This window comes from Chitinophaga sp. G7 BAM 1005, from assembly GCF_057126945.1.
Map to the genome: position 1 here is coordinate 7,245,588 of NZ_CP181478.1, position 57,671 is coordinate 7,303,258.

General features: G+C 45.4%; 57 protein-coding genes and 1 pseudogene (2 of these 58 cut by a window edge). 36 read left to right on the forward strand and 22 right to left on the reverse strand.

The window, feature by feature from the left end:
• The 3 genes from ACMXI2_RS29315 to ACMXI2_RS29325 all read left to right on the forward strand — a co-directional run.
• On the forward strand, positions 1 to 108 hold the end of the coding sequence (locus ACMXI2_RS29315; RefSeq protein WP_483779415.1) for a lamin tail domain-containing protein. 1,602 nt of this gene lie to the left of the window's left edge; only the last 108 of its 1,710 coding nucleotides appear in the window; the start codon falls outside the window, past its left edge; the stop codon is at positions 106 to 108.
• Between the two features lie 93 nt (positions 109 to 201).
• Positions 202 to 876: a DUF5606 family protein gene (locus tag ACMXI2_RS29320; protein WP_483779416.1), complete on the forward strand. Its 675-nt coding sequence runs from the start codon at positions 202 to 204 to the stop codon at positions 874 to 876.
• A 207-nt stretch (positions 877 to 1,083) separates the two neighbouring features.
• Positions 1,084 to 2,808: a M3 family oligoendopeptidase gene (locus ACMXI2_RS29325; protein WP_483779417.1), complete on the forward strand. Its 1,725-nt coding sequence runs from the start codon at positions 1,084 to 1,086 to the stop codon at positions 2,806 to 2,808.
• Between the two features lie 51 nt (positions 2,809 to 2,859).
• On the opposite strand, the gene ACMXI2_RS29330 is transcribed toward ACMXI2_RS29325, so the two are convergent.
• Positions 2,860 to 3,294 carry a Fur family transcriptional regulator gene (locus tag ACMXI2_RS29330; RefSeq protein ID WP_079471705.1) on the reverse strand — a complete coding sequence of 145 codons (435 nt, stop codon included), beginning with the start codon at positions 3,292 to 3,294 and terminating at the stop codon, positions 2,860 to 2,862.
• A gap of 13 nt (positions 3,295 to 3,307) precedes the next feature.
• Entirely contained in the window at positions 3,308 to 3,934 is a 627-nt protein-coding gene (locus ACMXI2_RS29335) for an SCO family protein (RefSeq protein WP_483779418.1), read from the reverse strand.
• A 202-nt stretch (positions 3,935 to 4,136) separates the two neighbouring features.
• Between ACMXI2_RS29335 and ACMXI2_RS29340 the strand changes: the two genes are divergently transcribed.
• The 3 genes from ACMXI2_RS29340 to ACMXI2_RS29350 all read left to right on the forward strand — a co-directional run bounded on the left by ACMXI2_RS29340 (position 4,137) and on the right by ACMXI2_RS29350 (position 8,480).
• Positions 4,137 to 4,598, forward strand: coding sequence for a MerC domain-containing protein (locus ACMXI2_RS29340; protein WP_483779419.1), 462 nt, complete (start codon positions 4,137 to 4,139; stop codon positions 4,596 to 4,598).
• 96 nt (positions 4,599 to 4,694) lie between these two features.
• Positions 4,695 to 5,879 (forward strand): GTP-binding protein, encoded by a 1,185-nt coding sequence (locus ACMXI2_RS29345; RefSeq protein ID WP_483779420.1) that lies wholly within the window; start codon positions 4,695 to 4,697, stop codon positions 5,877 to 5,879.
• A 135-nt stretch (positions 5,880 to 6,014) separates the two neighbouring features.
• On the forward strand, positions 6,015 to 8,480 hold the full coding sequence (locus ACMXI2_RS29350; protein ID WP_483779421.1) for a TonB-dependent receptor: 2,466 nt from the start codon (positions 6,015 to 6,017) through the stop codon (positions 8,478 to 8,480).
• Positions 8,481 to 8,486: 6 nt separating this feature from the next.
• Here ACMXI2_RS29350 and ACMXI2_RS29355 read toward each other — a convergent pair whose 3' ends face one another.
• From ACMXI2_RS29355 to ACMXI2_RS29365, 3 genes are all read right to left on the reverse strand, one after another.
• Complete coding sequence (locus tag ACMXI2_RS29355) at positions 8,487 to 9,155, reverse strand: hypothetical protein (protein WP_483779422.1); 669 nt, start codon at positions 9,153 to 9,155, stop codon at positions 8,487 to 8,489.
• Positions 9,156 to 9,203: 48 nt separating this feature from the next.
• Positions 9,204 to 9,779 carry a phosphoribosylglycinamide formyltransferase gene (gene purN, locus ACMXI2_RS29360; RefSeq protein WP_483779423.1) on the reverse strand — a complete coding sequence of 192 codons (576 nt, stop codon included), beginning with the start codon at positions 9,777 to 9,779 and terminating at the stop codon, positions 9,204 to 9,206.
• A 160-nt stretch (positions 9,780 to 9,939) separates the two neighbouring features.
• Positions 9,940 to 10,686 carry a copper resistance protein NlpE N-terminal domain-containing protein gene (locus ACMXI2_RS29365; protein WP_483779424.1) on the reverse strand — a complete coding sequence of 249 codons (747 nt, stop codon included), beginning with the start codon at positions 10,684 to 10,686 and terminating at the stop codon, positions 9,940 to 9,942.
• 494 nt (positions 10,687 to 11,180) lie between these two features.
• Between ACMXI2_RS29365 and ACMXI2_RS29370 the strand changes: the two genes are divergently transcribed.
• From ACMXI2_RS29370 to ACMXI2_RS29445, 16 genes are all read left to right on the forward strand, one after another.
• Positions 11,181 to 12,410 (forward strand): c-type cytochrome, encoded by a 1,230-nt coding sequence (locus tag ACMXI2_RS29370; protein WP_483779425.1) that lies wholly within the window; start codon positions 11,181 to 11,183, stop codon positions 12,408 to 12,410.
• Positions 12,411 to 12,480: 70 nt separating this feature from the next.
• Positions 12,481 to 15,549, forward strand: a complete 3,069-nt coding sequence (locus ACMXI2_RS29375; protein WP_483779426.1) for a TAT-variant-translocated molybdopterin oxidoreductase — start codon at positions 12,481 to 12,483, stop codon at positions 15,547 to 15,549.
• A 109-nt stretch (positions 15,550 to 15,658) separates the two neighbouring features.
• Positions 15,659 to 17,095, forward strand: coding sequence for an NrfD/PsrC family molybdoenzyme membrane anchor subunit (gene nrfD / locus ACMXI2_RS29380; protein WP_483779427.1), 1,437 nt, complete (start codon positions 15,659 to 15,661; stop codon positions 17,093 to 17,095).
• A gap of 48 nt (positions 17,096 to 17,143) precedes the next feature.
• The gene (locus ACMXI2_RS29385; protein WP_477054646.1) at positions 17,144 to 17,737 is read left to right on the forward strand and encodes a DUF3341 domain-containing protein; all 594 of its coding nucleotides are present in this window, start codon (positions 17,144 to 17,146) and stop codon (positions 17,735 to 17,737) included.
• A gap of 83 nt (positions 17,738 to 17,820) precedes the next feature.
• Positions 17,821 to 18,420, forward strand: coding sequence for a c-type cytochrome (locus tag ACMXI2_RS29390; RefSeq protein WP_079471716.1), 600 nt, complete (start codon positions 17,821 to 17,823; stop codon positions 18,418 to 18,420).
• 43 nt (positions 18,421 to 18,463) lie between these two features.
• Complete coding sequence (locus ACMXI2_RS29395; protein ID WP_483779428.1) at positions 18,464 to 19,669, forward strand: quinol:cytochrome C oxidoreductase; 1,206 nt, start codon at positions 18,464 to 18,466, stop codon at positions 19,667 to 19,669.
• Between the two features lie 63 nt (positions 19,670 to 19,732).
• On the forward strand, positions 19,733 to 20,785 hold the full coding sequence (locus tag ACMXI2_RS29400) for a cytochrome c oxidase subunit II (protein ID WP_483779429.1): 1,053 nt from the start codon (positions 19,733 to 19,735) through the stop codon (positions 20,783 to 20,785).
• Between the two features lie 112 nt (positions 20,786 to 20,897).
• On the forward strand, positions 20,898 to 22,709 hold the full coding sequence (locus ACMXI2_RS29405) for a cytochrome c oxidase subunit I (protein WP_483779430.1): 1,812 nt from the start codon (positions 20,898 to 20,900) through the stop codon (positions 22,707 to 22,709).
• A 149-nt stretch (positions 22,710 to 22,858) separates the two neighbouring features.
• On the forward strand, positions 22,859 to 23,734 hold the full coding sequence (gene cyoE / locus ACMXI2_RS29410; RefSeq protein WP_483779431.1) for a heme o synthase: 876 nt from the start codon (positions 22,859 to 22,861) through the stop codon (positions 23,732 to 23,734).
• A gap of 1 nt (position 23,735) precedes the next feature.
• Positions 23,736 to 24,317 (forward strand): cytochrome c oxidase subunit 3, encoded by a 582-nt coding sequence (locus ACMXI2_RS29415; protein ID WP_483779432.1) that lies wholly within the window; start codon positions 23,736 to 23,738, stop codon positions 24,315 to 24,317.
• A gap of 27 nt (positions 24,318 to 24,344) precedes the next feature.
• On the forward strand, positions 24,345 to 25,019 hold the full coding sequence (locus tag ACMXI2_RS29420; RefSeq protein WP_483779433.1) for a cytochrome c oxidase subunit 3: 675 nt from the start codon (positions 24,345 to 24,347) through the stop codon (positions 25,017 to 25,019).
• Positions 25,020 to 25,101: 82 nt separating this feature from the next.
• Complete coding sequence (locus ACMXI2_RS29425) at positions 25,102 to 25,506, forward strand: cytochrome C oxidase subunit IV family protein (protein ID WP_483779434.1); 405 nt, start codon at positions 25,102 to 25,104, stop codon at positions 25,504 to 25,506.
• 53 nt (positions 25,507 to 25,559) lie between these two features.
• Positions 25,560 to 26,252, forward strand: a complete 693-nt coding sequence (locus ACMXI2_RS29430; RefSeq protein WP_483779435.1) for an SCO family protein — start codon at positions 25,560 to 25,562, stop codon at positions 26,250 to 26,252.
• A 78-nt stretch (positions 26,253 to 26,330) separates the two neighbouring features.
• The gene (locus ACMXI2_RS29435) at positions 26,331 to 26,903 is read left to right on the forward strand and encodes a DUF420 domain-containing protein (RefSeq protein WP_483779436.1); all 573 of its coding nucleotides are present in this window, start codon (positions 26,331 to 26,333) and stop codon (positions 26,901 to 26,903) included.
• A gap of 61 nt (positions 26,904 to 26,964) precedes the next feature.
• Entirely contained in the window at positions 26,965 to 27,180 is a 216-nt protein-coding gene (locus tag ACMXI2_RS29440; RefSeq protein WP_079471726.1) for a hypothetical protein, read from the forward strand.
• A gap of 26 nt (positions 27,181 to 27,206) precedes the next feature.
• A complete protein-coding gene (locus ACMXI2_RS29445) occupies positions 27,207 to 27,680 on the forward strand; it encodes a GNAT family N-acetyltransferase (protein WP_483779437.1) in 474 nt (157 codons plus the stop codon).
• 7 nt (positions 27,681 to 27,687) lie between these two features.
• Here the strand turns inward: ACMXI2_RS29445 and ACMXI2_RS29450 are convergent, their stop codons facing one another.
• From ACMXI2_RS29450 to ACMXI2_RS29460, 3 genes are all read right to left on the reverse strand, one after another.
• Positions 27,688 to 28,296, reverse strand: coding sequence for a MarR family winged helix-turn-helix transcriptional regulator (locus tag ACMXI2_RS29450; RefSeq protein ID WP_483779438.1), 609 nt, complete (start codon positions 28,294 to 28,296; stop codon positions 27,688 to 27,690).
• Positions 28,297 to 28,395: 99 nt separating this feature from the next.
• Complete coding sequence (locus ACMXI2_RS29455; protein WP_483779439.1) at positions 28,396 to 28,656, reverse strand: DUF2024 family protein; 261 nt, start codon at positions 28,654 to 28,656, stop codon at positions 28,396 to 28,398.
• A 34-nt stretch (positions 28,657 to 28,690) separates the two neighbouring features.
• A complete protein-coding gene (locus ACMXI2_RS29460; RefSeq protein ID WP_483779440.1) occupies positions 28,691 to 29,269 on the reverse strand; it encodes a protoglobin domain-containing protein in 579 nt (192 codons plus the stop codon).
• A 184-nt stretch (positions 29,270 to 29,453) separates the two neighbouring features.
• On the opposite strand from ACMXI2_RS29460, the gene ACMXI2_RS29465 reads away from it, so the two are divergent.
• The gene (locus tag ACMXI2_RS29465; protein WP_483779441.1) at positions 29,454 to 30,710 is read left to right on the forward strand and encodes a chloride channel protein; all 1,257 of its coding nucleotides are present in this window, start codon (positions 29,454 to 29,456) and stop codon (positions 30,708 to 30,710) included.
• Positions 30,711 to 30,729: 19 nt separating this feature from the next.
• Here ACMXI2_RS29465 and ACMXI2_RS29470 read toward each other — a convergent pair whose 3' ends face one another.
• The 4 genes from ACMXI2_RS29470 to ACMXI2_RS29485 all read right to left on the reverse strand — a co-directional run bounded on the left by ACMXI2_RS29470 (position 30,730) and on the right by ACMXI2_RS29485 (position 33,880).
• Positions 30,730 to 31,056 carry a DMT family transporter gene (locus tag ACMXI2_RS29470; RefSeq protein ID WP_483779442.1) on the reverse strand — a complete coding sequence of 109 codons (327 nt, stop codon included), beginning with the start codon at positions 31,054 to 31,056 and terminating at the stop codon, positions 30,730 to 30,732.
• Positions 31,057 to 31,210: 154 nt separating this feature from the next.
• Positions 31,211 to 31,876 carry a DNA alkylation repair protein gene (locus ACMXI2_RS29475; RefSeq protein ID WP_483779443.1) on the reverse strand — a complete coding sequence of 222 codons (666 nt, stop codon included), beginning with the start codon at positions 31,874 to 31,876 and terminating at the stop codon, positions 31,211 to 31,213.
• 6 nt (positions 31,877 to 31,882) lie between these two features.
• Positions 31,883 to 32,785 (reverse strand): methylmalonyl Co-A mutase-associated GTPase MeaB, encoded by a 903-nt coding sequence (gene meaB, locus ACMXI2_RS29480; protein WP_483779444.1) that lies wholly within the window; start codon positions 32,783 to 32,785, stop codon positions 31,883 to 31,885.
• A gap of 48 nt (positions 32,786 to 32,833) precedes the next feature.
• Positions 32,834 to 33,880, reverse strand: coding sequence for a glycosyltransferase family 4 protein (locus tag ACMXI2_RS29485; protein ID WP_483779445.1), 1,047 nt, complete (start codon positions 33,878 to 33,880; stop codon positions 32,834 to 32,836).
• A gap of 171 nt (positions 33,881 to 34,051) precedes the next feature.
• Between ACMXI2_RS29485 and ACMXI2_RS29490 the strand changes: the two genes are divergently transcribed.
• The 4 genes from ACMXI2_RS29490 to ACMXI2_RS29505 all read left to right on the forward strand — a co-directional run bounded on the left by ACMXI2_RS29490 (position 34,052) and on the right by ACMXI2_RS29505 (position 37,426).
• Positions 34,052 to 34,687, forward strand: coding sequence for an LON peptidase substrate-binding domain-containing protein (locus ACMXI2_RS29490; protein WP_079471736.1), 636 nt, complete (start codon positions 34,052 to 34,054; stop codon positions 34,685 to 34,687).
• Positions 34,688 to 34,857: 170 nt separating this feature from the next.
• Positions 34,858 to 36,153, forward strand: a complete 1,296-nt coding sequence (gene bamG / locus ACMXI2_RS29495; protein WP_483779446.1) for a BamG family beta-barrel-assembly machinery protein — start codon at positions 34,858 to 34,860, stop codon at positions 36,151 to 36,153.
• Positions 36,154 to 36,279: 126 nt separating this feature from the next.
• The gene (gene lptC / locus ACMXI2_RS29500; protein WP_483779447.1) at positions 36,280 to 36,831 is read left to right on the forward strand and encodes an LPS export ABC transporter periplasmic protein LptC; all 552 of its coding nucleotides are present in this window, start codon (positions 36,280 to 36,282) and stop codon (positions 36,829 to 36,831) included.
• A 256-nt stretch (positions 36,832 to 37,087) separates the two neighbouring features.
• Positions 37,088 to 37,426, forward strand: a complete 339-nt coding sequence (locus ACMXI2_RS29505; RefSeq protein WP_483779448.1) for a tRNA-binding protein — start codon at positions 37,088 to 37,090, stop codon at positions 37,424 to 37,426.
• Positions 37,427 to 38,122: 696 nt separating this feature from the next.
• On the opposite strand, the gene ACMXI2_RS29510 is transcribed toward ACMXI2_RS29505, so the two are convergent.
• Positions 38,123 to 40,276: a S9 family peptidase gene (locus ACMXI2_RS29510; protein ID WP_483779449.1), complete on the reverse strand. Its 2,154-nt coding sequence runs from the start codon at positions 40,274 to 40,276 to the stop codon at positions 38,123 to 38,125.
• A gap of 290 nt (positions 40,277 to 40,566) precedes the next feature.
• Between ACMXI2_RS29510 and lysS the strand changes: the two genes are divergently transcribed.
• The 3 genes from lysS (at position 40,567) to ACMXI2_RS29525 (ending at position 43,871) form a co-directional block, all read left to right on the forward strand.
• Positions 40,567 to 42,081, forward strand: coding sequence for a lysine--tRNA ligase (lysS, locus tag ACMXI2_RS29515; RefSeq protein ID WP_483779450.1), 1,515 nt, complete (start codon positions 40,567 to 40,569; stop codon positions 42,079 to 42,081).
• Between the two features lie 158 nt (positions 42,082 to 42,239).
• Complete coding sequence (locus ACMXI2_RS29520; protein ID WP_483779451.1) at positions 42,240 to 43,073, forward strand: universal stress protein; 834 nt, start codon at positions 42,240 to 42,242, stop codon at positions 43,071 to 43,073.
• A 39-nt stretch (positions 43,074 to 43,112) separates the two neighbouring features.
• The gene (locus ACMXI2_RS29525; RefSeq protein ID WP_483779452.1) at positions 43,113 to 43,871 is read left to right on the forward strand and encodes a DUF4197 domain-containing protein; all 759 of its coding nucleotides are present in this window, start codon (positions 43,113 to 43,115) and stop codon (positions 43,869 to 43,871) included.
• Positions 43,872 to 44,386: 515 nt separating this feature from the next.
• Here the strand turns inward: ACMXI2_RS29525 and ACMXI2_RS29530 are convergent.
• Both ACMXI2_RS29530 and ACMXI2_RS29535 read right to left on the reverse strand, forming a co-directional pair.
• A pseudogene (locus ACMXI2_RS29530) lies at positions 44,387 to 44,824 on the reverse strand (flavin reductase family protein); the annotation flags it as partial.
• 2 nt (positions 44,825 to 44,826) lie between these two features.
• Positions 44,827 to 45,840: a fumarylacetoacetate hydrolase family protein gene (locus ACMXI2_RS29535; protein ID WP_483779453.1), complete on the reverse strand. Its 1,014-nt coding sequence runs from the start codon at positions 45,838 to 45,840 to the stop codon at positions 44,827 to 44,829.
• Positions 45,841 to 45,960: 120 nt separating this feature from the next.
• Here ACMXI2_RS29535 and ACMXI2_RS29540 point away from each other — a divergent pair, with 120 nt between their 5' ends.
• A complete protein-coding gene (locus ACMXI2_RS29540; RefSeq protein ID WP_483779454.1) occupies positions 45,961 to 47,208 on the forward strand; it encodes a serine hydrolase in 1,248 nt (415 codons plus the stop codon).
• Positions 47,209 to 47,397: 189 nt separating this feature from the next.
• A complete protein-coding gene (locus ACMXI2_RS29545) occupies positions 47,398 to 48,054 on the forward strand; it encodes a sterol desaturase family protein (protein ID WP_079471745.1) in 657 nt (218 codons plus the stop codon).
• A 44-nt stretch (positions 48,055 to 48,098) separates the two neighbouring features.
• Here ACMXI2_RS29545 and ACMXI2_RS29550 read toward each other — a convergent pair whose 3' ends face one another.
• From ACMXI2_RS29550 to ACMXI2_RS29575, 6 genes are all read right to left on the reverse strand, one after another.
• The gene (locus ACMXI2_RS29550; RefSeq protein WP_483779455.1) at positions 48,099 to 48,443 is read right to left on the reverse strand and encodes a hypothetical protein; all 345 of its coding nucleotides are present in this window, start codon (positions 48,441 to 48,443) and stop codon (positions 48,099 to 48,101) included.
• Complete coding sequence (locus tag ACMXI2_RS29555) at positions 48,443 to 49,384, reverse strand: DUF6263 family protein (protein ID WP_483779456.1); 942 nt, start codon at positions 49,382 to 49,384, stop codon at positions 48,443 to 48,445. The genes ACMXI2_RS29550 and ACMXI2_RS29555 overlap by 1 nt, the downstream gene beginning before the upstream one ends.
• A 17-nt stretch (positions 49,385 to 49,401) precedes the next feature.
• The gene (locus ACMXI2_RS29560) at positions 49,402 to 50,175 is read right to left on the reverse strand and encodes a TIGR02757 family protein (protein WP_483779457.1); all 774 of its coding nucleotides are present in this window, start codon (positions 50,173 to 50,175) and stop codon (positions 49,402 to 49,404) included.
• A 144-nt stretch (positions 50,176 to 50,319) separates the two neighbouring features.
• Complete coding sequence (locus ACMXI2_RS29565; protein WP_483779458.1) at positions 50,320 to 51,459, reverse strand: cystathionine gamma-synthase; 1,140 nt, start codon at positions 51,457 to 51,459, stop codon at positions 50,320 to 50,322.
• Between the two features lie 379 nt (positions 51,460 to 51,838).
• The gene (locus ACMXI2_RS29570; protein ID WP_483779459.1) at positions 51,839 to 52,438 is read right to left on the reverse strand and encodes a DUF2911 domain-containing protein; all 600 of its coding nucleotides are present in this window, start codon (positions 52,436 to 52,438) and stop codon (positions 51,839 to 51,841) included.
• A gap of 95 nt (positions 52,439 to 52,533) precedes the next feature.
• Positions 52,534 to 53,130, reverse strand: coding sequence for an acyl carrier protein phosphodiesterase (locus ACMXI2_RS29575; protein WP_483779460.1), 597 nt, complete (start codon positions 53,128 to 53,130; stop codon positions 52,534 to 52,536).
• A 305-nt stretch (positions 53,131 to 53,435) separates the two neighbouring features.
• Between ACMXI2_RS29575 and ACMXI2_RS29580 the strand changes: the two genes are divergently transcribed.
• A complete protein-coding gene (locus ACMXI2_RS29580; RefSeq protein WP_483779461.1) occupies positions 53,436 to 53,888 on the forward strand; it encodes a hypothetical protein in 453 nt (150 codons plus the stop codon).
• Between the two features lie 152 nt (positions 53,889 to 54,040).
• Positions 54,041 to 55,015, forward strand: coding sequence for a deoxyhypusine synthase family protein (locus ACMXI2_RS29585; protein WP_079469911.1), 975 nt, complete (start codon positions 54,041 to 54,043; stop codon positions 55,013 to 55,015).
• Between the two features lie 57 nt (positions 55,016 to 55,072).
• On the opposite strand, the gene hemW is transcribed toward ACMXI2_RS29585, so the two are convergent.
• Positions 55,073 to 56,200: a radical SAM family heme chaperone HemW gene (hemW, locus tag ACMXI2_RS29590; RefSeq protein WP_483779462.1), complete on the reverse strand. Its 1,128-nt coding sequence runs from the start codon at positions 56,198 to 56,200 to the stop codon at positions 55,073 to 55,075.
• Between the two features lie 217 nt (positions 56,201 to 56,417).
• Here hemW and ACMXI2_RS29595 point away from each other — a divergent pair, with 217 nt between their 5' ends.
• Entirely contained in the window at positions 56,418 to 57,443 is a 1,026-nt protein-coding gene (locus ACMXI2_RS29595) for a DUF4271 domain-containing protein (protein ID WP_483779463.1), read from the forward strand.
• Positions 57,444 to 57,478: 35 nt separating this feature from the next.
• Positions 57,479 to 57,671, forward strand: the 5' portion of a protein-coding gene (locus ACMXI2_RS29600; RefSeq protein ID WP_483779464.1) for a uroporphyrinogen-III synthase. It continues 599 nt past the right edge of the window; only the first 193 of its 792 coding nucleotides appear in the window; it begins with the start codon at positions 57,479 to 57,481; its stop codon lies off the right edge, out of view.

A 57,671-nucleotide genomic window follows, 5' to 3' on the forward strand; every position in this document is an offset into this window, starting at 1 on the left:
GTAGTTTTACCGTCAGGGATTTATATATTTTTTATAGAGATATTTAATCTTCAGGGCTACGTAAAACGCTGTAAACGCACGGTGGTCATGGCACGAAAGTTGAATTGACGCACGCCCCCGTTGCCGGCTTTTTCCAAGCCAAAAATAGCCGTGGGCAATCTATTATAATTATTTATATTTGCGCTTCCTAAAAATTTGAACATGCAGTACAGAGAAATTGTTGCAGTAACCGGATTGGGCGGTTTGTTTCAGTTAGTAGCCAGTAAACAAGATGGCGCCATCGTAAGGTCACTGGAAGATAAAAGTACAAGGTTTGTATCTTCCCGCGTGCATAATTTTACTCCACTGGAAAGTATTGAAGTATTTACTACCGGCGAAAACGTAAACCTGGCTGAGGTATTCAAGGCTATGGAGGAAAAAGCAGCGGCACACCCGCCTGTAGCTGGTAAAGCAGACAACAATGCTATCAAAGCTTATTTCAAAAGCGTATTCCCTGAATTCGATGAAGACAGAGTGTATGTGAGTGATATGAAGAAGATGGTAAAATGGTTTGGTATCCTCAAAGCAAACGATCTGTTGAAATTTGATGAGATCCTCGCCGAAGGTGATGGTGAAGCGGAAGAAGTGGCAGTAGAAGAAACCGCTGCTCCGGAGAAAAAGAAGAAAGCAGCTACTGAAGCTACTGAAGAAGCAGCCACAGAAGAAAAGCCTAAGAAGCCACGCGCTAAAAAGGCCGCTGAAAAAGAAGAAGGCGAAGCAGGCGCTGAAGAAAAAGCACCTAAGAAAGCCAAGGCTAAGAAAGATGACGCACCGGCAGCAGAAGGCGAAGAGCCTAAAAAAGTTGCTAAGCCACGCAAGAAGAAAACAGAAGAATAGTAAGGATCCGGGTTGTCTGATGATTGAATCAAACATCAGCCGGCAAAATATTTCAGGCTTCTATTTACAGAGATCTTTTTCTGTAAATAGAAGCCTGAATCGTTTTAGCCTTCCCGATATTTAACGATTCTTTTAGCCGTAAACACCCGGCATTAGCGTAAAATTGCCTAAATTTCTACATCCGAAAATTTAAAAATAACAGATAGCATGGATAAACTAAATGCAGATATAAAGAAACTACCGCGTACATTTCTCCCGGAAGATTTTAAAGTAACTACCTGGGATACCCTGCAGCCTTACTTTGAAGCGCTAAAGGAAAGAAAGATCAACAGCGTATCAGACCTGGAAAAGTGGCTGAAAGATATGAGCGAACTGGAAGCAGTAATCAGTGAAGATGCCTGCTGGCGACAGATCCGCATGACCTGCGATATCACCGATAAATCACTTGAGGAAGCCTTCGCTTACTTCTGCATGGAAATTCAGCCCAAACTGCAACCCTATGCAGATGCACTCAATAAAAAATTGCTGGAAAGCCCGTTTGTAAAAGAACTGGATCCCGATCTGTATAAAACGTATCTCCGCAATGTAGAGAAACAGGTGAAACTGTTCCGCGAGGAAAATATTCCTATCCAGGCGGAATTGAGTGTAATGGCACAACAGTATGGCGTTATCGCAGGTAAAATGACCATCAAAGTAAAAGACCAGGAATATACCCTGCAACAGGCAGCTAAATTCCTGGAAAACAGCGACCGCTCCCTGCGGGAAGAAGTGTTCACTAAAACCGGCGCCCGTCGCCTGGAAGACAGGAAAGCACTTGATGACCTGTACACAGGGCTGATTTTAAAACGTGACCAGGTAGCAAAAAATGCCGGCTTCGCTAATTACCGCGACTATAAATTTGAAGAACTGGGACGCTTCGACTATACAAAAGAAGACGCCTTCCAGTTCCATGAAGCTATCAAAGCGCACATTGTTCCGCTGGTACAACAGATCCTGGAAAAGCAGAAAGCCAAACTGCAGCTGGATACCCTGCGCCCCTGGGACACGGAAGCAGAACCAGTGGGTGTGAAGCCACTGGAGCCATTCCACACAGGAGAAGAACTGGTGAATAAAGCCATCGCCACTTTTGATGAACTGGGTCCCTTCTTTGGTAATTGTCTCCGGGTGATGAAACAAATGGGCCGCTTCGACCTGGAAAGCCGTAATGGTAAAGCGCCGGGTGGCTATAACTGCCCGCTGGCGGAAACAGGCGTGCCTTTCATTTTTATGAATGCCGCCGGACAAATGAAAGATCTTACCACAATGGTACACGAAGGTGGCCACGCGGTACACTCTTTCCTCAGCCATCACCTGGCACTCAGCGCCTTCAAGGAATACCCGATGGAGATCGCTGAAGTAGCCAGCATGAGCATGGAGTTATTTACAATGGACTACTGGAACATTTTCTTTGATGACGAAACGCAGCTGCGCCGGGCACGTTTGCAGCAGCTGGAAAGGGCTATCACCATTTTCCCGTGGATTGCCACCATTGATAAATTCCAGCACTGGATTTATGAACACCCGCAGCATACCATAGAAGAACGTACTGCCAAATGGCTGGAAATACTGAATGAGTTTTCCCCTGCAGTAGTTGACTGGAGCGGCCATGAGGACTACCGCGCCATTACGTGGCAAAAGCAACTGCACCTGTTTGAAGTGCCTTTCTATTATATAGAATACGGTATCGCGCAACTGGGAGCCATTGCTATGTGGAAGCAATTCAAGGAAAACAAAACACAGGCTTTGGATAACTACGTACAGGCGTTAAGTTTAGGAAATACCAAAACGTTGCCTGAGTTGTATAAAGCAGCAGGAATTAAATTTGATTTTTCTCCGGCCTATGTAAAGGAACTAGCCGATTTCGTGAAAGCAGAAATAGAAAAGATACAATAGTAAGGATGCCTTTGTTAATGCCGCCACGCGGAACATTAACAAAGGCATTTTTTATTTGCAGGATTTACAAACCCCACTCACCACTACTTCCACATTATGCGCCGCATAACCTTTGGGAAGCTGTATTTGCGGAACATCTGTTTCATCTAAACAAATGGTATTACCACATTCTTCACACTTGAAATGAATATGATGATCGTGGTGATGATGTTCCGAACACTCCGACTTACATAAAGCGTAGCGTACAGAGGTATCTGTAGTGGGTATTTTATGAATGATTCCTTTGTCGAGAAATGTTTGTAAGGTACGGTATACGGTTACCCGGTCAAACGACTGACCGGCCAGCTTTTCAAAATCGCTATGTTCCAGCGCACCGTTGCTTTTCATGAACAGTTCCAGGATCCTTGTCCGGGTTTCTGTTACACTCAGCTTGCTTTCGCGTAGTATACTGCCAATTCGTTCTGTTATTTGTTGTTTGGTGCCCATGATGAAAAAAACTTTATTCTTCCATTAAACGGTCTATGTCTTCAATCAATTTATCTACATCCTGTTTTTTAGTGCCTTCATACAAACCGCGGATCTGTCCTGCTTTATCAACCAATGCGAACCATTGGGTGTGTACAAAATCTTCTTCCCCGGTATATACGCCATCATCTACCAGGTAACCTTGCCTGGCCAACCGGTAGAGCTGTTTCTTGTCGCCGGTGAGGAACCACCAGTTTTTGGAATCAGCGCCATGTTTGGCGGCATATGCCTTTAGTACCGGCACGCTGTCGTGTTCCGGATCTACCGTATGGGAAAGGATCAGGAAGTTGGGATTGTCTTTATACTTCGCATATACCTTGTCCATATTGGCATTCATCTTCGGACAAATACCGGTGCAGGTGGTAAAAAAGAACTCAGATACATAAATCCTGCCTTCAACGTCTGCCTTCGTTTTCGTGTGGCCTTCCTGGTCTGTAAAGGAAAATCCAGGGATGGTATGTCCCGGCGCCCCCAGGTGGGGTAATTTATCTTTTCCAAAGAAGGTGCCTGTTTCTCCTTTAATAATATAACCGGCATAGGTCAGGAAACCTGCGCTCAACAACACAAAAAACGAAATCAGTATAATTGTTTTCTTCGACATAGGTATGATTCCTTGTTTTATTCGATATACAAAGGTAGCACATAGTTAACAGATGCCCATCAGTGCTATGCATCTCTTATTTTTTTAACACGCCTGCAACATTTTATAGTTGAAAAAATAAATTATCTGAAGATAACAGTTATTTTAATTTGCAACATTGTTGCAAATTTATGTAGTTTTGTCCGGATAGAAAAATGCGAACATGGAAGTGAATATTTTAAAGAAGATGAGTTTGGACACTATTGGAATAGGGGCCTCCATACTGTGTGCTGTACACTGCGCCTTACTCCCTTTGCTGCTCACGGTATTACCACTGGTGGGATCGCATGTATTGGAAAATGAAATGCTGGAATATGGCTTGTTGTCTTTCTCCTTTGGGGTAGGCTGTTTGTCGCTGGGACGGGGGTATTTCAGGCATCACCGGCGCATAGCGCCCCTGCTGATCTTTACCGCGGGGTTTGCCTTATTACTGGGAGGGCATTTCGGGATCGTCAGCGGTTTCTGGGAACCTGTTGTCATCTTTGCCGGTGCGGCAGGAGTAACGGGCGCGCATCTATTAAACCTGAAGCGTTGTAAACAATGCACTACGGTTAAGCGCCACGTTCATGATCACTTAGTGGCATCAGAGGATAGCCGGCGGCATCTGCCGGCTGGCGGGCTGTGAAACTGCTGTTATAAAACAGGGAAAACATCACAAAGGGCTTATAAACAATTGCTGCAATTAAAATACGCACACACATAGCAATATAACTTATCACATATGGAAAAATTACCTGTTACGGTGCTGAGTGGCTTTCTCGGCGCGGGGAAAACTACGCTGCTTAATCACGTGCTGCATAACCGCGAAAATCTTCGTGTAGCCGTTATTGTTAATGATATGAGCGAGGTGAATATCGATGCGCAACTGGTGAAGAATGAAAACACGCTGCACAAAACGGAAGAGCGCCTGGTGGAAATGAGTAATGGCTGCATTTGTTGCACCCTGCGGGAAGATCTGCTGAAGGAAGTAGCTGCACTGGCCGCAGAGAAACGGTTTGATTACCTGTTGATTGAATCTACCGGCATCTCGGAACCTATACCGGTGGCGCAAACCTTCTGCTACCAGGATGAGGTGAACAACGTTGATCTCAGCACGGTAAGCCAGCTGGATACAATGGTGACGGTAGTGGATGCGTATAATTTTATCAACGACTACAGCAGCATGTCGTATCTGCAGGACAGAGGCTTAACAGATGATGCGGCAGACCGGCGCACCATTGTGAATCTGCTGACAGACCAGGTGGAATTTGCCAATGTGATTGTGCTGAATAAATGCGACCTGGTATCAAAAGAACGGCTGGGCAACCTGAAAGCGGTGCTGCGTAAATTGAACGCCACGGCCCGCATCGTGGAATCCATCAAGGGGCAGGTGCCATTGAAAGAAATACTGCATACCGGTCTTTTCGACTTTGATACCACTTCCCAAAGCGCCGGCTGGCAGGCCGAACTGGAAAAGGAACACACCCCGGAAACGGAAGAATACGGCATCTCTTCTTTTGTATACCGCAGCCGTAAACCCTTTCACCCGGAACGCTTCTGGCAGTATATCAATGAACGCTGGCCCGGCAATATTATCCGCAGTAAAGGATTGTTTTGGCTGGCCTCCCGGCCGGATATTGCTGTAAACTGGAGCCAGGCGGGGGGATCATTGCGTGCTGAGAAGGCTGGTTACTGGTGGTGCGTCATCCCACGCAAGCAATGGCAAATGGATCCTGAAACCTATGAACTCATCACCAGCCGCTGGGATACCCGCTTTGCCGACAGGTATAATGAACTGGTAATCATCGGACAGGAGCTGGATTCACACGATATCATCATTGATCTTGACAGCTGCCTGTGCACCGAATCCGAAATCAAAAACTTCAGGGATGGTCATCTTTTTAAAGATCCTTTTCCAGATATTTAGACTAATCTAAAAAATAATTAAGACAAGTATAAAAATAGAAGATAGTTTTGTTGAAGATTAAATTGGAAGTGTAAATCCATTGTTACTATCCGTGAAAACACTGTACTGAGTTTAAAACCAAGATTACTTATACGCATGAAACAACTATCTACATTACTATTCTTCTTATTATTTATTACTACGGCATATGCCCAGCAAGGCGTGGTGAAAGGGGCGGTCGTGAACAAAGACGGGAAGCCGGTGCAGTTTGCCAACATTGCCATCCCTGCCCTGCATACCGGTGCTACTGCCGATCAGCAGGGGCTTTTCACTATTAAAAACCTGGCGGCAGGTACTTATGATATCAAAATATCAATGGTAGGATACCAAACGGTTAAGCTGAAGAAACAAATTGCAGCGGGCCAAACAACGGTATTGAACGTTTCGTTGGAGGAGGATCTGTCGAAGCTGGATGAAGTAGTGGTAACTGGTGTTTCCCGCGCCACCGCTGTCCGGAAAAACCCTGTACCCATTGCCATTATCGGTAAAAGGGAAATGAACATGAACGTAAATAATAACATTATTGATGCTATTATTAAAGGCGTGCCGGGCGTAAGCGCGGTAACAACCGGTCCCAATATTTCAAAGCCATTTATCCGGGGGCTGGGCTACAACCGCGTACTGACGCTGTTCGACGGGGTGCGGCAGGAAGGACAGCAATGGGGCGATGAGCATGGTATTGAAATTGACCAGTATGGTATTTCACGGGCGGAAGTGGTGAAAGGACCTGCCAGTCTTACTTACGGCTCCGATGCGCTGGCCGGCGTGATTAACATGATCCCCGACATCCCGGAACTGACACCGGGAAAACTACAGGGCAGCTTTCTTACGGATTACCATAGTAATAATGGGATGATAGGCTCCTCACTGGGATTGGCTTACCGGCAAAATGACTGGAAATATGTATTGCGGGGCACAGCAAAGGCGGCGCATAACTACCGCAACAGTGTGGATGGATTTGTATATGGCACGGCCTTCCGGGAATATAACCTCACCGCATTGGCAAGGGTAGACAAGTCGTGGGGGCATTCCCAGTTCGGCGCTACGCTTTATGACAACACCCAGGAAATCCCCGACGGCAGCCGCGATTCCCTGACCCGTAAGTTTACCCGGCAGGTGAAAGATAGTGATGACAATATAAAAGACCGGCCATTGGTTCCGGACAATGAGCTGCGTACCTACACCATTAACCCGTTACATCAGCATATCCAGCATTACCGGTTGTATAACCATTCCAAATGGAATGTGGGTACCGGCGATATTAATACCATGATTGGGGTGCAACAAAGTATCCGGCGGGAATACAATCACCCGGAGATGACCGGGCAGCCTGGCCTGTACGTGGTGCTGAATACATTAAACTATGATGTGCGCTATAATTTGCCCGTGATGAACGGATTGGAAACAACCGTAGGTGTGAATGGTATGTACCAGTCGAATAAGAGTAAGAATGGTACCGATTTTCCCATTCCGGACTATAACCTGTTTGACATAGGCGGATTTATTTTTGCCAGGAAATCTTTTGGTAAGGTAGACGTATCGGGTGGTATCCGTTACGACAACCGTTCTATCCGCTGGAACGATTTCTACGTGGGACCCAATAAGGAGAATGGCTTTGAGCAACATGCGCAGTTGCCGGATACAGCAGGGGCCCATCTGCAGTTCCCTTCTTTCAGTCACCGGTATACTGGTATTTCCGGCAGCCTGGGAGCTACCTGGAACATCAGTGAGCGGGTGCTGGTAAAGGCTAACATTGCACGGGGTTACCGTGCGCCGAATATTACGGAGATTGGTTCCAATGGTCTTGATCCGGGGGCGCATATTGTATACCTGGGGAACCGTGGATTTAAGCCGGAGTTCAGTTTGCAGGAAGACATCGGTATACAGGCATGGTTGCCGGATGCGGATATCAGTGTGGAATTGTTTAATAATAATATTGAGAACTATATCTACCAGGCAAAGCTATACGATAATACCGGCAACCCCGTGGTAATAGTACCGGGTAATGCCACCTATAAGTACCAGCAATCTGCCGCGAGGTTATTTGGAGCGGAGGTAAGTGTTAATCTTCACCCACGGAGTATAGCCTGGCTTACCATGAATAACAGTGTTGCCTACACGCAGGGACGTAACCGGAACATGGAACTGATTAGCACGCATGGCGATGAGGCGCGGTACCTGCCATTTATACCTCCCACGCATATACGCAGCGAACTAAAGGCAAGCACCCAACGCAATTACGGGATCTTCACCAAAGCCTATGCCCGCGTGGAGGCTGATATTATTGCAGACCAGCCGCATTTTTACGGGGTGGATGATACCGAAACATTTACGCCGGGATATACCCTTTTCAATATAGGCGCCGGTACCGGTATTCTCAATAAGAAAGGGAAAACGGTATGTGAAGTGTTCCTGCAGCTGGATAATGTGGCCAATGTAGCTTACCAGGCCAATATGAACCGGTTGAAATATTTTGAATACTACAGCTCCTCCCCTAACGGACGGCTGGGCATCTATAATATGGGTAGAAATTTCAGTGCTAAAGTGATAGTGCCGTTTTAGGGAAGATTACCACAGTTTGAACCCCATTTTAATGCCTATCTGGAGGCTGGGCAGTATGCTGACCATTTTACCATCGTTCAGGGATACTTTGTCGTCGTCGAAATGATAGGTATTGTATTTATAGATTTTACTGCGGATACCTACACCGATAAAGGGATCGAGGATAAAGCGGTCTTTTTTGAACTGCCGGCCTATTAAAAGCTGCAGGCCAATGACGGTTTTATCTCCGGAGTTGGTGTAGGTAATGTTACTGAAGGTATTATCTTCATTTGGATAGAAAACCTTTTTTACGAATAACACGGGTTCGAAGTAGGTGCCGGCTGCGCGGGAGGGCGACATTTCCTGTGAAATAAGGTACAGGCGTGCTCCTACGCGGAAGCCCAGTCCCCGCCCATCTACAAACTGTTCAGTACTGATATCCGGTTTTTTTTGTCCGATATCAATTTTTTTTGCCAGCACATAATCGGGGTAGTCTGTATAGATACCGCTGATACCTACTTCCAGACTGAATTTATCAGTTATTTCCTGTTCCAGGTAAATATCGAGTTCATTAATTAAGGTGGCAGGATTTACTTTAAGAAAGGTATTTTTGCTCAATTGTGTTTTGCCATCCTGGGCGGAGGATGATAAAATAAATGAACAGGATAACCATATTAACAGCAGTGTCTTTTTCATACAGTTGTAAGGGTTAGACTGGCTTCGGAACCTCAATCCGGGCGTGTGTCAGCTTTCAGAACCGGTCAATAATCGTTCCACAATTACCGGAAACCATTGATGTTCCAGCGCCTGTACTTTGCGTGCTACTGACTCGGGCGTATCTTCCGGTGTGATGATAATGCGTTCCTGCAGGATCGTTTCTCCGTCGTCGTATTTCTCGTTCACAAAGTGGATGGTGATGCCACTTTCTTTTTCTCCGGCAGCTATAACGGCTTCGTGCACAAAATGTCCGTACATCCCTTTTCCGCCAAATTTTGGTAACAGGGCCGGGTGGATATTGATAATGCGGTTAGGAAAAGCCCGTACCAGGTTAGCAGGGATTTTCCATAAAAATCCGGCCAATACCACCAGGTCGATCTTTAGCTCTTTTAGTAACTGAATGTATTTATCTGAATGGAGGAACGCCTCCTTTTCAATGAGTATACTGGTAATACCTTCGCGTTCGGCAATCTGTAAAACACCGGCTCCGGGTTTGTTACAAACGATTACGCTCACCCTGGCCTTATCCGACTGTTTGAAATGATCTATAATTTTCTGCGCGTTGCTTCCTGCACCCGATGCGAATATGGCAATATTTTTCAAAGTCTCTTACTGTTTGAGTAGGATACAAAAATAGATAATTTAGCAGGGATTTAAAGTTATGAATATAAAGAGGCTTTAAACATGCCGCTGAGGTGGACTTGATATGCTTCATGCACGCTTTATCCTTGCCTTTGATACGCCTTTGAGGTGGACTTGATCCTTATTTGAGATATTCCCCGCAGCCCTGGTATGTTTTGTCTTTCACCTGTACCTGTACGGTATTGGGTTTCATCAGGCCGCTCATATCGTCGGTGCAAACGGTGTTGCGGATACTTATCGTGATGCCGGGGGTGGTATATACCTTTAAAGTATCGGTATTGGGTTTGGCCGGGGGGAGGGTAACCTGGAGGCTGTCGCCATTAACGTTGTTGAAACGTATTTTTTTGTTATCAAGGTCGAGGCTCCAGAAGGGTTCGTTGCCACTGGCGGTGAACCGGATGCCGGCTTTTGACTTTTCGGTGAGCAGCTGTCTGCGGTCGCCGCCTTCTACCGGCTTGAGGACATAATTGCTGGCCAGTACTCCTTCGATCCGTTTGCCTTTGGTATTGAGGAGGAGGAGTTTCCCTTCGGAGGCGAGGAAGGAGCTACTGTCGGTTTTCTTCTGGAGCATCACGGTGGAGTCGGAGGTTTGTTTCCAGGTGCCGGTTTCTACGGAGGCTATTCCCTGGCCTCTTCCCTGGTAAGCCACCAGTTCATGAAAGGTATGATCATCAAACAAACTGATCTGGTAGTCCATACCGGGGCAGTCGGCACACGGAAGGGTGCCCTGGAAGGTGCCGGTGATAACGGTGGGGGTAGCTGTACCTGGCGTGGTATGTTGCGTGGTACTATCGGTTTGGGTGGTGGTATTATTATTACAGGCCACGAAGGCGGTAAGCAAAACGGGGAGTATGATACTTTTTTTCATGGGAGCGTTTTTTTGATGACGGATTGAACATTCTGGTCCGCCGGCAGGTTATTAAGGTAAAAATAACAACTCTCACAGAAATTAACTGCGTTGACAGATAATATATTATATTGTGTATTAAAGGATATAGGGGACCACTATTTAATTTCCATCTGCATATATTATAATTATATCCCCGCAAACCTTGCCCCACGTTATGATGTAGACGTGCGCCCACAGAGGAATTAAACTTTCAATCAAAATAATAAGTTCTGAAAGGAAATAATAAGTGAAGCGTTTAAATAGGCCAGCAGAAAGACTTCCAGCTCAATCGTTGCTCAAAAAAGAGGTTGAAAACAGCATTTTATAAGACAATAATTTTTTTTAATTGTTGGTAAATTGTCAACATTCTGTCTTATTTTTGCTGGCACTTTTAAGAAACTTTAGGTCAAATCTAAACTATATAGGCTGTGTATCGTCGTGTTTCCATTCTTTTGCGCAAGCATTTTGTGAGTGTGCTTATTCTATGCGCTAGTATAGTAATTCCGTTTTCTTCTGTTAAGGCAGCGGATCCAGCGAAGGGTAAAGCATTATTCCAAACAAATTGCGCTTCCTGCCATAATGTCCATAAGAAGCTGACAGGTCCTGCATTAGCAGGGGTAGAAGATCGCTGGCCCGATAAGAAATTATTGCACCAGTGGATCCACAACTCTGCATCTGTATTGGCTACCGGGGACAAATATGCTAATGACCTCTTCAATCAGTACAACAAGACAGCGATGACCGCTTTCCCTCAGTTATCAAATGAGGAGATTGACGACATCCTGGAGTATGTAAAAGTTGAGCAAGCGAAAACTCCGGGTGGAGCTAAACCTGCTGAAGCGGGGGCTACTGAAGGTGCTGAAGACAAAGGCAATGACAACAGCTTACTGTTTGGTATCATTACACTGATCCTCGCGGTGGTAGCATTGATCCTCATGCAGATCAACAGCAACCTGAATAAGCTGGCTGGTGACAAAGAGGGAGTTCCAACTCCGGACCCTGTTCCTTTCTACAAAAATAAAGCTTACCTGGCGCTGATCATCCTGGTGCTGTTCATGGTAGGTGGTTACTTCACTATTCAAGGAGCTATCGGCCTGGGTCGTCAGAAAGACTATATGCCGGAGCAACCTATCTTCTACAGCCATAAGGTGCATGCGGGTATCAACCAGATTAACTGTTTGTACTGCCATGCCGGTGCTGAGAAGAGTAAACACGCAATGATCCCTTCTGAAAATATCTGTATGAATTGTCACAAGGCCATTAAGGAATACTCCGGCCCTGAGCTGACAACTGCAGAAGGTAAGAGGGTAGATGGTACTGCTGAAATTGCAAAATTATACGATTACGTAGGCTGGGATCCTGAAGCTGGTAAATATACCAAGCCAGGCAGACCGATCGAATGGACTAAAATCCACAACCTGCCTGACCACGTTTACTTTAACCACTCTCAACACGTGGTTGCCGGTCAACAACAATGTCAAACCTGCCACGGTGCAATCACCGAAATGGATGAAGTACATCAGTTTGCCGATCTCTCTATGGGATGGTGTATCAACTGTCACCGTACTACCAAAGTGCAGTTTGCTGACAACAACTATTACAGCATCTTCGAAAAGCTTCATCAGGATATTAAAGATAAGAAGATCGATAGCGTAACAGTTGAGATGGTAGGTGGTACTGAATGTCAAAAATGTCACTACTAGGAAGGATTTAGAGAGATTTTCTCTTAATCAGAAGATATCAAAATTTATAAACGTAACTCGTTAATATAACATGGAGCAAAAAAAGTATTGGAAAGGCTTGGAGGAGTTGCACAATACCGATGCGCATCAGGAAATTGTGAAGAATGAATTCAGTGAAGAACTTCCGTTCGAGAGTGAAGGCCTGTTGAATGCTACTACCCCCCGCAGGGATTTTCTGAAATATCTGGGGTTCACCACCGCTGCTGCCGCTATTGCTGCCAGCTGTGAAACACCGGTTAAGAAAGCGATTCCGTATGTAAACAAACCGGAAGAGATCACCCCGGGTGTAGCCAATTATTATGCTTCTTCTTACGCCATTGATGGCGAATACGTACCGGTTGTGGTGAAAACCCGCGAAGGTCGTCCCATCAAACTGGAAGGGAATACTTTATCAGCTGTCACACAGGGCGCTACATCCGCCAAAGTACAGGGCGCTGTATTAAGCCTGTATGATACTGCCCGTCTCCGTTTCCCATCTATCGGCGGCGCGGAAACAACCTGGGCGGAACTGGATAAACAAATGGGTGCAGCACTGGCCGGATTAGGCGGTGCTCCTGTTGTTTTATTAAGCGCCACTTTACTCAGCCCCACTACTAAAAAAGTGATCGGCGAGTTCCTGGCAAAATATCCAAACTCCCGCCACGTAGTATACGATGCAGTTTCTTACTCAGGTATGCTGCAGGCCAACGAAGCTTCTTACGGTAAAAGAGTTGTTCCTTCCTACCACTTTGAAAATGCCAAAGCGATAGTGAGTTTAGGTGCGGACTTTATCGGAACCTGGTTGAACCCGGTTGAATATGCCCGCCAGTTTGCTTCTACCCGTAAGATCAGTGCACAGAAACCCGAAATGTCTAAACTTTTCGCGTTCGAAAGTCATATGAGCCTTACCGGTGCAAACGCGGATGAAAGATATACACATAAACCTTCTGAAACCGGTGCAGTAGCACTGGCACTGCTGGCAGCAGTTGGCGGCAGTGTAACCGCTCCGGCTATTGCTGACAAACGTGTAGCAGATGGTATCAAAAAAGCGGCAGAATCACTGAAAGCAAACGCCGGTAAAGCACTGGTAGTGAGCGGTTCTAACGATGTAAACGTACAGGTCATTGTAAACGCCATCAACAACATCGTTGGCGCCAATGGAACTACTATCGATTTCGCTTCTCCTTCCAACTATCGTCAGGGTATCGACAGCGACATGACCAAACTGGTAAGCGATATGAATGCAGGCAGCATCGGCGCTGTACTGGTTTATGGCGCTAACCCTGCTTACGACTACTTCGAATCCCAGAAATTCGCAGAAGGTTTGAAGAAAGTGAAGATCGCGGTATCCTTCAACGACAGAAACGACGAAACAACTGAACTGTGTAAATATGTAGCCCCTGATCATCACTTCCTGGAATCATGGAATGATGCGGAAGGAAGAGCGGGTTACTATAGCTTTGCCCAGCCTACTATCCTGCCGCTGTTTAAAACACGCGCTATACAGGATACCCTCCTCACCTGGTCTGGTAACACTACCACTACCTGGGCTGACTACCTGAAAAATGAGTGGATCAGCAAACTGGGTGGACAGGAAGCATGGGATAAAGCATTACAGGATGGTATTGTTGAACCAGCTACTGCTCCTGCATTAGGTGGTGCTGCATTTGCCGGTGATATTGCCGGTGCTGCATCCAAAATCAGCAGCGCTAAGAAAGGTGGTAAACTGGAACTGGTACTGTATGAAAAAGTAGCGATCGGTACTGGCAGATCTGCCAACAACCCGTGGTTACAGGAAATGCCTGATCCGATTACCCGTTCTACCTGGGGTAACTACGCCTGTATCTCCAACAAACTGGCTAAAACTTTTTCTACCGAGTTAGGTGATGATTACGAAATCAATGCCGAGAAGAAAGTACTGAAAGTTAAATCCAACGGTAAAGAAATTGAACTGCCACTGCTGATTGTTCCGGGTATGCACCCTGAAGTAATCGCTATCGCAGTAGGTTATGGCCGCAGCAATAATGTAGGCAGAGCAGCTGGTGGTATCGGTAAAAATGTTTATCCTTTTGTTAGCTTCAACGGTCAGAACTTTGACTACTTCACTATTGACGCATCTGTAGAAGCTACCGGTCAGAAGGAAATTGTTGCTTTAACGCAAACACATAATAGTTACGAAGGTCGTCCGATCGTTAAAGAAACTACCCTGGAAGAGTTCATCAAGAACCCTAAGGAGGTAAACGAAGACAGACTGGAACTGAAGAAATTTGGAGCCGACTTCCGCAAGGATGCTACCCTGTATCCTAACTACAGCTATCCTGGTATCAAATGGGGCATGTCTATCGATCTGAACACCTGTTTTGGTTGCGGCGCCTGTACAATTGCCTGCCAGGCAGAAAACAACGTTTCTGTTGTAGGTAAAGAAGAAGTGGCGAAAGCGCATGAAATGCACTGGATCCGCATCGACCGTTATTTCAGCGGTGATGAAGAAAATCCGGAAGTAGTGTTCCAGCCGATGCTGTGTCAGCATTGCGATAACGCGCCTTGCGAAAACGTTTGTCCGGTTGGAGCAACCAACCACAGCTCTGAAGGTATTAACCAGATGGCTTACAACCGTTGCATCGGTACCCGTTACTGCGCAAACAACTGTCCTTACAAAGTACGTCGCCTGAACTGGAGAGACTGGAATGGTGCTGACAGCTTTGAAAACAACCTGTACGATGTGGCTGATATGAACGATAACCTGACCCGTATGGTACTGAACCCGGATGTAGTGGTTCGTAGCCGTGGTGTGATGGAAAAATGTTCTTTCTGCGTACAACGTTTGCAGGAAGCGAAACTGGATGCGAAGAAAGCTGGTCACCCATTGAAAGATGGAGCTGCTAAAACCGCCTGCCAGCAAGCTTGTGGCGCTGATGCGATCGTATTTGGCAACATTAACGACAAGAACAGCGAAATCTATAAGATTCGTAACGAGCAGCAGGTAGACAGGATGTACTATGTGTTGGAAGAAACACACGTACTGCCATCTATCAGCTACCTGGCGAAGATCAGAAACAAGGATGCCGCTCCTAAAGCAGAAAAAGAGTCTGCTCACAAGGAAGAAGCGCATCACGCGTAATGATCTTAACCGGTAATCGTTAAGAAAAAGACAGAAAGAACAGAATCTGAGATCATAACAAAAGACAAGGGCTAGTAGCTAGAAGCTAGCAGCTAAAAGCTTATAGAATATGCATTTAAAATACGAATCCACACTGAGAGAACCTTTGGTAGACGGGGTTAAGGATTATCACCAGGTAACGGAAGATATCATTAGTCCCATTGAAGGGAAGCCTGGAAAACTGTGGTATGTAGGCTTTTTCATCTCCCTGGCACTGTTGGGCTTTGGCGCCTTTTCCGTGTTCTGGCAGATCTATTTCGGTGTCGGAGTATGGAATCTGAATAAAACCATTGGTTGGGGTTGGGACATTACCAACTTCGTATGGTGGGTGGGTATTGGTCACGCCGGTACCCTGATTTCCGCGATCCTCCTCCTGTTCCGCCAGGGTTGGCGTACGGGGGTGAACCGTGCGGCGGAAGCGATGACGATCTTCGCGGTAATGTGCGCCGGTCAGTTCCCGATCATTCACATGGGTCGTGTATGGATGGCGTTTTTCATTCTGCCTTATCCAAATACCCGTGGTCCGGTATGGGTTAACTTTAACTCTCCGCTTCTCTGGGACGTATTTGCGATCTCTACTTACTTTACCGTATCACTGTTGTTCTGGTACTCTGGTTTATTGCCGGATTTTGCTACCGTTCGTGACAGGGCTAAAACTAAATTACGCAAGTTATTATATGGTGTAGCTGCTTTTGGCTGGACCGGTTCTACCAAGCACTGGCAACGTCATGAAGCGCTGTCGCTGGTACTGGCAGGTTTATCTACTCCACTGGTACTGTCTGTACACACGATCGTATCTTTTGACTTTGCAACTTCTGTAATTCCCGGTTGGCACACTACCATCTTCCCTCCCTACTTCGTAGCGGGTGCGATCTTCTCCGGATTTGCGATGGTACAAACGTTGCTGATCATTACGCGTAAAGTATTACATCTCGAAGAATATATTACCCTGGGGCACATGGAAGCCATGAACAAGGTAATTGTGTTAACGGGTTCCGTAGTAGGTTGTGCTTACCTGACTGAGTTATTCATGGCATGGTATGGCGCTAACCCTTACGAGTTTGCCACCTTCTTCAAATACCGTGCTGCTGGTCCGCTGGGTTGGTCTTACTGGATCATGATGACCTGTAACGTAATCACTCCGCAGGTGTTCTGGTTCCGCAAAATGAGAAGAAATGTAATGGTGACTTTCGTAATGTCTATCATTGTGAACATCGGTATGTGGTTTGAGCGTTTTGTAATCATCTGTACTTCACTGTACCGCGATTACCTGCCATCCAGCTGGGCTTACTATCGTCCATCCTGGCCTGAAGTAGGTTTCTACATGGGTACTTTCGGTTTGTTCTTCACCTGCTTCTTCCTGTTTGCTAAATACTTCCCGGTAATTGCGGTAGCTGAGATCAAGGCTATTCTGAAAACTTCCGGTGAGAACTACAAAGAGAAAATGGAAGTTTACGAAGAAGAGAGTGCTGAGAAATTTGCACACGACGTGGCACATGCACACTAAAAGACGAATTAAGAGAACTAATTACCTGGAATTTGAATTTTTAAATATATGGCTGTTAAAAAATTTGTTGTAGGCTTGTTTGACGATGAGGCGGTGTTGTTTCCGGCAGTAAAGAAAGTACGCACTGCGGGATACAAATTGCACGATGTATACACTCCTTTTCCTATTCACGGCCTCGATCATGCAATGGGTTTAAGAGAAACCAGTCTGCACACAGCCGGTTTCATATATGGTATCACTGGTACTACTACAGCATTATCCTTCATGAGTTGGGTATTTAATGTAGACTGGCCGCTGAATATTGGAGGTAAACCACATTTCCCGCTGCCTGCTTTTATTCCGATCACCTTTGAGCTGACCGTATTATTTGCGGCCGTAGGTATGGTGATGACTTTCTGTTATCTGTGCCAGTTAATGCCGGGTGTGAAGAAGCACATCTTCCATCCAAGACAAACAGACGATAAGTTTGTGATGGTAATAGAGCTGACAGAAAAAACCAATGCGGAAGAAGTAAAGAGCTTCCTCGCTGCTGCAGGTGCACAGGATATCAATGAGCAGAAGGCTGAAGCAGGATGGTGGTTCGGAAGGTACGATAAGGATGATGAACCTTATCTCCGTAAGATTCAGACCGCAAACGCTTAATTAAAATAACAGCTAAAACATACCGTTGCGACATTAGGATTTGAGCAAGCAAGAACTAATGAAAGCTAGATAAATAATTTCTGATGAAAAGGACTTCCAACATATTGATTGTAGCCGCACTGGCAACTGGAGCTTTCCTGGCAGCCTGTAACAGGGGGGAGCATAACAGAAAGCCCGGCAGGATTTATATGCCAGACATGTATGAATCCCGTGCGTATGAATTTTACAGTGCTCGTTTGTCAGGCCTGAAGCCAGTGGAAGGAACAGTAAAAAGAGGAGAACTTTTGCCATACCATCTGAAAGAATCAGATACGGCACTGGCTAATCTGGTGAAGAATCCATTAACTATTACGCCGTCTGATCTTAAAGAAGGCGAACGTTTATTTAATATTTATTGTGGTATCTGTCATGGTACTGCGTTAGATGGTAATGGTCCGCTGTACAAAGGTGGAGATGGACCTTATCCTGCAGCTCCTGCCAACCTGGTTGCCGGTGCAAAATCCGGTTACACGGAAGGCCGCCTGTTCCATGTAATGACTTATGGTTATAACATGATGGGTAGTTATGCCAGTCAGCTCGACAGAGACCAGCGCTGGAAGATTGCTGCTTATATCAAGAGTAAACAGCCAGGTGCTGCCGCCCCGTCTGCCGCTCCTGCTAATGACAGCACTGCAGCTAAATAAATGAGTTAAACTGAATTTCAATCAAGTATTTTAATATACAGTAATGAAAGACCAATTTGTAGTACCGGCAAGATTAAAAAAGACCAGCTTCGTGTTAATGGGCGTGGGCTTGCTGACGTTATTGATCGGATTAATTGCGTTTCAAGGTGAGAACGCGACACGGTTTTGGGCCGGTCTGTTGCAGAACAGCAGCTTCTTTTTGCTGATTACATTGGCGAGCACCTTTTTTATAGCTGCTACTACCCTGGCACATGGTGGCTGGCAGATTGCTTTCCGCCGTGTACCTGAAGCTATTTCAATGGCCGTTCCCGTTTTGGCCGCCATTTTATTTGTGATTGTAATGATCCTTGTTTTTGGTGGGAAAGAGGATATCTACCACTGGGTAAACGCACACCATGTAGCAGAGGATAAGATCCTGACCTGGAAATCTGCTTTCCTGAACAAAGGATTCTTTACCGTAGCGACTATCCTGACACTGGGCCTCTGGATCTTCTTTACCCTGAAGCTCCGCAGAATGTCTATCGAAGAAGATGGATGGGATCTGCGTCCTGAAACAGGCCGTAAATTACTCTGGAGAAATACCGTTGTATGCGGTGGCTTCCTGGTAGTATTTACCCTGAGCGTTGGATCTACCACGCCGTGGGTTTGGTTAATGAGTATCGATGCACACTGGTTCTCTACCATGTACAGCTGGTACACTTTCGCCAGCACCTGGGTATCCGGTCTGTCGCTGATCGCACTGTTCGTAGTATATCTGAAAAAGCACGGTTATCTTACTTATGTAACTGAAGAACACCTGCACGATCTGGGTAAATTCATGTTTGCATTCAGCATCTTCTGGACTTATCTCTGGTTCTCCCAGTACATGCTGATCTGGTATGCTAACATGCCGGAAGAAACCGAATATTTCCAGCCGCGTGTTTGGGGCCAGTGGAGACCTATCTTCTTCCTGAACCTCCTGATCAACTTTGTTACTCCGTTGTTGTTCCTGATGAAAAGGGACACCAAACGTAACTATACTGCCATCGTTTTCATCGCTATCGTGATCATCTTCGGTCACTGGCTGGATTTCTGGCAAATGGTTTACCCAGGCACCGTTAAAACCCTGGTATTCCCTTGGTATGAATTCGGACTCGGACTTGGTTTCGTAGGACTGATCATCTTCCTGGTATCTAACCAGCTGACTAAAGCTGCACTGGTTCCGAAGAATCATCCTTACCTGAAAGAAAGTATCATTCACCACACCTGATTGGGTGATCAAGGAGATTAGGCAAAAGAAAAGCATTAGATAACTTAATTATTTCATATAGCAATGTCAGGATTTTTAGCAGTCTTAGTTGTTGTTCTCATATTCATAGTCATCTTCCAGATTGCGAAGGCGAGCGAATATGTGTCCATATTGAAGGGAGAAAAGAAAGCGCGCGAGCAAAGCAACCGTATAAATGGTTTCCTGCTGATTGCATTCCTGGTGCTGGGGCTTATAGGAGTGTACTGGTGTAACGATTTGCTGAAAGGCAAAATCCTGGGCGAATCTGCATCAGAACAGGGAGAAGGCGTGGATACCCTTATTTATGTAACACTTGCCATTACTGGTGTGGTGTTCGTGATTACCCAGATTGCCTTATTCTGGTTTGCATTTAAGTACCAGGAGAAAGAAGGCCGTAAAGCATTTTACTTTCCGCATAATAATAAACTGGAAGTGATCTGGACCGTTATCCCGGCTATCGCCTTAACCATACTGGTGGCTTTCGGTTTGAAACACTGGTTCCAGCTCACCTCAGAAGCGCCAAAAGACGCTGCTGTGGTAGAAGTAACCGGTAAGCAGTTTAACTGGATGTTCCGCTATCCTGGTAAAGATGGCGCATTGGGTCGTCGTGATATTAAAAATATCGATCCTTCCGCCGGTAACGAACTGGGTCTGGACTGGAACGATCCTTTGAACAAGGATGACTTTATGCCAACTGAACTGCACCTCGTAGTTGGTAAACCGGTAAAGTTCATCATCGGTTCCCGCGATGTAATCCATGATGTGGGTTTACCTCACTTCCGCATGAAAATGGATGCGGTTCCGGGTATCCCTACCACCCTGTGGTTTACTCCTAAGTTCACTACCAAACAGATGAAGGAAAAAACCGGTAACCCGGATTTCACATATGAAATTTCCTGCGATCAGATGTGTGGTAGCGGTCACTACTCCATGAGAGGCGTGATAGTTGTGGAAACTCAGGAAGAATATGATAAATGGGTAGCTTCCCAGAAATCAACGTATAGCCTGACACACGCTGACACTGCAGCTCCGGCTGCGCCTGCCGGCGAAGCGAAAGCAGATAGCACACAAAAAGCAGTAGCTGCCAATATTCAGTAAGCTGTAATTTTGCGTAGAAGAATTTTTGACGGAGTACAATTAAAAACAATAAAGACAAACTGACAAACGACGATACTTCCCGGGCGTTAGTTTATAATAAACCGAACCGATTATGAGTAACGAAGCAACATTGCACAGTCAACAGGAGGTAATGCACGGAGCGCATGATCATCATGATCATGAGCACCACCATGAAGACAGTTTCATTTCGAAATATGTGTTCAGCATGGATCACAAAATGATCGCCAAACAATTCCTGATTACTGGTATCGTTTGGGCTATCATTGGTGCTTTCTTCTCTGTACTGTTCCGTTTGCAACTTGGTTTTCCTGATGCCACTTTCCCTTGGATGGAAAGTATCCTGGGTCATTGGGCTAAAGGTGGCCGCCTTACAGCGGAAGCTTACTATGCATTGGTAACAATGCACGGTACCATCCTGGTATTCTTTGTATTAACGGCCGGCCTGAGCGGTACCTTCTCCAACCTGCTGATTCCTTTGCAGGTAGGTGCGCGTGATATGGCCTCCCCTTTTATGAACTGTTTGAGCTACTGGTTCTTCTTTTTGGCCAGCCTGGTAATGATGGCTTCCCTGTTTGTTCAAACAGGCCCTGCTTCCGGAGGTTGGACGATGTATCCGCCGCTGAGTGCACTGGGAGACGCTTCTATCGGTTCTAAAATAGGTGTGGATCTTTGGTTAACCAGCATGGCGCTGTTTGTTGTTTCGCAGCTGCTGGGTGGTTTGAACTATATCTCTACCTTATTGAATATGCGTACCAAAGGTATGGCGATGACCAAAATGCCTTTGACTATCTGGTCATTCTTCTTCACTGCTGTATTGGGCGTATTGTCTTTCCCTGTATTGCTGTCAGGTTTCATCCTGCTGCTCATGGATCGTCACGCTGGTACCAGCTTCTACCTGTCTGATATCTTTATCGCGGGTAAAGCACTGGCAAATGAAGGTGGTAGCGCTATTCTCTATCAACATTTATTCTGGTTCTTAGGTCACCCTGAGGTATATATCATCATCCTCCCTGCGATGGGTATGGTTTCTGAAGTACTGGCGGTAAGTTCCCGCAAGCCTATCTTTGGTTACCTGGCGATGATCGGTTCCCTGTTCGCTATCTGTATCCTGGCCTTCCTGGTTTGGGCGCATCATATGTTCGTAACAGGTTTGAATCCGTTCCTGGGTGCATTCTTCGTACTCTTAACCTTATTGATTGCGGTACCATCTGCCATCAAGGTATTTAACTGGATCACTACTATCTGGAAGGGTAATATCAACTTTACGCCTGCTTCCCTGTTCTCTATCGGTTTTGTGAGCACTTTTATCTCCGGTGGTTTAACAGGTATCTGGTTAGGTAACTCTTCTATCGATATTCACCTGCATGATACCATGTTTGTGATCGCTCACTTCCATATTGTAATGGGTGTATCTGCGTTCTTTGGTATGTTTGCCGGTATCTACCACTGGTTCCCTAAGATGTATGGCCGTTTCATGAACCAGACCATTGGTTATATCCACTTCTGGGTAACCATGATCGGCGCTTACCTGATCTTCTGGCCTATGCACTACGAAGGTATGGCGGGTATGCCAAGAAGATACTATGATGTATCCGGCTGGGCTTCCTTCAAACAGTTTGGTGGTTTGAATGAGTTCATCACCATCGTGGTAATCCTGGTATTTGCGGTACAGCTGCTGTTTGTGTTCAACTTCTTCTACAGTATTTTTAAAGGTAGAAAGATGACCACACAGAATCCGTGGAATGCAACTACCCTGGAATGGACTACGCCTATCCATGCCGGTCACGGTAACTGGCCTGGTGAGATTCCTGAAGTATATCGCTGGGCTTATGACTATAGCAAGGATGGAAGAGATTTCATTCCGCAAACAGAGCCTATCGGACCTAATGAATCAGCGCACTAAAATATAGTTCGGAATTCCGGCAGGAAGATACCTTTAAGGTGAAAAATCTTCCTTCCGGGATTTTGTTCACTGTGATGTTTGTAAATTTGTTCCGGACTTAAACCCGGAATGTGGCTAGAAAAAAAATGTTGCAAGAAAACTCCATAAAATTGTCGTCATCATATGCGGTAGCAAGCAAGGTGAAAGATTACTCTCAGCTGATGAAGTTTAATCTCACCTTTATGGTGGTATTTTCATCTGTGGTTGGTTACCTGCTGGTGCCCGGCGTGGAGTTTAACTTAGTGAAAGTTCTTTTATTATTTGCAGGTGGTTTGCTGGTTTCCGGATCAGCCAATACCATTAACCAGATCTGGGAGAAGAATACAGATAAACTGATGGCGCGCACCGCTGTTCGTCCATTGCCTTCGGGGCGTATGCACGACAATGAGGCGATAGCATTGGCTGTGGTAACAGGTATTGTGGGTCTCCTGGTAATGGGGTACTGCTTTAACTGGTTGAGTGCCGCATTGAGCGGAGTGTCTTTGGTGTTGTACGGTTTTGTGTACACACCCTGGAAAAAATGGAACTCTCTTGCCGTACTGGTAGGGGCTATTCCAGGCGCCATGCCTCCCCTGATCGGTTGGGCAGCAGGCGCCAACAACCTGAGTGAAGGTGGCTGGTCGTTGTTTGCTATCCAGTTCCTGTGGCAGTTTCCGCATTTCTGGGCAATTGCCTGGATTGCATATAAAGACTATACCAAAGCAGGCTTCAAAATGCTGCCTGGCAGCGGAGAGCCCAACAAGTACACCGCCATACAGGCCGCTATGTACACGTTGTTGCTGATCCCCGCCGGCGTAGCGCCTTACCTCCTGAAGATCACTGGAAGCATTTCTGCGATAGTGGCCATTCTGGCGGGTATTTTCTTCCTTTACAGGGCAATTAATCTGTACAGAAAGAATGATGTTCCTGCAGCGAGAAAGCTTATGTTCGGATCTTATATTTATCTGACAATTGTTCAGCTGGTACAACTGCTGGACAAAGCGTAAAATGAAAAGAGGAGTGATGGATACTATGACATTAGAACAACGTAAGAAAATACATCCGCATAAATATTCCTTATGGATCGCCATGGGTAGCATTACCATGATGTTTATCGGGTTTACGAGTGCTTATATTGTTAAAAGATCCCAGGCAAACTGGCTGGCATTTGAACTGCCGCACATTTTCTGGATATCCACTGCTGTAATTTTAACCAGCAGCGTAACTATACACCTGGCTTTAAGGCAGTTCAGAGAAAGGAATATGCAGCGTTACAAGCAACTGATCACCCTTACCGCATTTTTGGGTGTGGTGTTTGCGGCCTGCCAGTGGATAGGATTTTCACAATTGAAGTCGGTGGGACTGCCCCTCAACGGGCCTGTTTCCGCTTCTTTTATTTATGTTATCGTAGGAGTACACATGCTGCACGTTTTGGGTGGTGTAGTAGCGCTGCTCATTATGTTTGGCAGGGCTTACAGAACCCGTGTACGGACCTACAGCGCAGTTCCCATTGAAGTAGCCGCAACATACTGGCATTTCGTGGATATACTGTGGATTTACCTGTTAATTTTTTTAAGTATCGCCAGATAAACTTTGTAAAATTTTATAAAACAAACAATGGATACAGCAGTTACAGCGAAGAAAAAATGGTGGGCCGGAGGATATTCTCCCTTTAATGTGAGCTATGGTAAGTTGATGATGTGGTACTTCCTGATGTCAGATGCGTTCACATTCGGCGCATTGTTGATTTCATATGGTACCATCCGGTTTTCCAGCCCATCCTGGCCTGATCCGAATGAGGTGTTCCGCTCCTTCCCTGGCATGGGCCATGCCAACTTACCGTTGGTATTTGTGAGTTTGATGACCTTCATTCTCATCATGAGTTCTGTAACCATGGTACTGGCTGTACATGCCGGTCACATGAGAGATAAAAAAGCAGTGGCCAAATGGATGCTCTGGACCATCATTGGTGGTATTGCGTTCCTGAGCTGTCAGGCATGGGAATGGACACACCTGTATCACGAAGGTGCATGGTGGGGTCGTAATCCTTTCCTGAATGTTGACGGTACACAGGCATCTACCAACTTTACCAACTTCTTCTTTACCATTACCGGTTTCCACGGTTTACACGTAACTTCTGGTGTGATCCTGAATATCGTTATCCTGGCCAACGTACTGAAAGGTACTTATGAGCATAGAGGTCACTACGAAATGGTAGAAAAAGTAGGTTTGTACTGGCACTTTGTAGATCTGGTTTGGGTATTCGTATTCACCTGCTTCTACCTGCTCTGAGCCAAAGGCAAGCAGAATAGTACAAGGTTTGTTGTTGATTATTTGGAATCTGATTTTTAGAATTTATTTAATTTAAATAGTAATGGAGCATACACATACTGAGGCTGGGCATGAAGCTGCACATGCCGATTCATCTACCAAAACAATCTGGAGAACGTTCTGGATCCTGTTGTGTATCACAATGGTGGAAGTAGGTCTGGCCTTTTTACACCTGGAAACAGGTTTCCCCAGCAGGGTATTCCTGAATGCGATCTTCGTTGGCCTCACCGTGGTGAAAGCTTTCTATATCGTTGCTGAATTCATGCACCTGGGCCACGAAATCAAAAACCTGATCCTTACCATATTGATTCCGTTACTGTTATTTGTATGGTTTATCATCGCATTCCTGTATGAAGGTGATTCCTGGAAAAACATGCGGAAAGACCTGAAGCCAGGTACTCCAATTGAAACGCCAAAGGCTCCTGCAAAAGAAGGACATCATTATTAATTTCACCATAAACTATCAGGATCATCTCTCGCAGGGCTTTATTAGGAGTGTCGTTGGCTATACTGGTGCCGCTTTTGGGTTATCTCATTGTAGATCACTATGGAAAAAATGTGGTGCCTGTACCCGGATACTTCATCCCGGAAAGAGTAGATACGATCTCAGAAAATGGTAAAGTTTCGTATGATACCGTTTTTCATAAGATCAGGGATTTCAAACTGACCAACCAACTTGGAGAACAGGTGAGTTTGAAAGACATGGAAGGAAAAGTGTTATTAGTTGATTTCTTTTTCACCTCCTGCCCCAGTATCTGTCCAACTTTAACAAAAAACCTGAAAAAGGTACAGAGCGCTTACGTAAAGAACGATTCTCTGCTACAGATCCTCTCCTTTTCAGTAGACCCGGAAAGGGATACGGTAGATAAGCTGCGCAAGTACGCATACGACTACCAGATCAACCCGGATAACTGGTGGCTGCTTACAGGTAATAAAAAGGAGATTTATGACCTTGCCAGAAATGATTTCTTTGTTTCTGTAACACAGGGAGATGGCGGTCCGGACGACTTTATACATACCGAGAAGCTGGTATTAATCGACAAAAACAGGAATATCCGTGGATATTATAATGGTCTTGATTCCAATGATGTAAAAAGATGTGCAGGCGATATCGCCATATTACATCTGGCAAAAGACAGACACCGACCGGGTTTTGCGGCCTTCCTTAAAAAACTGTTCTCCGGAGAGAAGTAATAAAAATAATTATAAAGGAAAGGTGAATAAGGAAAGGTTGTTCACCTTTCTTTATTCACCTTTTACATTTTAGTGGATATGGAATTTAAGAACAGAAATCTCAATACGCCTATTACCATCGTGTCGATAGTTATACCCACACTGGTTGCGTTATTGTTTGTGTTACCCAAGCCGGAAATGCATCCTGGTTTTGATATCAGGATATTGCCGCTGTTCCACGCCATCCTCAATACCAGTACTGCCGTTTTACTACTGGCCAGCTTGTATTTTATAAAGAACGGACAGGTAAAAGCCCATAAGACCACCAATTTGATTGCGGTCGGTTTGTCGGCAGTATTCCTGCTTTCGTATGTTACTTATCATGCACTGGCTCCGGAAACCCGTTTTGGTGACCTGGATCATAACGGTATCCTGGATGCCGGCGAAAAAGCGATGCTGGGTGGTATCCGTTATATTTACTACTTCCTGTTGCTGACGCATATTGTACTGGCCGCCATTATAGTGCCGTTGGTGCTTTTCACACTGTTACGCGGGTTTCAGAATGATATTCCACGCCACCGAAAAATTGCCCGTATTACGTGGCCTATCTGGTTTTATGTAGCAGTAACAGGTGTGATTGTTTATATTATGATTTCCCCTTATTACCATTGATAGAATTAAGGAGATTTTTTAAGACAGATAGCCTAATTTTGTGAGATCAAACAATAATACTATGAAGAAGACAGGTTTGTTTTTACTGACAGTGTTTTTGACGGTGATGAGCGGATCAGTAATGGCGCAATGTTCCCTGTGTACTAAAACGGCTCAGCAGCTGGGCGAAGGTCCGGCAAAAGGTTTGAACAATGGTATTCTGATGCTGGCTTTAACGCCCCTGGCCATTATTGGTTTCCTGGCTTTCCGGTGGTGGAGAAGTAATAAAGAAGCCTGACAATTTTCGTATAACCCAAAATAACTATGATTACCTACAGAAAGGCGGATATAATGGATATCCCGCAGTTAGTGCGTTTGCGGCTGCAGTTTCTGAAAGAAATTTACCCTAAGTCTGATAACTCCCAGGATGCCGTGTTGAAGGATCAGCTCAGGGTCTACTTAACAGAACATCTCTCTGAAAATAATTTTGTAAACTGGTTTGCTGTTGCAGAAGACGAGGTAGTGGCCAGTGCGGGCATCGTTTTTTATAACCAGCCGCCGCTATACCACAACCTCGAAGGCAAGGTGGCCTATATTCTGAACGTGTACACGCTTCCTGCCTTCCGCCGGAAAGGTATTGCAAAAGCGTTGATGCAAAAGATCCTCGACGAAGCCATACAGCGTAATACTGGAAAGGTGAGTTTACATACCAGTAAGGAAGGCCGTTTATTATATGAACAGTTCGGGTTTGTGGCCGGTGATAATGAAATGACCTGCCAGTTGCCCCGGATTCAATAAATAGCGGCTACTCTTCCCGGAGTTTAAAAACGGGACATTCCATTCTTAAGCCACCGTTGTTCAAAGAGATCTTCAGTTTACTGCAGTGATAACCTTTCTTTTCATTGAGATGCTCACAGTTAAAGCACATGGGCTGCGTGGAAATAATTTCCTGTTGATTAAGCTGGTAAATCAGCTGCATCAGCTGTTCCAGCAGTCCGGCCTGGTCTTTCAATGGCAGTTGCGCTACTGTTGCCTGTAACGGATCCGCAAATTGTTCTACTTTTTTGGCAACCGCCTTTCCCTCTTTTACCAGGTGTAAGGTGTGGCTGCGGGTATCTGTAGGGCTTGCCTTACGCGTCAGGTAGTTCTTCTGTTCCAGTGATTTTACTGCATCGCTGATGGTGGCTTTGGTCATGTTGAAGTACGATGCCAATGTTGTTACAGTACGTTTTTCCTCCGGGTAGTGCAGTAAAAAGGTAAGTACCTGGATTTGTATGGGGCTAAGTCCATACTGAGTTGCTTCCTGCCATAATAATACGCGGAAGGCTTCTGATAATCGCTCCAGGGAGGCCACTACTTTACTAGGTGTGTTTTCTGCCTGCTGTGCAGGGCTGAATGTGGAAACTTTCCCCATATTTTCTTGCTGTCCTTATAGTTAGTGTGGCAAGGTACAATATAAATATATGGCGTGAAATAGCATATTAGTGACATTCCTGCGGGAATCCGGCTTTTTTTAGTGACATCCCTCCAATTCATGGATATAATACCCCTTTTGCCGGATCTGGGTTTCCCAGCGTGGTATAATTTCGGTGATATGACAAAAACGGCAGTCTTTCCGGGAAACAATTAACCCCTCCCCCCTTTTGGATTGGAGATAAATATTCCCGTAAATCAGTACATCATCAAATGAGGTTTCCTTTGTAACTATGATATCGAAATGCAGATATCCTCCATCTTTTTTCTTAACATAAGTGTCGAAGACAGCAACTTGCATTGGAATACTTTTGATGCTCACGTAAATGGTCATACTAAAAGGGAAGTTGTCGGGGTTGAGGGTATACCCATAACAATACACTAAAACTAATCGCTTTGAACCATGCCTGCTGCATGCGCTCTACCTCCGCGGCAGGGCGCCCGTATTTGCTTAAATAGGGTCTGCCGGCTTCTGAAACAGGGTATATAAAAGAAGAGAGGTAGCGTAAATATATCATGGGTAACGGGTCCATATCATGCTCCGCCGTGGGCCTGAGCTGCAGCTGAGCAGCAATCCGTTCTTCAAACTGCCACCACGGATTTCCTTCCTGGCGGGTACATAAATCAGCTATCCATTTACGGAAATGAGGGCGGAGCGATTGCAGGTATTGCATGTCGGGAGCGCCATCCCTGGTGAAATAGTTAGCGAGATAGTTATTCTTTGAAATAGCATCATACCAGCTGTTCAGAATGTCTTCCGCGTGTGGGGCCAGGATGTTTCCTGCCAACATCAGGTATTGCTCATCCTCCCGGGTGAACAACAACATTCTTTTTAGTCTGACCAGTGTTTGTGCATCCAGTGAGGGTTGGGGGTTATCAGCGCCAGCTGTGCCTTGATGCATAGCGTCATTCATACATTTTTAATTTTGGTTTCCTTCACGGATTGGTTATCACAAATATAATAAGGTTACCTAACTAAAACAATAGTATAATGACGTATATTCCTATACGTTAGCTATTAAATATATTATTAAAAAATTATTTGTGATTCTACAATGAACTATATAGCTTTGGTAATCTGGTTGATAATACCCTTTCATGATTAATAAGCTATACGCAATAACAAAAAGCGGTTGGCCGCCGGCAGCGGAGGCTGCACATATACCTGCGGATGTACGCGGCAAAGGGGCATCGCGCACGTTGTATCTTTCTGTTGCAGCCATACTGGTAGCGGCGGCAGGCACTGTTGCCGCCTGGGCCATTAGCGTTATCATCCACGCGATTACCTCACTGGCTTATTACGGGGAAATAAATACTGCTGCTACAGGTATTGAAAATACAGAACAGGGATTGTGGATCATTGGTATCCCGGTGGCAGGCACACTGTTACTCGTTGCCATTACCCGTTACACCTCTCCCCTGCTCCGCGCGATGGGATTAACCGTTGCCATTGGCGCGGGTACTCCATTGGGGATAGAAAATGCCGCGATGTTATTTAACGGAGGCTTAGGCGCATGGATCGGTAAACTATTCCGTTGTACAAACGATGAATGCCGGATTCTTTTTACAGCCGGTGTGTGCAGCACTTTAGGCAGCCTCTTTGGCGCGCCGGTGGCGGCTGTATTCCTCGCACTGGAAGTGTTTCTGGCGGAATGGACGACTGGCAATATATTACCGGTTGTAGCGGCAGCAGCCACCGCGGCCGCGGGAAGTTACCTGTATCGTGGTACCAGTCCCGTACTGAGCTTCACTCCCCTGCCGGCCATGAATGCAAAGGCCGTGATAGGTTACGTGATAGTAGCTGTACTGGTGGGTTTGTGGGCGAGACTAAGTATAGTATTATATCGTTTTGTTGAAAAATGGTTCGCAAAGCTAACTAAATACAATACATGGTATCTGTTACTGGCGGCATTGCTGACAGGCATCATCGGCTATATTTCCCCGCGGATACTGGGTACCGGCGAGGGGTATGCCCGTGATCTGCTGGAGGCGCATGTTACGTTAGCCATCCTTTTTGCGCTGGCCATTCTGAAATGGATCGCCTGGCTTTTCTTTTCGGGTGCCAATAAAACCGGCAGCGGCATTATTCCATTGCTGATCATTGGAGGCGCTATGGGCTTGTTGATTGGCGCACCGCTGCAAATGGCTTTTCCTTCTTTAATGATCAATGCCGGAGTTGTGGTAGTAGTGGGTATGGGCGCCATGCTGGCGGGTACTTCACGCGCGGTGTTAACGGCTATTATATTATTGCTGGAAATGACCCATGATATCAATGTGGCTCTTCCTGCAATACTTGCCTGCATACTGGCATATGGCATTGCCATCTTCAAAAAGAAAAAAGCGCAAAACGATTAACCGCTCTGCGCTTTTTATTTTATTCATGTCCCGAAACAAACTTCAATCCTACAATAGATCCTATTAACAAGATCAGGAAAAAGATACGTAACATAGCGGCAGGTTCTTTAAAAAAGATCATACCGGCAATGGCGGTACCAGCAGCGCCAATGCCCGTCCATACTGCATAAGAAGTGCCTATAGGAAGACCGCCGTTAATGGCTTTATTCAAAAAGAAAAAGCTCAGACAGATACACACCGCGAAGCTGACAGAGGGCCACAACCTGGAAAAATTTTCGGAATACTTTAATGAAATAGTAAAGCCTATTTCAAACAGTCCGCCAATGACAAGGAATAACCAAGGCATAATTACAGAATTTAGAAAGTAAGAAAAAAATATTGGCAACGAATGGGTATAAAAAGCCCTCTCCCTGTGGATCAGAGGCCGTAATTAAACACTGCGTAAGCGATAGATATGCCGAAAGAAGTAAAACGCATGCGGCAAAGGTAGCAAAAATTATCTAATCAATTCTGCGGAGCGCTTCACGTTTGCTGAGTGGCGCGAGTGTATGGCTGTCAACAAATTTGCGTACACTGTTGGGATTTGTTTTGCTATACTCCCGCAAAGCCCAGCCAATGGCTTTCTGAATGAAAAATTCTTTGGAGTGGGCGCATTGTTTTACATAATGATACAACAGCTGTTCGTTGGTATGTTGCTTGTATGCATTCTGGTGTATAATGGCTGCGCGTTGTATCCACATATTTTCACTGTTGATCCATTGGTTGGTAGTAGCCAGCGAGGCTTCGTGAAATTTTTTCAGCCACGGCCCGGCGAGGCACGACACTATACTATCTACACTGTCCCACCACGATTTATGAACAATCATGTATTCAAAGAGATGGATATCTTCTGCTCTCCATTCTTTGTTTAATAGCTGCATAAAATCTATGGCAGCATATTGATATTCACGTTCCGGTTTTTTCCATAATGCTTTTACCAGGGCGGGCATTTCGCCGATGGCGGGCAATCCATATTCTGCTTTTAACCCTTTGTTGATAAGGCGGCGCTCCGGCGCATTAATGCCCAGGTATTCAAACTGGTTGCGCATGTATGCTTTCATAGCAACGGCATTGGCCGGATTGGCGGCCACCATATATGCATCCGTGATCAGGTTAAGATAGCGCATGTATCCTTAGCTTTTAGTGCCGATATAACGGTAAAGGTTAAACGTTTTTTGTTGTAACAGTTGCCGTATTTCCTGTTGGAGAATTTGTTTGGAGATATCTTTCATACGCCTGTGCTGTATCAGTTGCCAGGCTTTTTCTGCCAGTAGCAGAACCTTTTTTTGTTGCTGATGGGAGATGATGGCATGATGTTTTTCAATGGCTTCAATAATTTCGTGTATGCCAGACTGTTGGGTAGCCACCGATTTGATCACCGGGATTTCCCAGTCGCCACGATGCTTACTATGCGCAAGCAGCCGCAAATTTTTCACAAAAGCATCTGCATTATCCCGGTCTGCTTTGTTCACAATAAAGATGTCTGCGATTTCCATTAACCCGGCTTTCATAGTCTGAATTTCGTCGCCGGCTTCCGGAACTACTACCACAACCGTTGTATCTGCTAGGCCGGCTATTTCCACTTCACTTTGGCCCACACCTACGGTTTCGATAAAGAGGTAGTCGAATGCGGCTGCTTTAATAAGGTCGCTTACTTCTATAATTTTAGGGCTTAATCCACCGAGGGCGCCTCTGCTGGCCATAGAGCGGATAAACACGCGCGGGTGATTGAAGTGTTGGCTCATCCTTATCCGGTCGCCCAACAGGGCGCCGAAGTTGAACGGGGAAGAAGGGTCCACTGCTATGATAGCCACGCTTTTATCCTGTTCCAGTAATTGAGTGATGAGCGCATTCACGAGTGTGCTTTTTCCCGCACCGGGAGGGCCGGTGATGCCTACCACTTTGGTATGGTCATTCACAGGTATTTGTTCCAGCAGCTGTTCATATCCTGTTGCTTCGTTTTCAACAAGGGAAATGCAACGGGCCAGTGATTTGATATTTCCGTTTAAGAGTCCGGGTATATACTGCTGGTACATTTTACTGTTTACAGAATTTAAAGAACAAAAATAAGCGGTATTCCCTGTTTACCCGATCAATGACCGGTAAATATCGAGGTATTGTTCCCCTATTTCCTCCCATCTGAAGCTGTCGGCATGCTTTTTAAGGGCAGCCATTGGTTGGGCGGCTTCATAATGGGCCATTCCTTTATTGAAAACATCCTGCATGTAAGCAGGGTCAAAATTTTCGAAGTAGTAGGCAAGGTCGCCGCCGATTTCCGGCAGGCTGGTTTTGTCCGAGAGGAATACCGGTTTCCCGTAGTGCATGGCCTCTATTACAGGAATGCCAAAGCCTTCTGCGATAGACGGAAAAACAAAAGCGGCGCAATTACTGAAATACCAGTATTTACTTTTCTCATCTATGGGGCCGATGATTTTAACCCGGTCCTGAACGCCATAGGCGGCTGCTTCCTGCAGGATTTGTTTTTGATAGGTAGTATTCGCGTTTCCGGCTATAATCAATTCATAATCAGTATCTTTCAGCAACCGCGGAATAACATGAAAATTTTTCTTGGGTAAGATGGTACCAATGGTAAAAAGAAACGGCCGGGAAGGGCGGTAAAGCGGATCATTAAATGATGGGAATGATTTTACATCACAGCCGTTATAAATGACGCTCAGCGGGGTATCTCCTATTTCAAGATGTTGCAGAACATCTTCTTTTACATAATTTGAAATAGTAATAAGATGATCGGCCTTATTGATCATCCGCTGCACTTTTGCCAGCTGGCCCGATATTTTATGTTTGTAATTAGGCTTGTATAAGAAATTGAGATCATGTATAGTTAATACCCGTTTGATATCGGGTGAAGCAGGGATATAATCGGATAACTGGTAGGTGGTATGCCAGAGCTGAATGTCTTTTGAATAGGGCATCCACAGTTTATGCCATGCCTTTTGTTTATAATGTGCCTGGTTTGAAAAAAGCGTTTCCTTATGGGAAGGCAGGTAGAAGTATAACTCCTCGGGAGGAGAGATCAGCTTTGTTAAAGTTTGGCCAAGTTCGCTGCAATAAGTATATAGACCGTTATTCGGATATTTCATTCTTTCACAGTCTATCACAAATCTTGGCATGTTAATCAGTTTGAATAATTGTCAGGTATATATTTATATATAACTAAATGCTTAAGCGAAGATATTACAACTTTTTACGAAAAAGCGATAATTATCTTTCGGCCTTTTCCAGATAAATTTATCTTCCTGGCGTATATTGGTCGTCAGTCCGATGGCGAATAATTAATACAGATGACGAATTTTATCTCCATATTTCCGCTTGGAATTGTAGTGTATCCGGGAGAGCAGTTAAATCTGCATGTTTTTGAGCCCCGGTACAAGCAATTAATTGCAGCCTGTTTGGCCGAGCAAAAGCCATTTGGTATTCCAGTTGTAATAAATAAAAAAATTATGGAATATGGAACACTCGTCCAAATAAAAAAGGTAGAAAAAATATATGAAAGCGGGGAAATGGACATAATTACCGTTGGAGACAGTGTTTTTCGCATTTTGGAGCATGTTTCCGAGATTCCGGAGAAACTGTATGCGGGCGCCATTGTAAATTACCCGGAGAATAATGAAGCGGGCAATAACCGGTTGCTGCAGGAGGTATTGCATGGCGTCCGGGAGTTGCATGCTATTCTCCAGATCCACAAATCGTTTAAGAAAGAAGACAGCCAGCTAAGTTCTTATGATCTGGCGCACCATGCGGGTTTGTCGCTCGATGAGGAATACGAAATGCTTCATCTTTTTTACGAAGCACAGCGACTGGAGTACCTGAAGCGTCATTTGCACAAGGTGATTCCGATGATGGCTGAGATGGAAAGGCTGAAAGAGCGGGTTTTATTGAACGGTCACTTCAGGAACTTATCTGCCGATAATTTATAATTTTTATGAAGATGCCCGTCTGACTTGATTTTCCGGGCATCAAGCCCGCAACTTTAACGTGCATTTAACAGGTGGTTTTTTGGATTTTTTTGCTTCCCGCCTTAAAAAATAGATATTTGCAGACCCATATTTTCACTGGAATAAGGGCTTAAACTCAATTCTGATACTAAATGCATTGGACAAAAGTCAGTATTCTTTGCCTGCTTGGAAGTTTTTTTCTGTTGGCAAATAAGGCTATCGCACAGGACAACTCACCATATTCCCGCTACGGATTAGGAGATCTGCATAATAACCAGAACACGGTAAACCGTGGAATGGGAGGCGTTTCTCAGGCTTATAGTGATCCACAATCAGTCAACTTTGTCAATCCGGCCAGCTATTCCAGCCTGCTGCTCACCACATTTGACGTGGGAGTGGAAGGCGGCGCCCGCTCTATTACACAACAGGGGGCAAAATTTAGTTCCGGATTCGGTACCCTCTCCTACTTACAACTGGGTATTCCGTTGATTACCAACAAATGGGGCTTGAACCTGGGGTTGCGCCCGGTAACAAGGGTTTCCTATAACATCCAGGAATCAGGTAACGGTACTTTCTTTGACACGCTGAGGATTCCGCTGACCAGCAAATACGAAGGCAGCGGCGGTCTTTACCAGCTATATGCCGGTACTGGTGTGCGTTTTGGTCACTTCAGCGTTGGGGTAAACCTGGGTTATCTTTTTGGTAACATTGAGAACAATACCCGCCTCACCTTTCCGGATCCTACCATGTATGCTTCCCACCGTATGTTCCGTACTACCTACAACAGCTTTTTTTATAAAGTGGGTGTACAGTACAGGGCTAAGCTGAAATCGGATATGGACCTGACCTTCGGCGCCTCCGGAAGTTTGAAGCAGAACATGAATGCCCGTCAGGAAACACTTAATGAAACCGTGCAGTTTGACGCATCTTCCAATAACTACGTTACACAGGATACCGTTAACTATACAAAAGGCGACAGGGGAACGGTGGTATTTCCGCAGGAGTTTGGCGCAGGTATCATGCTCCGTAAATTTGATAAATGGATGATCGGGGTAGACTTTAATTCCAGCCAGTGGGAGAATTATAAAAACTTCGGTAACAAAGATTCCCTGCAGAATTCCTGGAAGCTGGCTGTCGGTGGACAGTTTGTACCCAATGCAACTGCGCTGAGCGGTTACTGGAACCGGGTAGCCTATCGCCTGGGTGGTTACTACGGAAAAGACTACCTGCAGCTGGAAGGCGTGAATATGCCTACTTTGGGCTTCACAGTAGGTGCTGGTTTGCCTGTGCGCCGCATGCCCTACTCCAACCAGTACAGTATGATCAACCTGGCGTTTGAAGTAGCTCACCGCGGTAACAACGAAACCATACTGAAAGAAAATATTTACCGTATATCACTTGGCTTTACCCTGAGTGACAAATGGTTTATCAAACGTAAATACGAATAACTTTTTTGCACATATACATGCAGCGGAGATATAAGCTAAGTTTAAATACGGACTACGCTTATATCTCCGCTTCGTTTTAAAGGAAGCTGAAAGCGAATTCCTATCTTTGAAGTATTATCCATTCAAATGATTAAAAGAGCCATTTTATTTTTTATAATAGCCATTGCCGTTAGTAGCTGCGAAAACGATATTGATGCGGTGATGGAGCTGGATTCCAAAAAGGCAGCCACCGAAAACGGGCAGGATATTGTAATCATATTCAGCCAGGGCGGAAAGGTAAATGCAAAATTAACAGGACCCACTATGGAGCGTGGTTTGGATAAGCCAACCTATGTGGCCTTTAATAACGGGCTGAAAGTGTTTATGTATAATGATAGCCTGGGGCTGGAAAGTACATTATCGGCCAAGAAGGGAAAATTTATGGAAGATGACGGAGATGTATTCCTGTCAGATAGTGTGATTGTAATTAATAAGAAGGGAGAGCGGCTGGACACCAAAGAACTGAACTGGGATCCCAAGAGAAAGATCTTTTACTCTACAAAAGAGGTGTTTATTAAAACGCCTACCGACTCGTTGCATGGATGGGGACTGGAAGCTAACCAGGACTTCAGCGAAAAGAAAATATTAAAGGTTAGTGGTCCTATTACTGTACAGGACAGCACTGCTGCCCTTAACTGATATCACTAACGTAAATATATACACGAAAGAACCCCACCTCTGCAGGTGGGGTTCTTTCGCTTTAACCTATTTTTTAACCTAAAATTTGGGATAAAAAGTCAATAATTATGCCAGTTTGCCGGGTTTTGTGCATTGTTTGTTACCATTCATAACATTTGAATAAAATCATTGTTATGTAGTCATCTGATTACGTCAAACCTGTTTTAAACTTGCTAACAACAGCCGGGATGGCTATATTGGCCGAAAAAATTAGCGCATGGAAACTATCAACTGGCCCGATTTTGAAAAAGTAGAAATGAGAGTAGGCACTATCCTGGAAGTAAACGATTTTCCCAAAGCCCGTAATCCTTCTTATCAGTTAGTGATAGATTTTGGCCCGGAAACCGGCATCAGGAAATCATCTGCCCAGATTACCCGTCTTTACCGGAAAGAGGACCTGATTGGAAAGCAAATTGTGGCGGTGGTGAATTTTCCGCCAAAGCAAATCGCAAACTTTATGTCGGAATGCCTTGTTCTGGGTGCTGTGGGCGATAACAAGGAAATTGTGTTACTTCAGCCGGATATGAAAGTGATCAACGGGCAACGTATAGCTTAATTGGATTTATAAATAAACCCCGGAAATACCTTTGTATCTTATTATCACGCAGTAATAGATATTTAAATTGTCTAATTCTAAATTTTAATAATATTATTATTAAAATAATATAATAAGACGTTATCCATTATCATCAGTTTACGAACAATAATACATCGTTCACGGAAATGAAACCTATTACTAAAATCGGCAGTATATCTTTGTTCTAGGTTTTTCATAGGATATGGTTAAAATTATTACAAGGGCGGTATTCTTACCAGCCCTTTTTTTTGCTTTTTACCCACCAAACCCGGAAAAAGGGTAAAATAATTGTTTAAACACCTAATTAAGTTGATAATCAATTTATTGTGGGATTATACTCGTATACCAGCTTATCATGAAGTGTTTTTTGCCCTTATACGTTCACCTTCACTTTTGATACGTTTACCGGATAAAATATATCATTCACTAGAATGGCCATCGCAGTATGATAAAAATCGGCCACCTTTGGTATAGGTTTTTCAATAAAGATATGGTTAAAATTTTTCGGGGCTGTAGTCTTGCAGCCCTGTTTCTTTTTTCTGAAGTCCTATTTTTCCCTCTGCCTTTCTCTTTCTCCGGTTATTTTCCAAAACGTATTAACAACACTGCGGCTTGACAAACAGATACAAGCATATATCTGTGCGTCAAGCCGCAGCTGTTTTTATAGTGTTGTACTTACTTGCTGAACAGTGCAGGATAAGGTTTATCCAGTAGGTTATTATAGATAAAGCGGTAGGATTCACCGGAAGAATGCACACTTTTTAAGCCTCCCCATCCGTGACGTTCGCCGGGATACAGCATAAATTCAAAGTGTTTATTAAGGTTTTCCAGTTTATCGATCAGCTGGATGCAATTCTGCATGTGCACGTTATCGTCCATTGTACCATGTACAATACGGATCAGTCCTTTATATTTATCGGCATAGGTCATTACTGAAGTGGCCTTGTAGCCTTCGGGGTTCTCTGCCGGGGTATCCATATAGCGTTCTGTATAGTGGCTGTCGTACAGTTGCCAGTCGGTTACCGCGTAGTTAGCCATACCATAGTTAAATACATCTGCACCATAGGTGAGGGCCATGCATGTCATATAACCGCCGAAACTGCCGCCGGTCATGCATATTTTGCTACTATCGGCCCAGGGTTGGGAACGGAGCCATATAGCGGCATCCATATAGTCCTCTATTTCATGCTTTCCCAGCTGGCGGTGAATATAGTTCATGCCCATTTTGCCGAGCTGTCCGCTGCTGCGGTTATCGATCGCCACCTGGATGACGCCTTCCTGCGCCCACCACTGCTGTACATTGCCATATTTCCAGGTATCATATACGGTACCGGCGTTAGGGCCGCCATAAATGCTGATCAGAACCGGGTATTTCTTACCAGGTTCCATATGCAGCGGCATGGTAATAGTGAGTGGAAGTTCCAGTCCGTCGCGGGTTTTGTATGTTTTCAGCGTTGTTTGGGCGAGGTTGAAATCGTTAAAGTTTTCTCCTTTGCTATCGCCAAGTTCCCGTACCAGTTTACCATTATTGTCCAGCAGGGCCATTTTAGAGGGCGTTTGCAGGTTGGAATAGGTAGTAATAAAGTATTTACCTCCAGGCGCCAGTTTGATTACATTATTGTAGTTACCGTTGGTTAAGCGGGTAAGTGCACCGGTTTTCATGCTCACCTTATACAGGTCGAAACGGGTAGACGCTTCTTTACGGGCGGTGAAGTAAACCAGTTGATTCTTATCATCTATCTGCAGTACCTCTTTCACCGTCCAGTTGCCGGAGGTCAGTTGTTTTTTCAGGGAGCCATCCATATTATGGAGGTAGAGGTGCGACCAGCCGGTTTTATCGCTTTGCAGCAGGAATCCGTGGTTGTTTTGTACAAAAGGAACGGCATCGAACCAGTCGATCCAGGTTTTTTGTTTTTCGTCATAGATTTCCTTTTTGGCGCCGCTTTGCGGGTTGATGCTGTATATTTTCAGGTTGTCCTGTCCGCGGTTCATCCATTGCATCCACAGTTGCTGGCTATCGTCGGTCCAGAAGGGCGTACCAAAATACTGGTCGTCGTTTTCGTTGAAATCGGCCCAAACGGTGGCGCCGCCGGTAACGGGTACCACGCCTACTTTCACTGCGGGGTTGGGATCGCCGGCTTTAGGATAGCGGGTGTTTTCCAGGTATCCGTGCTGGCCTTTTTCGCTATAGATAGGGAATACGGGCACTTTGGTATCGTCAAAGTGCATGTAGGCAATCTGCCTGCTGTTGGGACTCCACCAGAAAGCGCGGTAATGCGTGGGCCGGCCCAGGATTTCTTCATAATATACCCAGGATGCCCAACCATTATATATTACATCGGAACCATCGGTAGTATAGCGGGTTTCTTTTTTGGTAGCCACTTCCACGCTATAGAGGTCATTGTTGCGGGTAAATGCCACATATTTTCCATCCGGCGAAAGTGTTGGATTTTTCTCTTCTGCGTCGTCGTTGGTCAGCCGCACAGTGTTACCATCAGCTGCTTTATAGAACACATCTTTTTCGCGTACTTCTACACTGGGCCCGTCTACCGGTGCCGTGTAAATGGTGGCTTTGCCGGTGCGGGCATCTACAGACCATGCCTGCATGCGGCCATTAGCCGCATCGGGGCGCATTTCCAGGTAATGTTCTCCATCAGCCCAATCGCGGATGGCTGGTAATGGCTTGGTGATATGGGTTGCTTTGCCTTTAAAAGCCTGTTCATAGGTAAGGTCCTGCTTTTGCTGGGCCTTTAAACAGGGGGCAGTCAGCAGCAGTAAGCCTATACTGCTGATAGTGATTGGTTTTAACCATTGTTCGCTTCTCATCATTTGTAAGATATCAGGTGGTTGTTTTGTTGTCGTTAGCGGACGAAAATAAGCATAACTGAAAAATAGCGGTCACAATTTACACAAACGGGCAGCATCCGCAAACCGGCAACAGGTCAAATACGACCAGATATGAAAGATTTCCCCGCGACGGTTAATTGGGGCTGTATATGGCAGTGGAAGCGGTTATCTTTAGCCTGGTTTTCATAGGATATGGTCAAAAAATAAGAGGGCTGTAGTCTTACAGCCCTTTTTACTATTTTTGCACTCCATTAGTGCAATTAAATTACTACATGACACAATTATCTGAGCAAGAGATTATACGCCGGGAAAAATTACAGGAACTGCATAACCTAGGTATAGACGCCTACCCTGCAGCTGAATACCCGGTTAATGATACTTCCGTAAACATAAAAGCCAATTATTCGGAAGAAACAAAGGAACAATTCCAGGAAGTATGCCTGGCAGGCCGTATTATGAGCGTTCGTGATATGGGTAAGGCGGCATTTGCCGTTATCCAGGACGGCGTAGGCCGCATCCAGGTATATATCCGCCGGGACGATATCTGCCCCGGGGAAGATAAATCCATGTACGATATCGTATTTAAGAAACTGCTGGATATCAGCGACTTTATAGGTGTAAAAGGCTACGCCTTTATCACCAAAACCGGTGAAACCTCCATCCATGCAAAGGAAATCACCATTCTTTCCAAATCACTGCGTCCCCTGCCGGTAGTAAAGGCTAAAGAAGGGGAAGTATTTGATGAGGTAACCGATCCGGAATTCAAATACCGTCAGCGTTACGTGGACCTGGTGATTAACCCCGAAGTAAAAGAAGTGTTCATCAAGCGTACCCGGATGATCCAAACGATCCGCGACTTCTATAATAACCTGGGTTACCTGGAAGTAGAAACGCCTATCCTGCAGCCTATCCCCGGCGGCGCTACTGCCCGTCCGTTTGTTACGCACCACAATGCGCTGGATATGCCCCTTTATCTTCGTATAGCCAATGAGTTATACCTGAAACGCCTCATTGTAGGCGGTTTTGAAGGGGTGTACGAGTTTGCAAAAGATTTCCGCAACGAAGGAATGGACCGCACCCATAACCCGGAATTTACCGTAATGGAAATGTACGCGGCCTATAAGGACTACGAGTGGATGATGCGCACCACAGAATCACTGCTGGAGAAAATTGCCCTTACTTTACATGGCACCACCATTGTACAGGTAGGCGATAAAACCATTGATTTTAAAGCGCCATTCCGCCGGGTATCCATGTATGAAGCCATACAGGAACATACCGGTTTCGATATTGCCGCTATGGATGAAGCACAGCTGCGCGATGTATGCAAACAGCTGGGTATCCACGTGGACGCCAAGTTCGGCAAAGCCAAACTGATAGATGAGATCTTTGGTGAAAAATGCGAAGGCTATTATATCCAGCCTACTTTCATTACCGATTACCCGGTAGAAATGAGCCCGCTCACCAAGAAGCACCGCAGTAAAGCCGGTTTGGTAGAACGTTTTGAGCTGATAGTAAACGGTAAGGAAATTGCCAATGCCTACAGTGAGCTGAATGATCCTATTGATCAGCGCGAACGTTTTGAAGAACAGGTGAAACTGATGGAACGCGGCGATGATGAAGCCATGTACATCGACTACGACTTCTTACGCGCCCTGGAATATGGTATGCCGCCTACCTCCGGTATCGGTATCGGTATCGACCGCTTAACCATGTTGATGACCAACCAGCCATCTATCCAGGATGTACTCTTCTTCCCGCAGATGAAGCCGGAACAACAGAAATAAAATCATCTTAATAAAAATAAAAAGGCGGATGGCTACGGTCATCCGCCTTTTTATTTTATACAATATAAATGTGGCATTAAATTTTCATGAAGCGTTCATATACCAATGCACATCGTTAACTTTAAGTAGTGCTTATTAGTATCTTAAAATTAGCCCATATGAAAACAATTTTAGTACCTACTGATTTTTCTGATACCGCTTATAATGCCGCTACCTACGCTATTGCCCTGGGAAACAGTTTAGGGGCTACCCGCATTGTATTGTACCACGCATATGAGCTGATTGTACCTATCCCCGATGTGCCTACCATGATTCCAATGGTAAATCCGGATGATCTGAGAGATGCCAGCCTTGAAGGTCTGGAGAAGATGAAAGCAGAGCTGACACCCCTCATCCTGGCAGGCACCACGCTGCTGACCCGTGCAGACAACACTTTGCTGGCCGCCACTATTGAGGAGGTGTGTAAGAATGAAGAAGTGAACCTGATTGTAATGGGCATTACCGGTGGCAGTAAACTGGAAGAAGTGCTGGTTGGTTCCAATACGATTGATGTAGTAAAAAATACGAGCTACCCGGTGCTGATCGTCCCTGGGGCTGCAAAATATAAACCCATAGAAAAGATTGTTTTTGCAGCGGATCTGCGGAAGGTGGCGGAAACTACACCGATAGAACCACTAAAGAAGCTACTACATATTTTTAATGCGGAACTGCATGTAATCAATATAGATCATGAAAGCAGGCATTTCAGCACAGATACACCTTTTGAAACACTGATGCTGGATACCCTGCTGGAAGATTTTCACCCGGAGTATCATTTCATTGATAATCCCAATGTAGTAGCGGGAATTGTGGAATTTGCCGAAGAGAATAAGGCGGATCTCATTCTTACAATTCCTAAAAAACACGGATTATTTGAAAGTATCTTCAAGCGCAGCCGTACTTCAAAACTGGCGTATCAGACTCATATACCACTGTTGACTTTACACGAATAATTTATACTTTTGAAAGATATTAATATTTATAATAACACTATGCTTAAACGTTCATTATTGGTACTGCTGGGCTTCTTTAGTCTGCAGGCAACCCAGGCCCAATTCCTGAAGAAGCTGGGTAAACAGCTGGAAACCGCCACCAACAAGAGTAGCAGCACAAGTACCAGTAGTGGTACTTCCCTCGCTGGGTTAACTGAATCTGATGCAGGTTCCGGTATTAAGGAAGCTTTGGCTAAAGGGGTGGCTGCCGGTATTGCAAAGCTGAATAAAAAAGATGGTTTCTTTGGAAGTGATGTATATAAGCTGTTACTGCCGGAAGATGCGGTGAAAATTGGTAACACCTTACGGGCAATTGGTTTGGGTAGCCAGGTAGATAAGGCCATTCTGCAAATTAACCGTTCTGCCGAAAAAGCAGTGGGTTATGCCGCTCCTATCTTCGTAGGCGCCATCAAACAAATGACCCTCACCGACGCGGTGAACCTGGTGAAAGGAGGAAACACATCTGCCACCGATTTCTTTAAAAGCAAAACAACGGATTCGCTGAAAACCGCTTTCATGCCGGTGATCAAGAAATCGCTCGACAGCACCAGCGCTACCCGTTATTATGCGGATATCGTGAATAACTACAACAAGCTGCCTACCACCTTCAATAAAGTAAACCCTGATTTACAGGACTACGTAACCACGATGGCTGTAAATGCTTTATTTGACCAGATAGCTAAAGAGGAACTGGCCATCCGTGCCAATCCTGCAGCCAGAACTACCGACCTGCTGAAGAAGGTATTTGGTGCAAAATAATATGACTGATAAAAAAGGAAAGGGGCAGAGATCATGATCTCCGCCCCTTTCCTTTTTTATTTTGTAGCTTAATAGCTGCCGGCCAGTAATACCTGCCATGCTGCGGCTACTTTTCCTTCGTCCAGCAATTTTTTTGCATAGTAGTGCAGTTCTTTTTCCATTTCATCCGGTGTTACGCTGTAATACTGGATAATATTTTTGAGATGATCATCATTAAAGGTGGCATCCACAAAAGGAACCTCATGAACATTGCCCAGTTGCCCCAGGTTATTACCGGTAAGGATACGGCTATTCCGGATAGCCAACGGTAACGCATCTACGCCGATACCCATTTTGGTATTGGGTTTGGCCACCTCAAATACGGCATCGCCGGAGGCACGGCAATAGTAGTCGCCGCCCATACGGGCTACCAGGTCTATTTTATGCGGGTCTATTTTACCGTTGATATCCAGTATGTTTTCACTGATGTGCAGCATTACCGGTTCGCAGATCACCAGGTTGCCGGCGCCGCCGCTCTGTCCCGTTTCAATGATCTCTCTTACAATACACTCCATTTGTACCGGGCTTTCTTTTACCCGGAACGGCTGTACTTTTTCAGATTTCAACGGGGTGAAGCCGGCCTTTTCAAATTCGTTTACACCGGCGGGATATTCGCAACTCGACAAAGATGCCTGCTGCACCATATCATAGCTTACCATGTTGATCACCACTTCTTTGGTGGCGTATACATTTTCCAGTGTATGCTTTACCGTATTATCGCGTACGCGGCGCGACGGCGAAAAGATCAATGTCGGAGGATTGGAGCCAAATACATTAAAGAAACTGAAAGGCGACAGGTTTGGCTGGCCATCCGCATCAATTGTACTGGCAAAGCAAATAGGGCGGGGTGATACTGCACCCAGGAGGTAAGCATGCAGCTCACTTGTTTTTACCTGTGATGGATCTATCTGCATGGTTATGCTTTTTTCTTAAGGGCCAGCAGGGAGAAGTCTGTATCTTCTTTTACAATAGTATTGGATAAGGTACCTAAGCCGGTAACTTCCATCTCCACTATATCGCCGGGTTGCAGCCATTGTTCGGTGTAGTCCGGATCATTCAGTTTGCCGGTGCCGTTCAGTTCCAGGAAGCAGCCGGTGCCCACGGTGCCGCTGCCAATAATATCGCCGGGCAGGATGTTTACGCCATAGGCGCAACGTTCCACAATTTCAGCAAAGGTCCAGTCCATATCGCCCATATTGCCTTCGCTTACAGGGATGCCATTTACTTTGCAGGTCATTTTCAGGCTGAAGTTATTGCCGGTATGTCCGTCTTTCGCAGGTACTTTCAGTGGTTCCAGTTCGTCGGCAGTAACCAGCATGGGGCCTACAACGGTGCTGAAATCCTTGCCTTTGGCGGGGCCCAGGTTAAGCAGCATTTCTTCCATCTGGAGGGTGCGTGCGCTCATGTCGTTCATGATCATGTATCCGCCGATATAATCATCTGCTTCTGCGGCGGTGATGTTACGGCCTGCCTTACAGATGACGATGGCTACTTCCAGTTCAAAATCCAGTTTTTCGAAATGGTCGGGCATACACACAATTTCGCCGGGGCCCTGGATAGCATTATGATTGGTAAAATAGAAGATCGGGTATTGGTCAAACTCCGGGATCATGGGCACTTTGCGGTTGCGGCGTGCCGCGGCTACGTGCTGCCGGAAAGCATATCCATCCCTGCAGGAAGTGGGGAAAGGTACGGGCGACAGCAACTGTACGCTGTTTACGGGGATACCGATTGCGGAGCTGAGGTTTTTACCTTCTTTCAGCAGGGCGTCCGCACGTTTGGCGATGTCTATCACATCTTCCCACATCATCAGGAACATGCCCATATTATTGGGCAGATCCGGGTGCAGTTCCTGCGTATTGTATAACAGCCCATCTACCAGGATGGCCAGTTGATCTGTTTCTTCTCTTAAATAGCTTACTAGTTTCATGGTTTGGTAATTGTTCTGGTTGTATGAAGGATCAAATATAAGAATGGTGGTTAAAAGCGTTGGCTATTTTTTTGTGTGCTGCCGGCGAATTACTTTATATTTATAAACAGAACCACCAATATGCGTTGCTGTTTGCTGCTACTCCTGATGTATGGCCAAATATTCGTTGTGCAGGCACAACCCCGCACAGATACACTGCTGAAAAACCTGCTGGAACGCGAGGCGCCTCCGGCTCTCCGGCATGTACTGCAATATCCTGATTCGTTCCGTTGCCAGCTTATTTATACGCAAATTGACCGGGATGCCCATAACAGACCTCATTTTAAGAGCTATTACCTGGAAGTGGATGGCAATAAATACTTCAATCCCGCCAGTACAGTGAAGCTGCCTATTGCTTTGCTGGCGCTGGAAAAAATGCATGAATTGCGGGTACCCGGCCTTCACAGGAATACGCCTATGTTTACAGATAGCGCCTGGCAGGGGCAGGTGACCGTGCACACAGATAGTTCTGCCAGTAATTTGTTGCCATCGGTGGAGCACTATATCAAAAAAATATTCCTTGTCAGTGATAACGATGCCTATAACCGGTTGTATGAATTTGTAGGCCAGCAAACCATTCACGAAAAGTTATGGGAAAAAGGGTATAAAGATGTACGCATTGTACGCCGGTTTATGCCGCTTACGGAAGAAGAAAACCGCCACACCAACTCCGTGCGTTTTGTGGATGACGGGAAGCTGGTATACGAACAGCCGGCTGCTTACGATACCCTGGCCTTTGATTACAGCCGGGAGGTAACATTGGGGCAAGGTTACCTGGATAAAGATGACAAGCTGGTATTTAAGCCGATGGACTTTACCAAACATAACAACCTGCCGCTTACAGATTTACAACAAATGCTGCAGTCGGTGTTATTTCCTGCCAGTGTACCGGCATCACAGCGGTTTGATATTTCGGAAGATGATTACCGTTTTTTATACCGTTATATGTCGCAATATCCGTCTGAAACTTTGTGGCCGAAGTATGACACAGCTGAGTATTACGACAGTTTCACAAAATTCTTTTTTTTCAAAGCCGGTAAAAAGAACATTCCGCCGTACATACGTGTATTTAATAAAGCTGGCTGGTCTTACGGTTTCCTTACTGATGTGGCCTATATCGTTGATTTTAAGAACCAGGTGGAGTTTATGCTTACGGGCAATATTTATGTAAACAGGGATGGTATTTTGAATGATGATAAATATGAATATGAGGAGAATGGACACCCCTTTTTTAAAGAAGTGGGGGAAATAATTTACAGGTATGAATTACAGCGCAGGCGGAAACATAAACCTGACCTGCATAATTTCAGGATAAATTATAAAGATTAACAGAGGGGATAAATATTATTTATAGCCTTATAGAGTAGTATAGTGAGCGAAGTAATGCATGAACGTTGTATTTTTGCGTTCGATAGTGACAGCCATCTTCAAAATGCGCATCATTTTTGAGACGGCTGCCAGGGTAGATAAGGAAGGTTTTATTCATATCCCGTAACTGCACTCTAAAATTTGGGAGTTATGAAGTTTGAAAAGATTAAGAACAAAGGACAGGCAAGATTATTTGAAAGCCAGTATCTGGAGATGCTTACCAAAACGCATCCATTGGTGATCTGGGGACTATATTTGCCCATTATTGGCTACATGCTTTACTATAGCCACAATACCCTCGGCTTTACACCCGGTTCAGTAGCAGGTATATTCGTTGGGGCCATGTTATTCTGGTCGTTTTTTGAGTATATCATGCACCGGTTTTTGTTTCATTTTGCGAGCGATAGCCCCAGGGTGCAACGTTTCATTTATGTAATGCATGGTAACCACCATGAGTACCCGAGAGACAAGCAGCGTTTATTTATGCCTCCGGTGCCAAGCCTGATACTCGCGTCCGCCATTTTTGGTGTGCAATATATCTTCCTGCGTGAAATCACGTTTATGTTTTTCCCCGGCTTTATCCTGGGGTACCTGATCTATGGCAGTATGCACTACGCCATTCATGCGTGGAACCCGCCCTTACGGTTTATGAAGCCGCTGTGGCGTAACCATCACCTCCATCATTATAAAAGTGAGGACAAAGGTTTTGGGGTAAGTTCTTCCGTATGGGATCATGTATTCGGAACTTTCTTTGACCTGGAAAAGGAAAAGGAGGACAAGGAAAAAGTGAAGGAACTGACATTTTAAAATTAAACAAGAAGGGGTGATGCTTAGCGTCACCCCTTCTTGTTTTACCATCTTTCTTCATCATCGGGCAGGTCGTTTTGTTTGTAAGTGGCCCGGGAAGTTATCTTTTGCAGTTGTCTTTCTATAATGAGTGCAGCAATAGGCTTGTAAGGGTCTTCCCCTGTTACGGCGGCATCTTCCAGTATTCCTTTTACTTTTTTTTCCGCCACATCTGTGCGGTAAAGCAGGAATATAAACCGGGAGAAGTTTTCGCTGATCAGTTGCTGCAGTTTTTCCGCCAGTATTTCTTCCAGTAATTCATAACTAACATTCACGGGTACACTTATTTCGAAGTTGTCCCGTGTCCAGGCCGCTGTTTCCTGGAGATATTGCGCTGGCTGTGCGGTCATTATTTCATTTGTTTTATCTTGTAGGAGGCGTTGGTAACTACCTTCACCGGTACCTTCAGGTCGTGTTTTATACGTTTTGCTTTATCGGCTTTGTAGGTATAGTTACCGGACATATCAGTGTTTTGTACACAGATGCTGGGTAAGCCGCTGCTGCGGTTAATGAGGTAGTTGGAGGAGGTGGTACCACTAATCTCCGCGGTAGCTTTGATGCCATCATCCAGGGTGAGCATCTGTACTTTATCGGTATTGATTTTTGAGGTGCCGCCGATTTTTGCGGTTTGTGTGTCCCATGTCTGCAGGTTCCAGTAGAGGTCTATCCGGCCTATCAGGCCACCACGCAGCGGAACATTTTCCTCCCATTGTGTGCCGGTTTTAATACCATGTGCGGGGTACATGATCAGCAGTTGTTCCAGCCAGCTCTGGAAAGCATCTGTTCCGAACTGGTCTTTCATCAGTTTCCTGTAGGCTTCCTGTTCATCTTTTTTAAGGGTGCTGAAAGCGCTGGCGGCATTGTCCAGGATGGTTTCCAGTCCGTCTACCTTATTGATGATCCCCGTGGTTTGTATTTCCACGGTAAAGGGTTGGTCCAGCACTTTTTTCAGTCCTGCCTGGAAGGGTTCTTCCTGTTTGGTGACCTTTGCATCCACAAAGATGTTCTGATTTTTAGCGTTGAAATTGAATTTCAGATCTTTGTAACGGAAAGTGAGGATAGTTTTGCCTGGTTCCACGGAGGTTACCTCCATAGTAATGATATTGTTGTAATCGCGGGTGGTGCGTTGTACAATTTCATTCACCGTCATATAGGTTTCGCTTCTGCTTTTCTGTTCCAGTTCAAATAGCTCTCCTTTATTGAAGGTATAGTTCAGGGCTACATATTCCTGTGCTTTAACGGATAAAGACAGTGTTACTACCAATGCAATCAGTCCCAGGATTCTTTTCATTATCATTTTTTATTTTATCAAACATATTTTTCGATCACCCCGAGGCCAAACAAGGCGAAATCATATTTGGCAGGATCGTCAGGATCCAGTTTCTTCAACTGGTGTGTAAGGGCGGTGGCTGTTTTCCAGTCGGCCTTTGGCTCGGCAATGATTCCCAGCCTGGTGGCCACTCTGCTCACGTGTACATCCATCGGGCATACCAGTTGCGAAGGTGATATGTGCTGCCAGAGCCCAAAATCCACGCCATTTTCGTCATTTCTCACCATCCAGCGTAAATACATATTCAATCGCTTGCAGGCAGAGTTCTTTGCTGGTGTGGCGATGTGTTTAACTGTTCTTTCCGGATGCTCCAGTGCAAAAAACACTTTCCGGAATCCGATCAGTGCTTTTTCCACATTTTCATCCTGCGGGGTGATGTGGGCACTGAAGGCAAATTCCAGCGATGTTACATTAGTGTAATAATGCTGGAGAAACTCTACAAAATACAGCAGATCCAGACCGTTGAAAGTACGGTGGCAGAAGGAAAGTAATTTCATACGATCCCGAGGCTGATGATGACGGATGAAGTCATACGGCGAATCATCCATCATTTTCATTAGTTCCGTGCATTTGTTGATAATACTGGTGCGGTTTCCCCATGCCAGTACAGCAGCAAAAAGCCCGGCGATTTCGATATCCTGCAATACACTGAACCGGTGCGGTATGCTAATAGGATCATTAGCTATAAAGTCCGGGTGATTATAGTATGCTGCCTTGGCATCTAAAAACTCCCTTAATTTCTGGATCTTCATAAGTTTAATCACGTGTATTACCACAAGCCTTTTCACACCGGAATCTTCAATTCAGATGTGTAAAGGCGCTGGATATGGTTAGGATAAATATTTACGCTTCCCGGTAAAGATAATTTTTACCGCATAAGAATTAAAATCTATTACTTAGCCGATAGCTTTTGCAAGGTCTTCGGTAAGATCATCTGCATCCTCAATACCCACGCTCAGCCGGATCAGGGAGTCTGCGAGTCCGTTCTTCACTCTTTCCGCACGGGGAATGGAGGCGTGTGTCATGCTGGCGGGATGGCCTATCAGCGACTCTACTCCTCCCAGTGATTCTGCCAGGGCAAATAAATGGGTGTTGCTCAGGATCCGGTTAGCCGACTCTATGCTATCATCTTTCAATGTAAAGGACATCATTCCTCCGAAGCCTCTCATCTGCTGTTTGGCGATATCGTGATTAGGATGATCTGTAAATCCGGGCCAGTATACTTTATCTACTCTGGGGTGGTTGCGGAGGAAATTGGCTACTACTACGCCATTTTCACAATGGCGCTGCATGCGTACATGTAATGTTTTGATACCGCGGAGCACCAGGAAGCAATCCTGCGGACCGGGAACGCCGCCGCAACTGTTCTGGATAAAATACAGCTGTTTGGCGAGGTCTTCATTTTTTACAATCACTACGCCATGTACCACGTCGCTGTGGCCTCCGAGGTATTTGGTGGCCGAATGCAGCACAATATCAGCGCCCAGGTCCAGCGGATTCTGGAGGTAAGGCGATGCAAAGGTGTTATCTACACAAAGTATGACTTCACTTTTGCGGGCTATGGTGGCACAGGCCGCAATATCTATGATCTTTAAAAGCGGGTTGGTAGGTGTTTCCAGCCATATCATCCGGGTTTTGGGGCTAATATGGGCTTCTATATTCCGGGCATCAGACATATCGATGAAATTGAACCGGATACCAAAACGTTCAAACACTTTGGTAAAGATCCGGTAGGTGCCGCCGTAAAGGTCGTTGGTGGCAATTACTTCGTCGCCGGGACTCAGGAGTTTCATGACCGCGTCTGTAGCTGCCAGTCCGCTGCCGAAAGAAATGCCATGCGTACCGTTTTCAATGGCTGCCAATGCGTTCTGAAGGGCGTCGCGGGTAGGATTCTGCGTCCGGGCGTATTCATAGCCCTTATGCACTCCCGGCGCACTTTGTACGTAGGTAGATGTTTGAAAAATCGGCGTCATAATAGCGCCGGTAGACGGATCGGGAGCTACACCTGCGTGTATGAGTTTAGTACCCAGCTTCATGTCTTAAATAGTTTAAAATGATCAATTTCTGATGGTTTCCAAATATACTCCAGTTTTTGCGATTGGAGATTGGCCAATTGATGAAGGGCAAACTTGTCCATTTTAGCTTATATTAAAATATGATCGCATAAATTTCGACGCTTACGAACATTTTTATATCGTTCACCAATTAGCCACTAACGGATATGGATAAACCGGCTACATTTGTTTTAGGTTTTTCATAGGATATGGTTAAAATTCTTAAGGCGGTATTCTTACCGCTTTTTCTTTTTACAGCAACAACTGTGTAAACAGTTTTCAGATAAACGTTACCGGGGCGGAGTAAAAGCAGGAGAACACTGCTTTTACTCCGCCCCGGCGGCATTTTATAATGTAAGATTTATTTCTTTTTTGGAACAGTGGAACCCTCGTACCATTTAATAGGGAGGCTTACGCTTACTTTATCCCAGGCGATGATGAGGTTGGCGCCCGGATCAGCTTTTTCAAACGCCATTGTAAACGCTTCTGCCGGTGTATCCAGTGACAATACAGGGAGGGCAGTTCTTACCACATCCTTTTTCTGATTATATTTGAAGGCTCCCCATACGTCGGTGTCTTTGTTCAGAATGATGGTCCAGGTTTTTTCTGTTGGAATGGCGTAGAGGGTATAACGTCCTTTCGGGATGTTTTTACCGGCAACGATTACGGGCCGGAAGAACTCTATTTCCGTGGCCTCATTGGCGCCCAGGCGCCATATTTTGCCGTATTCTTCCAGGTTTCCGAAGATATCCCTTCCTTTGGTTTGCGGGCGGCTGTAAATTACTCTGGCTACCAGTGTTCCGGGTTCGCCCTTTACTTTTACAACATACGGATACATTACAGGGTAATAGGCCATGTCCATCGGGCTGGCATCAAGTGGAGGTAGTTTTTTATCCTGTGCTGCAACGCTTAAGCTGATTAAACCTGCTACAAAGGCAAAAAGGAGAACTTTTTTCATCATCCTGGAAAAGCTTTATTTCTTTTATAGATTATTGGTGGCAAACCTACTTTTTTTTAAGGAATCTTAAAAGCGTAGTTCTCTCATTTAACAAGCCGTTAGCGGTTTTCGGTTTGTAACAGTTCTTCCACATAAGTTTGCAGCTCAGGAAAGAAATCCTGGTAGCATTCTTTCAGGGCGGCATAGTGTTCCATAAACACGGCAAATACAATGTTGCCATCGGTTTCCAGGTACCTGGCGCGGCGGGCTACTCCCCTGATGGAGCTGGAAATTCCTTCTGTAGTATGGTAGTTATACAGCCAGTTGTACGCCTGCATATGTTCAAACATCTGCAAAAAAGCCGGCGGGAGCTGTTCTGCGCGTTGGTTAATCTGGCTATAAACGTAACGGGCAAACGAATACAGGGAATCGTTTGTAAAGCGCTCCGGGTCAACGGCCAGGAAATGATCATATACCAGGTCCGTGAACACACCGCTGTATAATCCACAGGACGGCCTGAAAAATTGTTTAGCCCTGCCCGTTACCGGATGTTGGTCAGTAAAGTTGTCGATAGCCCGGTGTATCCGGATGCCCTGCTGGATACCTTCTGTATAGACAGCCATATTTTTCCGGCCCTTTACAAAATCTGCAATGAGGTTACCGGTGATCAGTTCCGGCTGGCAAAAAGACAAGTAAGCATGGGCCAGGTGGTTCATCCTCTCAAGATACACATTTATGCAGCAATTGATAGTGACCGGTTAACCGCTAAAAAACCTTATCCATTTTAACAATTTCTTAACTCTCACCCAAGCAACATTGGCAGGTTGGCACCAACAAACAGGCTATGGCTGGTCTGTATAGCCGTATGTCCGCCACCGGTCAGGCGGACGTTCATTAACGGATAGCCCAACTAATCATGTGCCTCCATCAGTAAAGTATGCCTTGACCACTGGGCACTTCCGGGTGTAGCTTTGACTCATCGAAACAAAAAAAATTACAATCACCATAAATTTTTTCCGCCATGAAAAAACTTATTTTATTAGTCAGCGCAGCGCTTGTATTAAGTGCCAATGTGCTTTTCGCAAGCCCTTATGAAACTACTGTTAACAACAAGATCAACAGTACTTTCAATGAATCTTTCACCGGTGCTAAGGATGTAAAGTGGTACACGGATGATAACAAAACCTTTACCGCCAAGTTTACCATGAGTAACACAAAGGTGACCGCCTTCTTCAAGGAAGATGGTACCCTGCTGGCCACTTCCCGGTACCTGCAGGCAGAACAGCTGCCGCTGAAAGTACTCAGTAAACTGAATAAAAAGTATTCCAATACGAGCGTTTATTGTGTAGTGGAATATGCTTCTTCAGATAATGTGGTATATTTTGTAACACTGGAGAGTACTGATACCTGGACCATCATCAAAACCGATGCAGACGCCAATATGAAAGTATACAGCCGTCTGAAAAAAGCTTAGTTTTAGTAGTGTTAAAAATACAGGGCCCGGGGCATTTGCCCAGGGCCCTTTTGTTTTATCCCCACGCCCTTGCCCCTGCAAAAATTATCTTAACTTTGCCACCTGTTAAGGCTTTATTAGCCAGACTGTTAATGTATAAATGATTAAATGACATGAATAAGGGACCTGTTTCTCAATTTATCCAGCACCATTACCGCCACTTTAATGCAGCTGCATTGGTGGATGCTGCCAAAGGATATGAAACACATTTACTGGAAGGTGGTAAAATGATGGTGACGTTGGCCGGTGCGATGAGTACGGCTGAACTGGGCATTTCTTTCGCGGAAATGATCCGTCAGGGTAAAGTGGATATCATTTCCTGCACAGGCGCCAACCTGGAAGAAGATATCATGAACCTGGTAGCGCATACACACTATAAGAGGGTACCTAACTACCGTGATCTGAGCCCGCAGGAAGAATGGGATCTGCTGGAGCAGGGCTTTAACCGCGTAACAGATACCTGTATCCCGGAAGAAGAAGCTTTTCGCCGCATTCAGAAGCATATCTACAAAATATGGAAAGATGCTGAAGAAGCCGGTGAGCGCTATTTCCCGCACGAATTCATGTACAAGCTCCTGCTGAGCGGTGTGATGAAAGAACACTACGAAATTGATCCAAAAAACAGCTGGATGATTGCAGCTGCCGAAAGAAATATTCCTATCATCGTTCCGGGATGGGAAGACAGTACAATGGGTAACATCTTTGCTTCCTACTGCATCAAGGGCGATCTGAAAACGTCTACCATGAAAAGCGGTATTGAATACATGATCTACCTGTCTGAATGGTACCGTAACAATTCCGCTGGTAAAGGCGTTGGCTTTTTCCAGATTGGTGGCGGTATTGCGGGCGACTTCCCGATTTGTGTGGTACCGATGATGTACCAGGATCTGGAATGGACAGATGTACCTTTCTGGGGTTATTTCTGCCAGATATCCGACTCTACTACTTCTTATGGTTCGTACTCCGGCGCAGTGCCTAATGAGAAAATTACCTGGGGTAAACTGGATATCAATACACCCAAGTTTATCGTAGAATCAGATGCTACCATTGTGGCGCCGCTGATGTTTGCGTACATCCTGGGATGGTAATTAACATTGACTGTATTTATATAGAAGAGCAGCGGGGATATTATCTCCGCTGTTTTTTTATGAGATGAATAACTCACCGGCTATTCCGTCTGCAAACAGGCGACCAGCTTTTGTTAACCGCAACGTTTCCCCTACCCGCTCTATACGGCCCATTGTAATATACGGTTCACTGTGTGCCAGTAAATGAATGGTATGATCTGTTCCGAATTTCTCTGTCACCCATTCCAGGTTACATCCCGCGGAGGTCCGGAGGGAGGTCATGATGTATTCGTTGAACTGCATCGCAGTAGTGAGCGACTCTATTTCAAAAGGAACCGTATCTGCCGCAATGCTTTTTATGTATTGGGCGTTGTTGGCGATGTTCCATTGCCGTGATGTGCCGTTAAACGAGTGGGCCGACGGGCCCAGCCCGAGATAGGGTTTGCCCTGCCAATAGCTGCTGTTATGCCGGGAATGCCACCCCAGTAAAGCGAAATTGGAGATTTCGTAATGTTCGTAGCCGGCTGCTCCCAGCCATTCCATCAGCATTTCAAAATGCTGTGCTGCTTTGTCCGGGTCGGTGGCGGCCATTTTCTTTTTCTTTATAAAGTGATCCAGCGCCGTTCCCGGTTCTACGGTGAGCGCATAGCACGATAAATGCGGAACGCCCAGTGCAATGGCCTGCTTCACATTTTGTTCCCAGCCTTCATTGGTGAGCGTGGGCCCTCCGTAAATAAGGTCGATGGTGATATTCTGAAACCCGAGATCCTGCGCCTGTTTGATACAATCCAGTGCCTGCCGGCTGTTGTGCGCGCGGTTCATCCAGGTAAGGTCTTCTTCATGAAACGACTGTACGCCTATGCTCAGGCGGTTGATGCCGGCGGCTTTCAGCTGCACCAGTTTTTCGGCCGTAAGGTCGTCGGGGTTGGCCTCCAGGGTAATTTCCGCATCCGCTGCTACCGCAAACGTGGCGCGCAGATGCGACAGGAGGGCAGTGAGTTCCTGCTCCTTCAGCAGGCTGGGAGTACCGCCGCCAAAGTAAATGGTATGTACCGGCTCCTGTGCGAGGTAATCTTTTTGCAGGGTGATTTCCTGCCGGATGCTATTCACCATTGCCTCCTGCTGTAACAGCGAGGTGGAAAAGTGGAAATTGCAGTAGTAGCAGGCCTGCTTGCAAAAAGGAATATGTAAATAAATTCCGGCCATAACGTTTTATAATTGTTTACCCGTATTGACCGCAAAGATACCTTCTTCCCTTTACTACACTCCGGTCAACTATGGACTATTTTAATATCTTTGCGATATCATAATTACGTTTCCTTTTTGTTATGTGGGCAGGACGTTGTTAATTGCCGTTGATTCCTTTGTGTGGGAAACGGGTTATTGAAAAACCGATTTAAAGTCATTGCAAAATATTTTCCTGGTGCGAAACTGGTTACTGCTGTTATTCATTTTAGGTTATTTGCCCGTTTTGGCACAAACAACAGATTCCGCTGCGGTGCCGCCGGCAGTAAATAAAAAGCCGGTGATGCCCCGTACAGCTGCAGATTCATCGCGTCCGAAGGCGCGTACCGCTCCATTGCCGGCGGTAGCGCGGGTGAAAAAGGATACCACAAAGCTGCTGAAGGACACGGCAAATCTGAAAACAGATAGCCTGGCATTGGCAGCAACGCCTAAAGTAAAGCCGGTATCGGCATATGATCTTTACCTGAAGAAGATATCGCAGGAAAACGTCTTCCTGAAACCCGGTAAACCGCGGTTTGCAGATACCAACCCGATAAGGCCCTACCGTAATATGGACTGGCTTATTTACCTGATGGCGGGGGTATTGCTGGTGCTGAGCGTGATCCGGCTGGCTTACCGGAAATATTTCTCGGATCTGTTCCGGGCATTCCTGAATCCTACGTTGAGCCAGCGGCAGTTAAAGGACCAGTTGTCGCAATCGCCTTTCCCTAACATGTTGCTGAATATTTTCTTTGCTATTGCGCTGGGGCTGTATTTTTACCTGGTGTTGTACCGTCAGCAGGTATTTCCACAGGCGGAGCCCTGGTTGCTGATACCTGGTTTAATAATGATGGTGGCTGTGGTGTATGGTTTTAAATATATTATGCTGCGTTTTTGTGGCTGGTTATTCGGGAATTCTGAGCTGGCGGATGCTTATATTTTTATTCTTTACCTGATCAACAAGATTTTGGGGGTGTTACTGGTGCCGTTCCTGGTGATAATTGCCTTCTGTAAGCCCGAAATAGCCCGCACTTTCCTATATATATCTTTGTTTTTTATTGTATTACTCATTATCTACCGGTATATTAGATCTTATTCACTGGTTAGACAGTACCTATCTTTCAGTAAATTGCATTTTTTTCTTTACCTTTGCGCATTCGAAGTAGCGCCTGTTTTAATATTAACCAAGGTGCTGCAGAATATCTGGTTAACTGGTAATCCCTGATTATCGCCTATTGTTAACACAAGAGCAAAAAACGTATGATAAAAGGCGGGCCAAAAAAAGATTTGCAAGGAAAACAAATTCAGTCAATCCTAATTTCTCAACCTAAGCCTGAAACAGAAAAGTCACCCTACTTTGATCTGGCCAGGAAATTCAATATAAAATTGGATTTTTATCCGTTCATAAGGGTGGAAGGTTTGCCAGCGAAGGAGTTCAGAAAACAGAAAATCG

Coding starts and splice junctions, on each gene's coding strand:
- ACMXI2_RS29400 (WP_483779429.1), top strand. CDS start 19,733: ATGTCAGGATTTTTAGCAGTCTTAGTTGTTGTTCTCATATTCATAGTC.
- lysS (WP_483779450.1), top strand. CDS start 40,567: ATGACACAATTATCTGAGCAAGAGATTATACGCCGGGAAAAATTACAG.
- ACMXI2_RS29555 (WP_483779456.1), bottom strand. CDS start 49,384: ATGAAAAGAATCCTGGGACTGATTGCATTGGTAGTAACACTGTCTTTA.
- ACMXI2_RS29535 (WP_483779453.1), bottom strand. CDS start 45,840: ATGAAACTAGTAAGCTATTTAAGAGAAGAAACAGATCAACTGGCCATC.
- bamG (WP_483779446.1), top strand. CDS start 34,858: ATGCATTGGACAAAAGTCAGTATTCTTTGCCTGCTTGGAAGTTTTTTT.
- ACMXI2_RS29365 (WP_483779424.1), bottom strand. CDS start 10,686: ATGAAAAAAAGTATCATACTCCCCGTTTTGCTTACCGCCTTCGTGGCC.
- ACMXI2_RS29525 (WP_483779452.1), top strand. CDS start 43,113: ATGCTTAAACGTTCATTATTGGTACTGCTGGGCTTCTTTAGTCTGCAG.
- ACMXI2_RS29440 (WP_079471726.1), top strand. CDS start 26,965: ATGAAGAAGACAGGTTTGTTTTTACTGACAGTGTTTTTGACGGTGATG.
- ACMXI2_RS29470 (WP_483779442.1), bottom strand. CDS start 31,056: ATGCCTTGGTTATTCCTTGTCATTGGCGGACTGTTTGAAATAGGCTTT.
- ACMXI2_RS29340 (WP_483779419.1), top strand. CDS start 4,137: ATGGAAGTGAATATTTTAAAGAAGATGAGTTTGGACACTATTGGAATA.
- ACMXI2_RS29335 (WP_483779418.1), bottom strand. CDS start 3,934: ATGTCGAAGAAAACAATTATACTGATTTCGTTTTTTGTGTTGTTGAGC.
- ACMXI2_RS29490 (WP_079471736.1), top strand. CDS start 34,052: ATGACGAATTTTATCTCCATATTTCCGCTTGGAATTGTAGTGTATCCG.
- ACMXI2_RS29575 (WP_483779460.1), bottom strand. CDS start 53,130: ATGAACCACCTGGCCCATGCTTACTTGTCTTTTTGCCAGCCGGAACTG.
- ACMXI2_RS29330 (WP_079471705.1), bottom strand. CDS start 3,294: ATGGGCACCAAACAACAAATAACAGAACGAATTGGCAGTATACTACGC.
- ACMXI2_RS29385 (WP_477054646.1), top strand. CDS start 17,144: ATGGCTGTTAAAAAATTTGTTGTAGGCTTGTTTGACGATGAGGCGGTG.
- ACMXI2_RS29435 (WP_483779436.1), top strand. CDS start 26,331: ATGGAATTTAAGAACAGAAATCTCAATACGCCTATTACCATCGTGTCG.
- meaB (WP_483779444.1), bottom strand. CDS start 32,785: ATGTACCAGCAGTATATACCCGGACTCTTAAACGGAAATATCAAATCA.
- ACMXI2_RS29450 (WP_483779438.1), bottom strand. CDS start 28,296: ATGGGGAAAGTTTCCACATTCAGCCCTGCACAGCAGGCAGAAAACACA.
- ACMXI2_RS29405 (WP_483779430.1), top strand. CDS start 20,898: ATGAGTAACGAAGCAACATTGCACAGTCAACAGGAGGTAATGCACGGA.
- ACMXI2_RS29580 (WP_483779461.1), top strand. CDS start 53,436: ATGAAAAAACTTATTTTATTAGTCAGCGCAGCGCTTGTATTAAGTGCC.
- ACMXI2_RS29540 (WP_483779454.1), top strand. CDS start 45,961: ATGCGTTGCTGTTTGCTGCTACTCCTGATGTATGGCCAAATATTCGTT.
- ACMXI2_RS29585 (WP_079469911.1), top strand. CDS start 54,041: ATGAATAAGGGACCTGTTTCTCAATTTATCCAGCACCATTACCGCCAC.
- ACMXI2_RS29565 (WP_483779458.1), bottom strand. CDS start 51,459: ATGAAGCTGGGTACTAAACTCATACACGCAGGTGTAGCTCCCGATCCG.
- hemW (WP_483779462.1), bottom strand. CDS start 56,200: ATGGCCGGAATTTATTTACATATTCCTTTTTGCAAGCAGGCCTGCTAC.
- ACMXI2_RS29560 (WP_483779457.1), bottom strand. CDS start 50,175: ATGAAGATCCAGAAATTAAGGGAGTTTTTAGATGCCAAGGCAGCATAC.
- ACMXI2_RS29475 (WP_483779443.1), bottom strand. CDS start 31,876: ATGCGCTATCTTAACCTGATCACGGATGCATATATGGTGGCCGCCAAT.
- ACMXI2_RS29320 (WP_483779416.1), top strand. CDS start 202: ATGCAGTACAGAGAAATTGTTGCAGTAACCGGATTGGGCGGTTTGTTT.
- ACMXI2_RS29415 (WP_483779432.1), top strand. CDS start 23,736: ATGAAAAGAGGAGTGATGGATACTATGACATTAGAACAACGTAAGAAA.
- ACMXI2_RS29465 (WP_483779441.1), top strand. CDS start 29,454: ATGATTAATAAGCTATACGCAATAACAAAAAGCGGTTGGCCGCCGGCA.
- nrfD (WP_483779427.1), top strand. CDS start 15,659: ATGCATTTAAAATACGAATCCACACTGAGAGAACCTTTGGTAGACGGG.
- ACMXI2_RS29460 (WP_483779440.1), bottom strand. CDS start 29,269: ATGAATGACGCTATGCATCAAGGCACAGCTGGCGCTGATAACCCCCAA.
- ACMXI2_RS29485 (WP_483779445.1), bottom strand. CDS start 33,880: ATGCCAAGATTTGTGATAGACTGTGAAAGAATGAAATATCCGAATAAC.
- ACMXI2_RS29345 (WP_483779420.1), top strand. CDS start 4,695: ATGGAAAAATTACCTGTTACGGTGCTGAGTGGCTTTCTCGGCGCGGGG.
- ACMXI2_RS29420 (WP_483779433.1), top strand. CDS start 24,345: ATGGATACAGCAGTTACAGCGAAGAAAAAATGGTGGGCCGGAGGATAT.
- ACMXI2_RS29550 (WP_483779455.1), bottom strand. CDS start 48,443: ATGACCGCACAGCCAGCGCAATATCTCCAGGAAACAGCGGCCTGGACA.
- ACMXI2_RS29545 (WP_079471745.1), top strand. CDS start 47,398: ATGAAGTTTGAAAAGATTAAGAACAAAGGACAGGCAAGATTATTTGAA.
- ACMXI2_RS29395 (WP_483779428.1), top strand. CDS start 18,464: ATGAAAGACCAATTTGTAGTACCGGCAAGATTAAAAAAGACCAGCTTC.
- ACMXI2_RS29375 (WP_483779426.1), top strand. CDS start 12,481: ATGGAGCAAAAAAAGTATTGGAAAGGCTTGGAGGAGTTGCACAATACC.
- ACMXI2_RS29455 (WP_483779439.1), bottom strand. CDS start 28,656: ATGCAAGTTGCTGTCTTCGACACTTATGTTAAGAAAAAAGATGGAGGA.
- ACMXI2_RS29350 (WP_483779421.1), top strand. CDS start 6,015: ATGAAACAACTATCTACATTACTATTCTTCTTATTATTTATTACTACG.
- ACMXI2_RS29425 (WP_483779434.1), top strand. CDS start 25,102: ATGGAGCATACACATACTGAGGCTGGGCATGAAGCTGCACATGCCGAT.
- ACMXI2_RS29520 (WP_483779451.1), top strand. CDS start 42,240: ATGAAAACAATTTTAGTACCTACTGATTTTTCTGATACCGCTTATAAT.
- ACMXI2_RS29570 (WP_483779459.1), bottom strand. CDS start 52,438: ATGATGAAAAAAGTTCTCCTTTTTGCCTTTGTAGCAGGTTTAATCAGC.
- ACMXI2_RS29510 (WP_483779449.1), bottom strand. CDS start 40,276: ATGATGAGAAGCGAACAATGGTTAAAACCAATCACTATCAGCAGTATA.
- lptC (WP_483779447.1), top strand. CDS start 36,280: ATGATTAAAAGAGCCATTTTATTTTTTATAATAGCCATTGCCGTTAGT.
- ACMXI2_RS29325 (WP_483779417.1), top strand. CDS start 1,084: ATGGATAAACTAAATGCAGATATAAAGAAACTACCGCGTACATTTCTC.
- ACMXI2_RS29445 (WP_483779437.1), top strand. CDS start 27,207: ATGATTACCTACAGAAAGGCGGATATAATGGATATCCCGCAGTTAGTG.
- ACMXI2_RS29390 (WP_079471716.1), top strand. CDS start 17,821: ATGAAAAGGACTTCCAACATATTGATTGTAGCCGCACTGGCAACTGGA.
- ACMXI2_RS29355 (WP_483779422.1), bottom strand. CDS start 9,155: ATGAAAAAGACACTGCTGTTAATATGGTTATCCTGTTCATTTATTTTA.
- ACMXI2_RS29505 (WP_483779448.1), top strand. CDS start 37,088: ATGGAAACTATCAACTGGCCCGATTTTGAAAAAGTAGAAATGAGAGTA.